The sequence below is a fragment of the Bacillus sp. FJAT-22090 genome (assembly GCF_007676755.1).
Lineage (GTDB): Bacteria > Bacillota > Bacilli > Bacillales_A > Planococcaceae > Psychrobacillus.
Window position 1 is genome coordinate 57672 of sequence record NZ_VEBK01000013.1, and the last position, 57671, is coordinate 115342.

The 57671-nt window shown below is 39.2% G+C and carries 69 protein-coding genes and 2 other annotated features (2 of these 71 cut by a window edge); all 69 genes read left to right on the forward strand.

The annotated features are described in order from the left end of the window. On the forward strand, positions 1 to 1022 hold the 3' portion of the coding sequence (gene rsgA / locus FS486_RS15475) for a ribosome small subunit-dependent GTPase A (RefSeq protein ID WP_186321478.1). 34 nt of this gene lie to the left of the window's left edge; 1022 of the gene's 1056 nt are visible here — the last part of the coding sequence; the start codon falls outside the window, past its left edge; it ends in the stop codon at positions 1020 to 1022. 18 nt (positions 1023 to 1040) lie between these two features. Then, the gene (locus FS486_RS15480; protein ID WP_144512615.1) at positions 1041 to 1496 is read left to right on the forward strand and encodes a GNAT family N-acetyltransferase; all 456 of its coding nucleotides are present in this window, start codon (positions 1041 to 1043) and stop codon (positions 1494 to 1496) included. 169 nt (positions 1497 to 1665) lie between these two features. After that, complete coding sequence (locus tag FS486_RS15485; protein WP_144512617.1) at positions 1666 to 2133, forward strand: CtsR family transcriptional regulator; 468 nt, start codon at positions 1666 to 1668, stop codon at positions 2131 to 2133. 21 nt (positions 2134 to 2154) lie between these two features. Beyond that, positions 2155 to 2700 carry a UvrB/UvrC motif-containing protein gene (locus tag FS486_RS15490; RefSeq protein ID WP_144512619.1) on the forward strand — a complete coding sequence of 182 codons (546 nt, stop codon included), beginning with the start codon at positions 2155 to 2157 and terminating at the stop codon, positions 2698 to 2700. Next, positions 2690 to 3790, forward strand: a complete 1101-nt coding sequence (mcsB, locus tag FS486_RS15495) for a protein-arginine kinase McsB (RefSeq protein ID WP_144512621.1) — start codon at positions 2690 to 2692, stop codon at positions 3788 to 3790. Before FS486_RS15490 ends, mcsB begins: the two co-directional genes overlap by 11 nt. Then, positions 3780 to 6230 (forward strand): ATP-dependent Clp protease ATP-binding subunit, encoded by a 2451-nt coding sequence (locus FS486_RS15500; RefSeq protein WP_144512622.1) that lies wholly within the window; start codon positions 3780 to 3782, stop codon positions 6228 to 6230. Before mcsB ends, FS486_RS15500 begins: the two co-directional genes overlap by 11 nt. 56 nt (positions 6231 to 6286) lie before the next feature. Beyond that, positions 6287 to 7657: a DNA repair protein RadA gene (radA, locus tag FS486_RS15505; protein ID WP_144512624.1), complete on the forward strand. Its 1371-nt coding sequence runs from the start codon at positions 6287 to 6289 to the stop codon at positions 7655 to 7657. Positions 7658 to 7857: 200 nt separating this feature from the next. Next, positions 7858 to 8949, forward strand: coding sequence for a PIN/TRAM domain-containing protein (locus FS486_RS15510; protein WP_144512626.1), 1092 nt, complete (start codon positions 7858 to 7860; stop codon positions 8947 to 8949). A 73-nt stretch (positions 8950 to 9022) separates the two neighbouring features. Continuing rightward, on the forward strand, positions 9023 to 9715 hold the full coding sequence (gene ispD / locus FS486_RS15515) for a 2-C-methyl-D-erythritol 4-phosphate cytidylyltransferase (RefSeq protein ID WP_144512628.1): 693 nt from the start codon (positions 9023 to 9025) through the stop codon (positions 9713 to 9715). 1 nt (position 9716) lies between these two features. Further along, complete coding sequence (ispF, locus tag FS486_RS15520; RefSeq protein ID WP_144512630.1) at positions 9717 to 10202, forward strand: 2-C-methyl-D-erythritol 2,4-cyclodiphosphate synthase; 486 nt, start codon at positions 9717 to 9719, stop codon at positions 10200 to 10202. Between the two features lie 199 nt (positions 10203 to 10401). Next, the gene (gene gltX, locus FS486_RS15525) at positions 10402 to 11865 is read left to right on the forward strand and encodes a glutamate--tRNA ligase (RefSeq protein ID WP_144512632.1); all 1464 of its coding nucleotides are present in this window, start codon (positions 10402 to 10404) and stop codon (positions 11863 to 11865) included. A gap of 58 nt (positions 11866 to 11923) precedes the next feature. Further along, positions 11924 to 12143 (forward strand) — a binding site (T-box leader). 643 nt (positions 12144 to 12786) lie between these two features. Continuing rightward, entirely contained in the window at positions 12787 to 13443 is a 657-nt protein-coding gene (cysE, locus tag FS486_RS15530; protein WP_144512634.1) for a serine O-acetyltransferase, read from the forward strand. Then, a complete protein-coding gene (gene cysS, locus FS486_RS15535; RefSeq protein WP_144512636.1) occupies positions 13440 to 14840 on the forward strand; it encodes a cysteine--tRNA ligase in 1401 nt (466 codons plus the stop codon). The genes cysE and cysS overlap by 4 nt, the downstream gene beginning before the upstream one ends. Before the next feature lie 60 nt (positions 14841 to 14900). Beyond that, entirely contained in the window at positions 14901 to 15263 is a 363-nt protein-coding gene (locus FS486_RS15540) for a Mini-ribonuclease 3 (protein WP_144512735.1), read from the forward strand. Then, entirely contained in the window at positions 15264 to 16025 is a 762-nt protein-coding gene (gene rlmB / locus FS486_RS15545; RefSeq protein ID WP_144512638.1) for a 23S rRNA (guanosine(2251)-2'-O)-methyltransferase RlmB, read from the forward strand. A gap of 4 nt (positions 16026 to 16029) precedes the next feature. Continuing rightward, positions 16030 to 16539, forward strand: coding sequence for an NYN domain-containing protein (locus tag FS486_RS15550; RefSeq protein ID WP_144512640.1), 510 nt, complete (start codon positions 16030 to 16032; stop codon positions 16537 to 16539). A 71-nt stretch (positions 16540 to 16610) separates the two neighbouring features. Continuing rightward, positions 16611 to 17255: an RNA polymerase sporulation sigma factor SigH gene (sigH, locus tag FS486_RS15555; RefSeq protein WP_144512641.1), complete on the forward strand. Its 645-nt coding sequence runs from the start codon at positions 16611 to 16613 to the stop codon at positions 17253 to 17255. A 76-nt stretch (positions 17256 to 17331) separates the two neighbouring features. Beyond that, positions 17332 to 17481 (forward strand): 50S ribosomal protein L33, encoded by a 150-nt coding sequence (rpmG, locus tag FS486_RS15560; protein ID WP_144512643.1) that lies wholly within the window; start codon positions 17332 to 17334, stop codon positions 17479 to 17481. Positions 17482 to 17524: 43 nt separating this feature from the next. Next, on the forward strand, positions 17525 to 17710 hold the full coding sequence (gene secE, locus FS486_RS15565; protein WP_144512645.1) for a preprotein translocase subunit SecE: 186 nt from the start codon (positions 17525 to 17527) through the stop codon (positions 17708 to 17710). Positions 17711 to 17815: 105 nt separating this feature from the next. Next, on the forward strand, positions 17816 to 18349 hold the full coding sequence (nusG, locus tag FS486_RS15570) for a transcription termination/antitermination protein NusG (protein WP_144512647.1): 534 nt from the start codon (positions 17816 to 17818) through the stop codon (positions 18347 to 18349). A 171-nt stretch (positions 18350 to 18520) separates the two neighbouring features. Next, on the forward strand, positions 18521 to 18946 hold the full coding sequence (rplK, locus tag FS486_RS15575) for a 50S ribosomal protein L11 (protein WP_139176005.1): 426 nt from the start codon (positions 18521 to 18523) through the stop codon (positions 18944 to 18946). Between the two features lie 129 nt (positions 18947 to 19075). Continuing rightward, entirely contained in the window at positions 19076 to 19768 is a 693-nt protein-coding gene (gene rplA / locus FS486_RS15580; protein ID WP_144512648.1) for a 50S ribosomal protein L1, read from the forward strand. Positions 19769 to 19810: 42 nt separating this feature from the next. Next, positions 19811 to 19953 (forward strand) — a sequence feature (ribosomal protein L10 leader region). A gap of 32 nt (positions 19954 to 19985) precedes the next feature. Continuing rightward, the gene (gene rplJ / locus FS486_RS15585) at positions 19986 to 20486 is read left to right on the forward strand and encodes a 50S ribosomal protein L10 (protein WP_144512650.1); all 501 of its coding nucleotides are present in this window, start codon (positions 19986 to 19988) and stop codon (positions 20484 to 20486) included. 69 nt (positions 20487 to 20555) lie between these two features. Next, the gene (gene rplL, locus FS486_RS15590; RefSeq protein WP_144512652.1) at positions 20556 to 20918 is read left to right on the forward strand and encodes a 50S ribosomal protein L7/L12; all 363 of its coding nucleotides are present in this window, start codon (positions 20556 to 20558) and stop codon (positions 20916 to 20918) included. A gap of 77 nt (positions 20919 to 20995) precedes the next feature. After that, a complete protein-coding gene (locus tag FS486_RS15595; protein WP_144512654.1) occupies positions 20996 to 21598 on the forward strand; it encodes a class I SAM-dependent methyltransferase in 603 nt (200 codons plus the stop codon). Between the two features lie 228 nt (positions 21599 to 21826). After that, positions 21827 to 25381 (forward strand): DNA-directed RNA polymerase subunit beta, encoded by a 3555-nt coding sequence (rpoB, locus tag FS486_RS15600; protein ID WP_144512656.1) that lies wholly within the window; start codon positions 21827 to 21829, stop codon positions 25379 to 25381. Between the two features lie 230 nt (positions 25382 to 25611). Then, complete coding sequence (gene rpoC / locus FS486_RS15605) at positions 25612 to 29214, forward strand: DNA-directed RNA polymerase subunit beta' (protein ID WP_144512658.1); 3603 nt, start codon at positions 25612 to 25614, stop codon at positions 29212 to 29214. Between the two features lie 214 nt (positions 29215 to 29428). Continuing rightward, a complete protein-coding gene (locus FS486_RS15610) occupies positions 29429 to 29677 on the forward strand; it encodes a ribosomal L7Ae/L30e/S12e/Gadd45 family protein (protein ID WP_144512660.1) in 249 nt (82 codons plus the stop codon). A 97-nt stretch (positions 29678 to 29774) separates the two neighbouring features. After that, positions 29775 to 30194 carry a 30S ribosomal protein S12 gene (gene rpsL / locus FS486_RS15615; protein ID WP_093274835.1) on the forward strand — a complete coding sequence of 140 codons (420 nt, stop codon included), beginning with the start codon at positions 29775 to 29777 and terminating at the stop codon, positions 30192 to 30194. 41 nt (positions 30195 to 30235) lie between these two features. Further along, positions 30236 to 30706 carry a 30S ribosomal protein S7 gene (gene rpsG, locus FS486_RS15620; protein WP_142538182.1) on the forward strand — a complete coding sequence of 157 codons (471 nt, stop codon included), beginning with the start codon at positions 30236 to 30238 and terminating at the stop codon, positions 30704 to 30706. Between the two features lie 50 nt (positions 30707 to 30756). Beyond that, positions 30757 to 32835: an elongation factor G gene (gene fusA, locus FS486_RS15625; protein WP_144512662.1), complete on the forward strand. Its 2079-nt coding sequence runs from the start codon at positions 30757 to 30759 to the stop codon at positions 32833 to 32835. Between the two features lie 117 nt (positions 32836 to 32952). Then, positions 32953 to 34140, forward strand: a complete 1188-nt coding sequence (gene tuf, locus FS486_RS15630) for an elongation factor Tu (protein ID WP_144512664.1) — start codon at positions 32953 to 32955, stop codon at positions 34138 to 34140. Between the two features lie 95 nt (positions 34141 to 34235). Then, the gene (locus FS486_RS15635) at positions 34236 to 34925 is read left to right on the forward strand and encodes a response regulator transcription factor (protein ID WP_144512666.1); all 690 of its coding nucleotides are present in this window, start codon (positions 34236 to 34238) and stop codon (positions 34923 to 34925) included. Positions 34926 to 34931: 6 nt separating this feature from the next. Further along, entirely contained in the window at positions 34932 to 35933 is a 1002-nt protein-coding gene (locus FS486_RS15640; protein ID WP_144512668.1) for a sensor histidine kinase, read from the forward strand. Positions 35934 to 36032: 99 nt separating this feature from the next. Then, positions 36033 to 36794, forward strand: a complete 762-nt coding sequence (locus FS486_RS15645; protein ID WP_144512669.1) for an ABC transporter ATP-binding protein — start codon at positions 36033 to 36035, stop codon at positions 36792 to 36794. Beyond that, positions 36784 to 38772, forward strand: a complete 1989-nt coding sequence (locus FS486_RS15650) for an FtsX-like permease family protein (protein WP_144512671.1) — start codon at positions 36784 to 36786, stop codon at positions 38770 to 38772. Before FS486_RS15645 ends, FS486_RS15650 begins: the two co-directional genes overlap by 11 nt. A gap of 115 nt (positions 38773 to 38887) precedes the next feature. Beyond that, positions 38888 to 40204, forward strand: a complete 1317-nt coding sequence (locus tag FS486_RS15655) for a Na+/H+ antiporter family protein (RefSeq protein WP_144512673.1) — start codon at positions 38888 to 38890, stop codon at positions 40202 to 40204. 354 nt (positions 40205 to 40558) lie between these two features. Continuing rightward, on the forward strand, positions 40559 to 40867 hold the full coding sequence (gene rpsJ, locus FS486_RS15660; RefSeq protein WP_093274779.1) for a 30S ribosomal protein S10: 309 nt from the start codon (positions 40559 to 40561) through the stop codon (positions 40865 to 40867). 44 nt (positions 40868 to 40911) lie between these two features. After that, on the forward strand, positions 40912 to 41541 hold the full coding sequence (gene rplC, locus FS486_RS15665; protein WP_142538190.1) for a 50S ribosomal protein L3: 630 nt from the start codon (positions 40912 to 40914) through the stop codon (positions 41539 to 41541). A 25-nt stretch (positions 41542 to 41566) separates the two neighbouring features. Next, complete coding sequence (rplD, locus tag FS486_RS15670) at positions 41567 to 42190, forward strand: 50S ribosomal protein L4 (protein WP_144512676.1); 624 nt, start codon at positions 41567 to 41569, stop codon at positions 42188 to 42190. Beyond that, on the forward strand, positions 42190 to 42474 hold the full coding sequence (rplW, locus tag FS486_RS15675; RefSeq protein WP_144512677.1) for a 50S ribosomal protein L23: 285 nt from the start codon (positions 42190 to 42192) through the stop codon (positions 42472 to 42474). Before rplD ends, rplW begins: the two co-directional genes overlap by 1 nt. Positions 42475 to 42516: 42 nt before the next feature. After that, positions 42517 to 43347, forward strand: a complete 831-nt coding sequence (rplB, locus tag FS486_RS15680) for a 50S ribosomal protein L2 (protein WP_144512679.1) — start codon at positions 42517 to 42519, stop codon at positions 43345 to 43347. Between the two features lie 60 nt (positions 43348 to 43407). Next, positions 43408 to 43686, forward strand: a complete 279-nt coding sequence (gene rpsS, locus FS486_RS15685) for a 30S ribosomal protein S19 (protein ID WP_090567829.1) — start codon at positions 43408 to 43410, stop codon at positions 43684 to 43686. 20 nt (positions 43687 to 43706) lie between these two features. After that, positions 43707 to 44051: a 50S ribosomal protein L22 gene (gene rplV / locus FS486_RS15690; RefSeq protein WP_144512681.1), complete on the forward strand. Its 345-nt coding sequence runs from the start codon at positions 43707 to 43709 to the stop codon at positions 44049 to 44051. Between the two features lie 3 nt (positions 44052 to 44054). After that, positions 44055 to 44711 carry a 30S ribosomal protein S3 gene (gene rpsC / locus FS486_RS15695; protein ID WP_144512683.1) on the forward strand — a complete coding sequence of 219 codons (657 nt, stop codon included), beginning with the start codon at positions 44055 to 44057 and terminating at the stop codon, positions 44709 to 44711. Position 44712: 1 nt separating this feature from the next. After that, complete coding sequence (gene rplP / locus FS486_RS15700; protein ID WP_053591324.1) at positions 44713 to 45147, forward strand: 50S ribosomal protein L16; 435 nt, start codon at positions 44713 to 44715, stop codon at positions 45145 to 45147. Continuing rightward, positions 45137 to 45337: a 50S ribosomal protein L29 gene (gene rpmC / locus FS486_RS15705; RefSeq protein WP_053591325.1), complete on the forward strand. Its 201-nt coding sequence runs from the start codon at positions 45137 to 45139 to the stop codon at positions 45335 to 45337. The genes rplP and rpmC overlap by 11 nt, the downstream gene beginning before the upstream one ends. Before the next feature lie 18 nt (positions 45338 to 45355). Continuing rightward, positions 45356 to 45619 carry a 30S ribosomal protein S17 gene (rpsQ, locus tag FS486_RS15710; RefSeq protein WP_144512684.1) on the forward strand — a complete coding sequence of 88 codons (264 nt, stop codon included), beginning with the start codon at positions 45356 to 45358 and terminating at the stop codon, positions 45617 to 45619. A 44-nt stretch (positions 45620 to 45663) separates the two neighbouring features. Then, entirely contained in the window at positions 45664 to 46032 is a 369-nt protein-coding gene (gene rplN, locus FS486_RS15715) for a 50S ribosomal protein L14 (protein ID WP_053591327.1), read from the forward strand. Positions 46033 to 46068: 36 nt separating this feature from the next. Further along, positions 46069 to 46377: a 50S ribosomal protein L24 gene (rplX, locus tag FS486_RS15720; RefSeq protein WP_144512686.1), complete on the forward strand. Its 309-nt coding sequence runs from the start codon at positions 46069 to 46071 to the stop codon at positions 46375 to 46377. Between the two features lie 23 nt (positions 46378 to 46400). Beyond that, entirely contained in the window at positions 46401 to 46940 is a 540-nt protein-coding gene (rplE, locus tag FS486_RS15725) for a 50S ribosomal protein L5 (protein ID WP_090567848.1), read from the forward strand. 18 nt (positions 46941 to 46958) lie between these two features. Continuing rightward, positions 46959 to 47144: a 30S ribosomal protein S14 gene (gene rpsN, locus FS486_RS15730; RefSeq protein ID WP_090567851.1), complete on the forward strand. Its 186-nt coding sequence runs from the start codon at positions 46959 to 46961 to the stop codon at positions 47142 to 47144. 30 nt (positions 47145 to 47174) lie between these two features. Next, positions 47175 to 47573, forward strand: a complete 399-nt coding sequence (rpsH, locus tag FS486_RS15735; protein WP_053591331.1) for a 30S ribosomal protein S8 — start codon at positions 47175 to 47177, stop codon at positions 47571 to 47573. Positions 47574 to 47603: 30 nt separating this feature from the next. Next, positions 47604 to 48143 carry a 50S ribosomal protein L6 gene (rplF, locus tag FS486_RS15740; protein WP_144512688.1) on the forward strand — a complete coding sequence of 180 codons (540 nt, stop codon included), beginning with the start codon at positions 47604 to 47606 and terminating at the stop codon, positions 48141 to 48143. 30 nt (positions 48144 to 48173) lie between these two features. After that, positions 48174 to 48533: a 50S ribosomal protein L18 gene (rplR, locus tag FS486_RS15745; RefSeq protein ID WP_142605846.1), complete on the forward strand. Its 360-nt coding sequence runs from the start codon at positions 48174 to 48176 to the stop codon at positions 48531 to 48533. Positions 48534 to 48554: 21 nt separating this feature from the next. Next, a complete protein-coding gene (rpsE, locus tag FS486_RS15750) occupies positions 48555 to 49055 on the forward strand; it encodes a 30S ribosomal protein S5 (protein ID WP_144512690.1) in 501 nt (166 codons plus the stop codon). A gap of 14 nt (positions 49056 to 49069) precedes the next feature. Beyond that, the gene (gene rpmD / locus FS486_RS15755) at positions 49070 to 49252 is read left to right on the forward strand and encodes a 50S ribosomal protein L30 (protein ID WP_144512692.1); all 183 of its coding nucleotides are present in this window, start codon (positions 49070 to 49072) and stop codon (positions 49250 to 49252) included. A 32-nt stretch (positions 49253 to 49284) separates the two neighbouring features. After that, positions 49285 to 49725, forward strand: a complete 441-nt coding sequence (gene rplO, locus FS486_RS15760; protein WP_144512694.1) for a 50S ribosomal protein L15 — start codon at positions 49285 to 49287, stop codon at positions 49723 to 49725. After that, positions 49725 to 51017, forward strand: coding sequence for a preprotein translocase subunit SecY (secY, locus tag FS486_RS15765; protein WP_144512696.1), 1293 nt, complete (start codon positions 49725 to 49727; stop codon positions 51015 to 51017). The genes rplO and secY overlap by 1 nt, the downstream gene beginning before the upstream one ends. Before the next feature lie 65 nt (positions 51018 to 51082). Further along, a complete protein-coding gene (locus tag FS486_RS15770) occupies positions 51083 to 51736 on the forward strand; it encodes an adenylate kinase (RefSeq protein ID WP_144512698.1) in 654 nt (217 codons plus the stop codon). Positions 51737 to 52190: 454 nt separating this feature from the next. Next, on the forward strand, positions 52191 to 52409 hold the full coding sequence (gene infA, locus FS486_RS15775; RefSeq protein WP_016429904.1) for a translation initiation factor IF-1: 219 nt from the start codon (positions 52191 to 52193) through the stop codon (positions 52407 to 52409). Between the two features lie 37 nt (positions 52410 to 52446). After that, complete coding sequence (rpmJ, locus tag FS486_RS15780; protein WP_003247619.1) at positions 52447 to 52560, forward strand: 50S ribosomal protein L36; 114 nt, start codon at positions 52447 to 52449, stop codon at positions 52558 to 52560. 23 nt (positions 52561 to 52583) lie between these two features. Beyond that, the gene (gene rpsM, locus FS486_RS15785) at positions 52584 to 52949 is read left to right on the forward strand and encodes a 30S ribosomal protein S13 (protein ID WP_144512700.1); all 366 of its coding nucleotides are present in this window, start codon (positions 52584 to 52586) and stop codon (positions 52947 to 52949) included. Positions 52950 to 52974: 25 nt separating this feature from the next. Then, positions 52975 to 53364 (forward strand): 30S ribosomal protein S11, encoded by a 390-nt coding sequence (rpsK, locus tag FS486_RS15790; protein ID WP_053591340.1) that lies wholly within the window; start codon positions 52975 to 52977, stop codon positions 53362 to 53364. Between the two features lie 138 nt (positions 53365 to 53502). Beyond that, positions 53503 to 54447, forward strand: a complete 945-nt coding sequence (locus FS486_RS15795) for a DNA-directed RNA polymerase subunit alpha (protein WP_144512702.1) — start codon at positions 53503 to 53505, stop codon at positions 54445 to 54447. A 53-nt stretch (positions 54448 to 54500) separates the two neighbouring features. After that, positions 54501 to 54881, forward strand: a complete 381-nt coding sequence (gene rplQ / locus FS486_RS15800; protein ID WP_144512703.1) for a 50S ribosomal protein L17 — start codon at positions 54501 to 54503, stop codon at positions 54879 to 54881. Between the two features lie 323 nt (positions 54882 to 55204). Continuing rightward, positions 55205 to 56053, forward strand: a complete 849-nt coding sequence (locus FS486_RS15805; protein ID WP_144512705.1) for an energy-coupling factor ABC transporter ATP-binding protein — start codon at positions 55205 to 55207, stop codon at positions 56051 to 56053. Further along, the gene (locus FS486_RS15810) at positions 56029 to 56898 is read left to right on the forward strand and encodes an energy-coupling factor ABC transporter ATP-binding protein (protein ID WP_144512707.1); all 870 of its coding nucleotides are present in this window, start codon (positions 56029 to 56031) and stop codon (positions 56896 to 56898) included. The genes FS486_RS15805 and FS486_RS15810 overlap by 25 nt, the downstream gene beginning before the upstream one ends. Continuing rightward, positions 56898 to 57671, forward strand: partial view of an energy-coupling factor transporter transmembrane component T family protein gene (locus tag FS486_RS15815; RefSeq protein WP_144512709.1) — the 5' portion only. Its footprint extends 24 nt past the window's final position; 774 of the gene's 798 nt are visible here — the first part of the coding sequence; it begins with the start codon at positions 56898 to 56900; the stop codon falls past the right edge of the window. The genes FS486_RS15810 and FS486_RS15815 overlap by 1 nt, the downstream gene beginning before the upstream one ends.

A 57671-nucleotide genomic window follows, 5' to 3' on the forward strand; every position in this document is an offset into this window, starting at 1 on the left:
AATGGGAAGAAAAAATACAAGGAAGTGGAATAGCGGGTCGCGTTTTACTTGAGCACAAACACTTATATCGTGTTATGACAAACGAAGGCGAATGGCTGTGCTCACTGTCTGGGAAATTTAAATTTAACAATGATCGTGAATCGTTCCCAGCAGTTGGAGATTGGGTTGTACTGGAACAAATGCCGGGTGAGGAAAAAGGTATCATTCATGAAGTGCTTCCCCGTAGTTCCCAGTTTTCCAGAAAAGTAGCTGGTTCAACAGTTGAAATTCAGTTAATTGCAGTGAATGTTGACTATGTTTTTTTAGTGATGTCCCTCAATCACGATTTTAATCTACGTCGACTAGAAAGGTATTTATTGGCTGCATGGGACTCAGGGGCAACACCTGTGGTCGTGTTGACGAAGAAAGATGCCTGTGAAGAGTTGGCGTATTATATAAGTGAAGTAGAATCAGTAGCTTTTGGTGTAGATGTATTTGCTGTGAGCAGTGTAACAGGGGAAGGTATTGAAGCCTTAGCGAACCTCTTATCTGCAGGTAAAACAGGTGCACTTCTGGGGTCATCGGGAGTAGGGAAATCTTCTTTGATCAATGCATTATCCGGTGAAGAAGTAATGGCAGTGAGTAATATCCGAGAAGATGACAGTAAAGGAAGGCATACTACGACGCATAGAGAGCTTACTCTATTACCAGGAGGTGGCTTACTAATAGATACCCCTGGGATGAGAGAATTTCAACTGTGGGATAGTAATGAAGGCGTAAGTGCGAGCTTTAAAGATATCGAAGAGCTGGCAGAGGGTTGTCGTTTCCGGGATTGTAAGCATGAAAAGGAACCAGGGTGTGCAATACAAGAAGCTATCTATACAGGAGCACTTAAAGAAGATCGGTATAAAAGCTATGTAAAATTAATGAGAGAGCTTGCACATATTGAGCGGAAAAACGATGTGGCTGCGAGAAAAGTAGAACGTGATAAATGGAAACAAATTACGAAAACCCAAAGAAGTAAACCTACAAAGAAAAAATAATAGGTGGAGATAAACAAAATGATACAAATATTAGATCATAAAGAAAAAGGGACTGCTGAACAAATGCTGGCAGTCCAACTGCCAGCTTATCAAATAGAAGCTGAACTCATCCAGTTTGATGGAATTCCCCAGCTAAATGACACACCGCAAAGCATAATGATTTCTGAGGAAATATTTCTTGGCTATTTTGAACACTCGGCATTGGCAGGATTTCTTTCGTATACGGAAACAGACGAGCTCATTGATATTTGTAGGCTTGTGGTACATCCAAGTCACTTTCGAAAAGGGATTGCTTCCTCATTATTAAAGCATTTATTATCTACCAAGAAGATGCACCAAGGAGTAATTGTTGCTACAGGAGCCAAAAATAAACCTGCTATCAAGCTTTATGAACACTTTGGATTTGCTAAGATGAAGGAAATCGAAGTAGAGCCGAACTTCTTTATTACCCAACTATCTTATCGTGGAGTATAAAACACCTTAAAAAGAAAAAGTTTTTGACTACTAATTCATTCAATTAGTAGTTTTTTTATTTGTAATTTCGGGAACACTAAGTAGGAATCATATCAATTGCACATCCATAATTTTCTCGTTATAATATAGTCAAAGTTAGTCAAAGTCAGTTGCGAGAAGAGGTGAGAAGATGAAAAATATATCTGACATAATTGAAGGTTATTTGAAGTCGATTATAGAAGAAGAGAGTAGAGGACAAATTGAAATAAAAAGAAGTGAAATTGCTGAGAAGTTTCAATGTGTTCCGTCGCAGATAAATTATGTGATTAATACTCGATTTACCCAAGACCGTGGATACTTAGTAGAAAGTAAACGTGGTGGTGGTGGATATATTCGAATTCTCCGTGTTCGAGCACATACGAAAGCTGATTTGATTGAGCATATAATACAAAGCTTGGAAAATGGTGCATCGGAATCTGTGACAGAGGATATTGTTTTTCGATTGATCGATGAAGAAGTTATTTCAAATCGAGAAGCAAAGCTTATTTTAGCTGCGCTTAATCGAACAACACTTGCTATACCATTACCAGCAAGAGACGAGCTGCGAGCACGTATATTATGTGCAATGCTATTAACGATAAAATATGAGAAAAAGTGAAAATGAACGGGGTGTTGAAAAGTGATTTGTGAAAATTGTAAGCAAAGGCCAGCGAAAGTGACGGTTACGCAAGTGCATAACGGTGAACACTTTGAAAGACATTATTGTGAGGTCTGTGCAAACAGTCTCCACCCGTTTTATGTAGAGTATAAACAAGATCCATTATCTCTTCATCAATTATTATCGAACTGGTTCAATCATCCAGACCAACAACCAATGCAACAAAAACCAAAGAAACCCCCGCTAGAATGCGAGGAATGTGGTTGGTCCATTCAACGATTTTTAGATGAAGGAAAGTTTGGGTGTGCGTCTTGTTACGATAGTTTTAGAGGGCAACTACCGACTGTTTTGAAACGATTACACAATGGGAACACAACCCATGTTGGGAAGGCTCCTGGTGCGTTTGGTGAAAAGTTAGCATTAAAAAAACGTGTTGAAGCAATTCGCATACAGATGAAAGAAGCTATTGAAACTGAAGCATTCGAGGAAGCTGCAAAGTTAAGAGATGAGGTTAGAGAGCTGGAAGGTAAGCTTGCTTCAGGAGGTGACGAAACGCATGTCGATTGATCGTTTTTTAGACAATTCTATTTCTAGTTGGATGGCGGGGGATGGCGAACATTCAGATATTGTCATGAGCACTAGAATTCGTTTAGCAAGAAACTTGAATGGATATCGCTTTCCTCTTGCATTTACTGAAGACGAAGCGCATAAAATTGACCAATCCGTTTCGGCTACACTTTTAGATGCCAACGAGGATTTACAGATGAATTTTTCTTCTATACAAATAAAAGACCTATCGGAGTTAAGTCGCCAAGTACTTGTAGAAAAACATTTGATCAGTCCTAAATTAGCAAACTCTCCAATGACTGGTTCTGCCTTAATATCCGATGATGAGTCTGTGAGTGTAATGGTCAATGAAGAAGATCATATACGTATCCAATGCCTATTTCCAGGACTTCAAATTCAAGAAGCCTATAAACAAGCGGATACGATTGATCGAATACTAGAAAATGAATTGCCATATGCTTTTGATGAACAATTTGGCTACTTAACAAGTTGTCCAACGAATACAGGAACTGGGCTGCGAGCATCTGTCATGATGCATCTGCCTGCTTTGACAATGACAAAGCAAATGAATCGAATCATTACTATTATTTCTAGACTTGGAATGGTCGTAAGAGGAATCTATGGTGAAGGTAGTGAAGCGCTCGGAAATGTGTACCAAGTATCTAACCAAACAACACTTGGTAAATCAGAAGAAGACATAATTGCCGATCTTCAAAGCATAGCCGAACAAATTATTCAAAAAGAAAGAGAAGCAAGAGACGCACTATTAAAGCACTCGGCCAATACACTAGAGGATCGGTTATATCGTTCTTTAGGAACATTGTCATTTGCACGTATTATGGCAACAGAAGAAGCAGCGAAATGTTTATCCGACGTGCGCTTAGGAATAGATATGGGACTTATTGAAGATATAGATATGACCATTTTGAATGAATGCATGGTCTTTATGCAACCGGGGTTTTTACAGCAATATGCTGGAACAACTTTAAATACTTCTGAACGGGATACGTTTCGTGCAAAGTTGTTGAGAGAACGGCTGCAAAAGGCAGATAAAACGAAAACAAAAGGAGAGAACTCGTATGATGTTTAATCGATTTACGCAAAGATCGCAAAAGGTTTTACAATTAGCTCAAGAGGAAGCTATCCGCTTAAAGCACGAATCTATCGGCACAGAACATATATTGCTTGGTTTAATCCGAGAAGGTAGTGGTATTGCCGCAAAAGCATTAGAAGCGATTGAGGTGGATACGAAAGTTATTGAAGCGGGGATAGAAGAGTTAGTGGGCTCTGGTGCAGAAGACGTTGGTCCGATTGTCAACTACACACCACGTGCGAAAAAAGTAATCGAACTTTCTGTAGATGAGTCTCGCAAGCTAGGACACTCTTATATTGGTACAGAGCATTTATTACTCGCTCTAATCAGAGAAGGAGAAGGCGTTGCAGCGAGAGTATTAAACAACGCAGGGGTTAGCCTCAATAAAGCTCGTCAACAAGTACTTCAATTACTAGGCAGTAACGATCAGTCGCATGGAAATGCTAATAATAGCGCTGCCCCAGCAAGTACTCCTACATTAGATGGATTAGCGCGTGACTTAACACAAATTGCTAGAGAGGGTACTCTAGATCCAGTAGTTGGTCGTAGTAAAGAAATTACGCGTGTTATTGAGATTCTAGCACGTCGTACAAAAAATAATCCAGTATTAATTGGAGAGCCTGGTGTTGGGAAAACAGCTATTGCTGAAGGTCTAGCACAGCAAATTGTACAAAACGAAGTACCGGAAATCTTGCGAGATAAACGAGTAATGACGCTTGATATGGGAACAGTTGTTGCTGGTACTAAATATCGCGGGGAATTTGAAGATCGCTTGAAAAAAGTGATGGATGAAATTCGCCAAGCAGGAAATGTTATCTTATTTATCGATGAGCTTCATACCTTAATCGGTGCTGGTGGTGCTGAAGGAGCAATTGACGCTTCGAATATTTTAAAACCAGCACTTGCACGCGGGGAGATCCAATGTATTGGTGCAACGACATTAGATGAATATCGAAAATACATTGAAAAAGATGCGGCATTAGAACGACGTTTCCAACCGATTCAAGTAGATGAGCCATCGGTAGACGAGGCAATTCAAATTATATATGGTTTACGTGACCGCTACGAAGCACATCACCGAGTGAAAATTACAGATGAAGCAGTAGAAGCAGCTGTTAAAATGTCAGATCGATATATATCTGACCGCTTTTTGCCAGATAAAGCAATCGACTTGATCGATGAGGCCGGCTCTAAAGTCAGATTACGTTCTTATACAACACCTCCTAATTTAAAAGAATTAGAGGCAAAACTAGAAGCGATCCGCTCGGAGAAAAATGCCGCTGTTCAAAGTCAAGAATTTGAAAAAGCTGCTTCTTTCCGTGACAAAGAACAAAAGCTAAAAGACGAATTAGAAAAAATGAAAAACAACTGGAAAGAAAAACAAGGAAAAGAAGAGTCAGAAGTAACAGTGGAAGATATTGCAGCAGTCGTTTCTATGTGGACGGGGGTTCCGGTATCAAAATTAGCTCAAACAGAATCAGAAAAATTATTAAAACTAGAAGAAAAATTGCATGAACGAGTAATTGGTCAATCAGAAGCAGTAGATGCAATCTCTAGAGCAATTCGCCGTGCTCGTGCAGGTTTAAAAGATCCTAAACGTCCAATTGGATCATTCATTTTCCTTGGACCTACTGGTGTAGGTAAAACCGAGCTTGCCCGTGCACTTGCAGAAGTAATGTTTGGTGATGAAGATGCGATGATTCGTGTAGATATGTCTGAGTATATGGAAAAACACTCAACTTCTCGTCTTGTTGGTTCACCTCCAGGTTATGTGGGATTCGACGATGGTGGTCAACTAACAGAAAAAGTACGCCGTAAACCTTATTCTGTTGTTTTGTTAGATGAAATTGAAAAAGCACATCCAGATGTGTTTAATATCCTTCTACAAGTATTGGAAGACGGCCGACTAACAGATTCCAAAGGACGTACAGTAGACTTCCGTAATACAGTTGTCATTATGACTTCTAACGTTGGAGCAGACGCGTTAAAATATAACAAACATGTTGGGTTTAACCTACAAGAAGGTGGCAAAACGGCTTATAAAGATATGAAAGGTAAAATGCTAGAAGAATTGAAAAAAGCATTCCGTCCTGAATTCTTGAACCGTTTAGATGAAATGATTGTGTTCCACTCGCTTGAGAGAGAACATCTAAAACAAATCGTTTCACTTATGACCGAACAATTAGCAAACCGTTTGAAAGAACAAGGTATCGAGCTTGAACTCACGGAAGCGGCTCAAGAGAAAATCACGACAGAAGGATTCGATCCTGCATATGGTGCCCGTCCGTTACGTCGAGCATTACAAAAACATGTAGAAGACCGACTATCAGAAGAATTACTTAAAGGAGAAGTTCTAGCTGGTCAACACGTAGTATTTGATGTGGAAAACGACGAATTTGTCGTTCGCACAACTGCTGCAGCTGGAACAGAAAAGTAAGATTACGGGCATTCCGAACCCAGTGGACGGAATGCCCTTTTTACATAGGAGGCACCATGGCGAAGAAAAAAACGAAATTTATGTGTAATGCATGTGGTTATGAGGCCGCAAAATGGATGGGAAGATGTCCAGGATGCGGTGAATGGAACACAATGGTAGAAGAGATAGAGATTGTATCAAAAGGTCCTAAAAGATCCTTTCAACACTCTGATGGGGTTGCTCAAAAGGCAACTCCAATAATTTCAGTGGAAACAGTAGAAGAACCGCGAGTAACAACTGACTTTGGAGAGTTGAATAGGGTTCTTGGTGGGGGAATTGTACCAGGTTCTTTAGTGTTAATAGGAGGAGATCCGGGTATTGGAAAGTCGACGCTGCTTTTACAAGTTTCCGCATTACTTGCAAACAAGGGAGAACGTGTTTTATATATTTCTGGTGAGGAATCGATTCGTCAAACCAAGCTTCGTGCGGAACGTTTGGGAGTTACTTCCGCGGAGCTTTACATTTATTCGGAAACAAATTTAGAACTTATTAATGAAACAATTGATAGCGTCGAACCAAAGTTTGTTATTGTGGACTCTATTCAAACGGTGCATCATCCGGAAGTGACGAGTGCTCCAGGAAGTGTCTCACAAGTACGAGAATGTACCGCAGAGCTAATGCGGATTGCAAAGACAAAGAATGTGGCAATTTTCTTAGTTGGTCATGTAACGAAAGAAGGACAAATTGCGGGACCTCGTATATTAGAACATATGGTTGATACCGTTTTATACTTTGAAGGGGAGCGACACCATACGTACCGAATTTTAAGATCTCAAAAGAATCGGTTCGGTTCAACAAATGAGATTGCTATTTTTGAAATGGTCCAACAAGGATTAAAAGAAGTATTAAACCCTTCTGAATTATTTTTGCAGGAACGTTCCCATGGAGCTGCCGGATCAGCAATTGTTGCGTCTATGGAGGGAACACGGCCAATATTAGTTGAGATCCAAGCACTTGTTACACAATCCAGCTTTAATTATCCAAAAAGAATGGCCACGGGAATAGATCAAAATCGTGTTTCACTCCTTATGGCAGTTTTAGAGAAGCGTATGGGATTACTGCTTCAAACACAAGATGCATATATAAAGGTAGCAGGCGGAGTAAAATTAGACGAACCTGCAATCGATTTAGCCGTCCTAGTAAGTATTGTTTCTAGTTTTCGTGATACTGGAGTAGCTCCAACAGATTGTTTTATAGGTGAAGTTGGCTTAACTGGTGAAGTACGAAGAGTATCCAGAATCGAACAGCGTGTACAGGAAGCGTTCAAATTGGGCTTTAAGCGTGCAATAGTCCCTGCATCTAACTTAGGTGGTTGGGATTACCCGAAAGGAATCCAAGTAATTGGTGTAGAATCAGTAAATGAATTGATGAAAGAAGCCTTCTCATAAGTAAAAACTTATAGAAGGCATGTCAATTTCCAATATGGTGATACCTCGTTCATCTCATGGGAAGTGTCCGACTTTCATGAAAATCGCTGAATCATTTTTCTGCGTGCAGTTCGGCGCAGAAAAAGCACCACCCTATGTTGTCATAATAGACTTATGAAGAAAAAGGGAAGTATAATGGAGAATAACAGGAGGTGGAATGTTTGTTGAAATGGATTATACAAATCGCATTTGTTTTAATTGGTGGTACATTGGGTTTGTTATTTTTACCGCATTTATACGAATTCATTAATTTATCTGAAAACCCTTGGATTCATAATCCGTACGTATCCGTTTTAATTGGGGCGATTTTACTTTATGTTGCAGCCTTATTTTTAACAGATTACCTAATTAATTTTATCAAGTGGATGGAAGAACGATTATTAAAAGCACCTATTGGAGACTTGCTTTTCGGTACCCTTGGGTTAGTGATTGGGTTGGTTGTCGCCTTTTTACTTGGATCTGCTATTAATAATATTGCCTTTCTAGGTATCGATTCTATAGTGCCGGTGTTATTATCGATTGTTCTTGGTTATTTAGGTTTCCAAGTGGGGTTTAAAAAACGGGATGAATTGCTGCAAGTTTTTGCTCATTCTAAACAACAAACGGGCAAAAAGAAAGCAACAGATGAAGGGGACACACAGGCTTTAAGTTTAGGTACGTATAAGCTGCTGGATACAAGCGTAATTATCGATGGTCGTATTACAGATATTTCGGAAACAGGTTTTATCGAAGGAGTATTGGTTGTACCTCAATTTGTGCTTACGGAGCTACAGCATATTGCGGATTCTTCTGATACGCTCAAAAGAACTAGAGGTCGTCGTGGCTTGGATGTGTTGAAAAAGCTGCAGACAGAGCGTGCTTCTGCTGTGTTAATAGTAGAAGAAGACTTTGAAGATATACAAGAAGTAGATCTTAAACTTGTTCGTTTGGCGAAGAAGATGAATGGGATTGTTGTAACGAATGATTTCAATTTGAATAAAGTATGTGAGTTGCATCAAGTGCGAGTTCTTAATATTAATGACTTAGCAAATGCAGTGAAACCTGTCGTTATTCCCGGGGAAATAATGCATGTTATTGTGATTAAAGACGGGAAAGAGCATAACCAAGGCGTTGCTTATTTAGATGATGGTACGATGATTGTTGTAGAAGGTGGGAAAACGTATATTGGACAGGCGATAAATGTGGAAGTGACAAGTGTTCTGCAAACTTCTGCTGGTCGTATGATTTTTGCAAAACCACAGGATTCAAAATGAGGAGGAGGGGTTGTTTCCTAGTGCTTAGTAGGAAAACGCCCCTTTTCTATGTAATATTCGGAGGGATGTAAACGTGACATACACTGTGTTATTACCTGCTGCTGGAAGTGGAAAGAGAATGGGAGCAAGTCGAAACAAACTATTTTTAGAACTTAGAAATACACCTATATTAATACATACTTTACATGTCTTCGAACAAGATCCACAATGCAAACGAATTATATTGGCAGTGAAAAAAGAAGAACAGCTATTTATTGAAAAGTTGCTAGTAGAACATCATATCACAAAGGTTGCTGCGATTACTGAAGGGGGATCAGAGCGCCAATTCAGTGTATATGCTTGCTTAAAAGCTGCCCCTCCAGAAGGAGTTATACTTGTACATGATGCAGCAAGACCTTTCATCAAACAGGATGTCATCCACCAGCTCGTACAGTCTGCAGGAGAATTTGGAGCTGCTGTAGCGGCGGTACGAGCGAAGGACACGATGAAAAAAGTTAGTAATGGTATAATTCAAGAAACAGTAGATCGAGAAAGCCTTTGGATTATTCAAACCCCGCAAGCCTTTCAATATAGCTTATTAGAAAAAGCGGAACGATTAGCAGAACAAGAAGGCTTTTTAGGAACAGATGAGGCGATGCTTGTTGAACGATTAGGGGAGTATGTTCGTATTATAGAGAGTACATACGATAATGTGAAAATGACAACACAAGAAGACCTTCTTTTTGGAGAAGCAATTTTAACTAAACGTGAACAGGAGGAACAATGAAATGATGCGAATTGGACAAGGTTTTGATGTACATGAATTTGCGGATAATCGACCGTTAATAATAGGGGGGATTACGATCCCTTATGAAAGAGGGCTTATAGGTCATTCAGATGCTGATGTATTACTACATACAGTTACAGATGCGGCGTTGGGTGCTATTGGAGAGGGAGACATAGGAAAGCATTTCCCGGACACAGATCCTGATTTTAAAGATGCGGATTCGGCAAAATTGCTTGAGCATATTTGGAAGTTAGTGGACTCAAAAGGATATAAATTAGGTAATATTGATTGCACCATTATTGCACAAAAGCCAAAAATGGCACCGCATATTGAAAGCATTCGTGGGCGTATTTCGGAGCTTCTTCAAGCAGATATTAGTCAAGTGAATGTAAAGGCAACAACAACGGAAAAGTTAGGTTTTACGGGCCGTGAAGAAGGAATCGCTTCGATGGCGACAATATTACTTGTAAAGAAGGACGAACTTTAAAAAACACCGTAGCAGTGGTAAAATGATAAAAGTTTACACTTGATTTAGTAAAAGAGTTTCAAAACATTGCTACATTGAGTGAATCCTCTGGCAGATGGCACAGATTTTGTAGGGAGTTTATTAAGCCCGTTCAATTAAAGTCTGGACACAAATACGCCAAGGTGGATTTGAATTGAACGAAAACTAGGAGGATATAATAATGACACAAGAAGTTCGCGTACGCTACGCGCCAAGCCCTACAGGGAATTTACATATTGGGGGAGCGCGTACCGCATTATTTAACTACTTATACGCACGTCATCATAATGGAAAATTTATCGTGCGTATTGAGGATACAGATATTGAGCGTAATATCGAAGGTGGCGAGTTATCGCAACTTGAAAACTTAAAATGGTTAGGTATTGACTATGATGAGTCTGTTGATATTGGAGGCCCTTACGCACCATATCGCCAAATGGAGCGTCTAGATATTTATACTAAACATGCCGAAGAAATGTTAGAAAAAGGGCATGCCTATAAATGTTTCTGTACATCAGAGGAATTAGAAGCTGATCGTGAAGTCCAAAAAGCAAATGGGGTAGCTGCTCCTATGTATAACGGTAAATGCCGCCATTTATCTGCAGAGGAAGTACAGGCAAAAGAGGCGGAGGGGCTTCCTTACACAATTCGTATGCGCGTTCCGGAAAATGTAACATATACATTCGAGGACTTAGTTCGTGGACCGGTTTCTTTCGAATCAAAAGATGTGGGTGATTGGGTTCTTGTAAAAGCAAATGGGATCCCGACGTATAATTACGCAGTAGTACTAGACGATTATTTCATGAAAATCTCTCATGTATTCCGTGGAGAAGAGCATCTATCTAATACGCCAAAACAACTGATGATCTTTGACGTATTCGGATGGGAATACCCGAAATATGGACATATGACGTTGATTATTAATGAAAATCGTAAAAAGCTTTCTAAACGTGATGAGTCAATCATACAGTTCGTTGCCCAGTACAAAGATCTTGGTTACTTACCAGAAGCGATGTTCAACTTCTTTGCACTTTTGGGATGGTCTCCAGAAGGGGAAGAAGAAATCTTCTCAAAAGAAGAGTTTATTAACATTTTCGATGTAAACCGTTTATCTAAATCTCCGTCAATGTTCGATAAACAAAAACTGACGTGGATGAACAATCAATACATTAAACAATTACCTTTAGAAAAAGTAATAGAACTTGCTTTGCCGCATTTACAAAAAGCAGCACTTCTACCAATGGAATTATCAGCGGACCAACAAACTTGGGCAACTAATTTAATCGCACTATATCATGACCAAATGAGTTTTGGTGCAGAAATAGTAGAATTGTCATCATTGTTCTTTAACGAAGAAATTGCATATAATGAAGAAGCATCAGAGGTCCTATCAGGTGAACAGGTCCCTGAAGTAATGGCAGCTTTTAAAGTGCAATTAGAGAGTATTGAAACTTTTGAAGCTGCGGAGATCAAAGCAGCGATCAAAGCAGTTCAAAAAGAAACAGGTCATAAAGGCAAAAACTTATTCATGCCAATTCGTGTAGTGACAACTGGTCAAACACACGGTCCTGAGTTAGCAGATGCTATTAGTTTAATCGGAAAAGAAAAGGTAATCACACGAGTTGCCAAATACGCAAAACAATAAGATTGACTTTCCGCTTATAAGGTGTAAAAATGAGGGTACAATTTCCGTACGGAAGAAATAGAAAGCTGAGACGAGGAGAAGTAAATAACGCATGTTCTTTAGAGAGGACCATCACCGGCTGAAAGTGGTCTGAACGGGTGGGTTATTGAAATGCACCTCAGAGTGCCAAGCCGAACGAAGTAGTAGGCTGGACGTATCATCTGCGTTAAAGATGTCGAGTGGGAAAGGTTTAATACTTTTCCAATCAGAGTGGAACCACGCCTATTTGCGTCTCTGTCTATATGAATAGACAGAGGCGTTTTTTTATTGCTAAGAATTGGTGTAGTGATTGTTATGTGGATACTGTCTCTATAGTTACTTTTTAGGGATAATGCGTCTTAATGAAGTATCCGCTAGGATTTCCGTTGCTGTCGCCGCTCTTTCGCTCCAATCCATCAAAATTGCTAACTAAAATAGCCAATTACTCAACGCTTATTGGAGAGTAATTCCATTTTGTAAATTTGGTTGCTCTCGATGATGAATTGGTTGCTTTCCGTGCTAATCTAGTTGCTCTCGCGTCGAATTGGTTGCTCTCCATGACGATTCTGTTGCACTAAGCCATTTTTTGGATACGATTATGGGAAAACCGCTCCTTAACAGTTGGATTTAGTGCGGCGGCGTGAAACTTCTACGGAAAAAACATTAGCCGAAGACCTGCTAGCTGTGTGGGGAGGCCAAGGAAATTGGATTTTCACATACGAAAAAAAGGGATAATTTTTAGCAAGTAGATACTGGGAGATAAGCAATTTTCTTTGATTTTCTCCTCATGCGACGACTCCCGCCAGATGAGTGGGCAAATGAGCCACTCCAGCGCTCAACCTATGTTACGCATATCACCTATAAAAGACGTTTTTACTTTTAATAAAAAAGGGAGGAAATGAAATGTTTGCACGCATGAAAGAAGATATAGCAGTTGTATTTGAACAAGATCCCGCCGCAACTAGTAAACTGGAAGTTATATTAACATACGCAGGCTTACATGCAATTTGGAGTCATCGAATTGCACACGCTTTTTATAAAAAGCATTTCTTTTTTCTTGCCCGTATGATTTCTCAAATAAGCCGTTTTTTCACCGGAATCGAGATCCATCCTGGAGCGACAATTGGTAGAAGGTTCTTTATCGACCATGGTTCAGGAGTGGTGATTGGAGAAACATGTGAAATTGGAAATGACTGTACAATTTATCAAGGGGTTACTCTTGGTGGTACAGGGAAAGAAAAAGGAAAGAGACATCCGACGCTTGCAGATAATGTACTTGTTGCAACGGGAGCAAAAGTATTAGGATCCATCACAATTGGAGAAAATAGCAAAGTAGGTGCAGGTTCTGTCGTGTTAAAAGATGTACCTATGAATTCTACGGTAGTTGGTATACCGGGAGTAGTCGTCATCCAAGATGGCGTGAAGGTAAAAAGAAATTTAGATCATCAAGATTTACCAGATCCATTTGCAGACCGATGTAAACGAATGGAAGCGGAAATTTTAGCACTTCAACAAGAAGTTCATCGATTAACAAATGAAAAGGGGAGACATATGTCATGACAATTCAAATTTTTAATACGTTAAAACGTGAAAAAGAGCCATTTATCCCAATGGAAGAAGGAAAAGTAAAAATGTACGTTTGCGGACCGACTGTCTACAACTACATTCATATTGGGAATGCCCGTCCTGTTATTGTGTACGATACAGTTAGGAAGTACTTGCAATATAGAGGATATGAAGTCACTTATGTATCCAATTTTACAGATGTGGATGACAAAATTATTAAAGCGGCAAATGAGCTAGGGGAAGATGTCTCTGAATTAACTGCTCGTTTTATCAAAGCATACTTCGCAGATGTGGAGGCACTAGGCTGCAGTAAAGCGGACTCCCATCCCCGTGTAACAGATCATATGGATGAAATTATTGAGTTTATCAAAGTTTTAGAGGAAAAAGGTTACGCGTATGAATCTCAAGGAGATGTTTATTATCGTACGAGAAAGTTTGATGGCTATGGTAAACTATCCCACCAATCGGTAGATGATTTAAAAGTAGGTGCACGTATAGAAACAGGTGAAAAGAAAGAAGATGCACTGGATTTCGCACTATGGAAAGCGGCAAAAACAGGGGAAATCTTCTGGGAAAGCCCATGGGGTCAAGGACGTCCTGGATGGCATATCGAATGTTCTGTAATGGCTAGAGAAATATTGGGAGATACAATCGATATTCACGCTGGAGGACAGGATTTAACTTTCCCCCATCATGAAAATGAAATTGCGCAATCTGAGGCCAGAACGGGTAAAACATTCGCGAGATATTGGATGCACAATGGGTATATTAATATTGACAATGAAAAAATGTCTAAATCACTTGGCAATTTTGTTCTAGTAAATGATATTCGCCAACAACTTGATCCACAAGTGTTAAGACTATTCATGCTGAGCGTTCACTACCGTCACCCAATCAACTATTCAGTAGAATTAGTAGAGCAAGCGGAAGCCGGTTTAGAGCGTATTCGCACGGCATATGCAAATGTTTTACATCGATTGAATGCAACGGCTAATTTAGGAGATCATCATGATATTTGGCTGCATAAAATTGCAATGGTGCAAACGCAATTTGAAACAGCAATGGACGATGATTTCAATACAGCAAATGGTATTGCAGCAGTCTTTGAGCTATCAAAGCTTGCAAACACATATTTATTAGAAAAACAAACGGCCGAACAAGTTTTAAAACAGTTCATCGTAGTCTTTGACAAATTAACAGAAGTATTAGGTTTGACACTCCATCAGGAACATGAAGTATTGGACGAGGAAATCGATGCATTGATCGAGGAGCGGAACCAAGCAAGAAAAGATCGCAACTTCGCTCGTGCTGATGAAATAAGAGATCAATTAAAAGAAATGAATATTATGTTGGAAGATACTGCACAAGGTATCCGATGGAAAAGAGGATAACTTGTGGAAAACTTTAAATTATCAAATGTAAAACAACTAAACTCGTTAGCCTTAGCGTATATGGGAGATGCTGTGTTCGAACAAGTTGTTCGAAAGCATCTCATCCACTCGGGGCGCGTTAAACCAAATACATTGCACAGAGAAGCTACGAAATATGTATCTGCCAAAGCACAAGCAACCATCGTGCGGGAGATGTTAAATACACAATTTTTAACAGAAGAAGAGGAAGCAGTCCTTAGAAGAGGAAGAAATGCAAAATCCGGTACAGTACCAAAAAATACAGATGTTCAAACGTATCATTATAGCACAGCTTTTGAGGCGGTTATCGGAAGTTTATACTTAAGTGAGCAGAAAGAGCGTTTACAAGCAGTGCTTCAATTTGCAATTGGATTTATAGATGGTCAGAAAGGGGAGAAAAAGTAAATGGCAGAACAAACGGAGCAAACGGGTGAAATTATTGCGGGGAAAAATCCGGTAGTAGAGGCACTCCGTTCAGGAAGAGATATGAATAAAGTATGGCTTGCAGAAGGTATTCAAAAAAGTGGAGTTTCTGAAATTATTCAATTAGCAAAAGAGGCAGGAATCATCGTTCAATTTGTACCCAAAAAGAAATTAGATGGTTTAACTGATGCTAATCACCAAGGGATCGTTGCTTCTGTCGCGGCATATCGCTACGCAGATTTAGATGATTTGTTTGGACTGGCGGCAAGTAAGCAGGAAGATCCGCTTTTTATTATTTTAGATGAAATTGAGGATCCGCATAATCTTGGTTCTATTATGAGAACAGCGGATGCGGTAGGTGCTCATGGCATTATTATTCCAAAAAGAAGAGCAGTTGGACTAACAGCTGTTGTGGCAAAGGCATCTACAGGAGCTATTGAACATATTCCTGTATATCGTGCTGGTAATCTAGCGCAGACAGTGGATGAGTTGAAAGACCGAGGTGTGTGGATTGCTGGAACAGATGCACAAAAGTCAACGGATTATCGTAATATGGATGCCACTCTTCCACTTGCACTAATCATTGGAAGTGAAGGAAAAGGGATGAGTCGTTTATTGAAAGAGAAATGTGATTTTCTATATCATTTGCCAATGGTCGGTCATGTAACGAGTTTGAATGCGTCAGTAGCTGCATCGATACTTTTATACGAAGTATTACGTGTCAGAAAACCGCTAAAAGGATAAACTGATGCAAATTCTACTTGTCGATGGATATAATATCATCGGCGCATGGAACGAGTTAAGAAAGTTGAAAAATGACAAATTACTAGACGCTAGAGACCGATTGATCGAGCTAATGGCAGAGTATAAAGCATTTACAGGTATTCGAGTAATTGTTGTTTTTGACGCCCATTTAGTACCAGGTATAGAGAGTAAAGAAAAACAATATGACGTTGAAATTATTTATACACGAAAAAATGAGACAGCGGATGAACGAATTGAAAAACTTACTTTAGAACTAAGTGCTAGAAGGGTCCAAATTTACGTTGCCACTTCAGATATGACCGAGCAAAGAGTTATTTTTGGACAAGGGGCACTAAGAAAATCAGCGAGAGAATTTGAAATAGAGATGATTGCTATTTCATCGAAAATTACAAAAAAAGTGAAGAATATACAAGAAAATAAACCCTCTTCTACCATTCCTTTAACGGATGAAGTTGCAGAAATTTTCGAAAAATGGCGAAGAGGAATGAAATGATGGATTGACGCTGTAAAAATTCTTCCTGTATACTTGTGGTAAGTATTAGTAATTTAGCTGAGGTGACTTCATTGGAAAAGACAGAACAGAATCTACAACAATTGGATAGTTTACTAGATGAGGAACTTGTAGAGCTAGTTCATCAAGGGAACACTGAAGCGCTAGATTTTTTAATAACTAAATACCGTTCATTCGTTCGAATGAAAGGAAGATCCTATTTTTTAATAGGGGCAGATAAAGAAGATATTCTTCAAGAGGGCATGATCGGTTTATACAAAGCGATCCGAGATTTCAAAGAAGAGAAGTTGGCCTCTTTTCGTGCTTTTGCAGAACTATGTATCACTCGGCAAATCATTACAGCTATTAAAACTGCAACTCGTCAAAAGCATATTCCGCTAAATTCTTACGTGTCATTAGATAAACCTATCTATGATGAAGAGTCGGATCGCACACTCATGGATATGATAGCGGGTTCGGTTGTAGATGATCCGGAAGAGCTCATTATTAATCGGGAAGATTATAATTACATGGAAGGGAAGATGACCGAAATTTTAAGTGAGCTGGAGCAACAAGTACTCGCTCTCTATTTGGACGGGCAGTCTTACCAAGAAATCTCGGAAGAATTGAACCGACATGTAAAATCGATTGACAATGCGCTACAACGGGTTAAGAAAAAATTAGAGCGTTACATGGAGATTGGTAGTAATTATGTATAAACACTAACGCTTGGTTGACATGGTTTCTGTAAAATGATAATCTTGAAAAAGAATTATACGCCGAAAAGGTGAGAAGATGACAAAGAAAATTGTCTTGAGTTGTGTGCAATGTGGTCACCGGAATTATTCGGTTCCTACATCAAAAGAGAGTACATCCATACGTACAGAAAGAAAAAAGTACTGTACACATTGCAATGCACATACACTTCATAAACAAACGCTATGAGTATGAAAGTAAGATAGATTTTCCATGTGGAGGTTTAGCTAGAATGGCTAATGTAGGTGGATTTTTTAAGAATGTAATGTCTGAAATGAGAAAAGTAAGTTGGCCTAAACGTAAAGAGCTAACACGTTATACGGTAATAGTTCTTGCGACTGTTATAGTGATGGCTGTATTTTTTGGTTTAGTAGATTTAGGGATTTCAGAATTATTCCGTTGGTATCTGGATTTATAAAACGTAGCATGTTAATATTTTTTGAAAATAGCCCGTCTTTGTAAACGAACGGGTTTTTTCATTTGTCTAAAGAAAAGGAGGGAAAGGACATTTAGTCCTGAAACTATGGAGAAAAATTGGTATGTCGTTCATACTTACTCTGGGTATGAAAATAAGGTAAAAGCAAATTTAGAAAAGCGTGTTGAAACTATGGGGATGTCTGATAAAATCTTCCGAGTATTTATCCCTGAACAAGAAGAAACTGATTTTAAGGATGGGAAAAAACGCGTTGTTTTAAGAAAAACGTTCCCAGGTTACGTATTCGTGGAGTTGATTATGACTGATGATGCTTGGTATGTCGTCCGTAATACACCAGGGGTAACAGGGTTTTTAGGTTCTTCAGGCGGAGGTACAAAACCAACTCCTTTAGCTCCGGAAGAAGTGCAATCCATGTTAAAACAAATGGGTACAGACGATCGCAAAGTAGAAGTCGACTTCTCATTAGGAGAATTGGTAGAAGTACTAGAAGGTCCGTTTGCTCACTTCCAAGGAAAAGTAGAAACTATTGATACTGCTAAAGGAAAAGTGACTGTTTCTGTAGATATGTTCGGTAGAGAAACGAATATGGAATTAGACTTTGATCAAGTGACTAAAATATAATTTTGTGTATATGCTTGCAGAAGTAACAAAAAAATGGTATCATTTCAAAGGTCAGACTGAAAATACGTCTGTATTAATTTTCTAATGTTATCAGCGCAGAGCTGAGAGACAGATATTTGAGTGGGAGGGGAAACCCAATTACCACATCACGGACTTAAGGAGGTGTGTCTCGTGGCTAAAAAAGTGATTAAAGTTGTTAAATTACAAATTCCTGCTGGTAAAGCAAACCCAGCACCACCGGTTGGTCCTGCATTAGGACAAGCAGGTGTTAATATCATGGGATTCTGTAAGGAGTTCAACGCACGTACTGCAGATCAAGCAGGTCTAATCATTCCGGTTGAAATTTCTGTATTTGAAGACCGTTCTTTTACTTTCATTACAAAAACTCCGCCGGCAGCAGTGCTACTTAAAGTAGCAGCAGGTATTCAATCTGGATCAGGTGAACCGAACCGCGTAAAAGTGGCGACAGTTAAACGTGAAAAAGTTCGCGAAATCGCAGAACAAAAAATGCCAGATTTAAATGCAGCATCTGTTGAAGCAGCTATGTTGATGGTTGAAGGTACTGCACGTAGCATGGGTATTACGATCGAAGACTAATACTTAATGTGCATTTTGATATGACGCATTTGTTTTTTTGAAAGGTTGTAGTTGTTCATTAGGATAACTGCAACCTTTACACGTGGGAGGTTTATTCCGCTAAAACCACTATCAAGGAGGACATTTTAAATGGCTAACAAAGGTAAAAAATTACAAGAAGCAGCTAAATTAGTTGATAACAATACATTATACTCAGCTAAAGAGGCAATCGAGCTTGCGAAAAAAACAAGCACAGTTAATTTCGACGCAACAGTAGAAGTTGCTTTCCGTCTAGGAATCGATACACGTAAAAACGACCAACAAATCCGTGGAGCAGTTGTGCTTCCAAACGGTACTGGTAAAACTCAACGCGTATTAGTATTTGCTAAAGGTGAAAAGTTAAAAGAAGCTGAAGCTGCTGGTGCAGACTATGTAGGCGATTCAGAATACATCAACAAAATCCAACAAGGTTGGTTTGACTTCGATGTAATCGTAGCTACTCCAGACATGATGGGTGAAGTTGGTAAAATCGGTCGTGTTCTTGGACCAAAAGGTTTAATGCCAAACCCGAAAACTGGTACAGTTACATTTGACGTAACTAAAGCAATCGAAGAAATTAAAGCTGGTAAAGTTGAATACCGTGCTGACAAAGCTGGAATTATTCATGCTCCTATCGGAAAAGTTTCTTTCGAAGATGACAAATTAGTAGAAAACTTCTTGGCTGTATTTGAAGTAGTGCAAAAAGCTAAACCTGCCGCTTCAAAAGGTGTTTACATGAAGTCTGTAAATATTACAACTACTATGGGTCCAGCTGTAAAAGTTGACGCTCAATCAATTAAATAATAATTGACAACCGAAAGTTTATCTGGTAAGATGGCTTTTGTTGTGAAATATACATTTGTACCGAAGACAGTAGGAGTGACTTGTCACTTAATATCCTACCGAGGACAAGCAAATTCAGATTCTTTTAGATGATGACTTTCTGCCTCTGTGTCTACCCGTAGATCAGAGGCTTTTCTTTTGTCGGTATAAATGGCCAATTCTTATAGGAGGTGCCAAAATGAGCAAAGCAATTGAAACAAAAAAAGTGCAAGTTCAAGATATTGCAGAAAAGTTTAAAGCTGCTGCTTCAGTAGTAGTAGTTGATTACCGTGGTTTAAATGTTGCGCAAGTAACAGAATTACGTAAACAACTTCGTGAAGCTGGTGTGGAATTCAAAGTTTACAAAAACTCTCTTACACGCCGTGCTACTGAAATTGTTGGAGTTGACGGGATTAACGAACACCTTGTTGGTCCAAATGCGGTTGCATTTTCTAACGAAGACGTAATTGCACCTGCAAAAATCATTAATGATTTTGCTAAAAAGAACGAACAGCTTGAAATCAAAGCTGGTATCATCGAAGGAACTGTAGCATCTGTTGAAGATGTAAAAGCATTAGCAGAACTTCCATCACGCGACGGACTTCTTTCTATGCTTCTTTCAGTACTTCAAGCTCCAGTGCGCAACTTCGCACTTGCAACAAAAGCTGTTGCAGAGCAAAAAGAAGAACAAGGCGCATAATTCATTACGCGGCTTAACAAAAAAATGGCGAACAGCCTAAAAATTATCCAATTATAGGAGGAAATTATAATGAACAACGAACAAATCTTAGAAGCTATCAAATCAATGACAGTTCTTGAATTAAACGACCTAGTAAAAGCAATTGAAGAAGAATTCGGTGTAACAGCTGCTGCTCCAGTAGCGGTAGTTGCAGGTGGCGGTGCTGCTGCAGCTGAAGAAAAAACTGATTTTGACGTAATCCTTGCATCTGCAGGCGACCAAAAAATCAAAGTAATCAAAGTAGTTCGTGAAATCACTGGTCTTGGCTTGAAAGAAGCTAAAGAATTAGTTGACAATGCTCCAAAACCACTTAAAGAAGGCGTTTCTAAAGATGAAGCAGAAGCTTTCAAAGCACAACTTGAAGAAGTTGGCGCAGGCGTAGAAGTTAAGTAATTTTTGTACAGCATGAAGAAAAAAGCTCGTCAGTAAACGACGGGCTTTTCTTCGTATGTATTGTGGAGGGTTATTCGGTGTCTGATCATTATTATTCTAGAAAACCTCAAACGGAAAGCAAACCTCGTCATTGGAATTTCACATTGCTCGGTCATAATTTTCGATTTGAAACAGATGCTGGTGTATTTAGTAAGAGCGAAGTAGATTTTGGCTCCCGTGTATTAATCGATGCTTTTGAAGCACCTAATCTAGAAGGTGACTTTTTAGATGTAGGTTGTGGCTATGGACCGATAGGTCTTTCTATAGCGAAGGCAAATGAAGAAAGAATAGTTCATTTAGTAGATGTAAACACACGTGCAATCCAGCTTGCAGAGAAAAATGCTGCTGCTAACGGGATACAAAATGTACGAATCTATGAAAGTGATGGGTTGTCAGCAGTTACTACTGTAAACTTTGCGGCTATTATAACTAATCCACCGATTCGCGCTGGCAAAGAAACTATTTTTCGTTTTTACAAAGAGTCCTATGAGAAGTTGGTTTCAAAGGGAGAATTGTGGGTTGTGATTCAAAAGAAACAAGGGGCACCATCTACTTTCAGTTATTTAGAAGAGATTTTTGGTCAAGTAGAAGTTGTAGATAAAGCAAAAGGCTATTGGATTATAAAAGCTACAAAAGATTGACTTGACAAAATCGCTATGATATTATAATAAAATGCAAAAATATTATTTTGAGGACGTATGCCCTTTTGAATAAAATTATTGAAAATGGGTAAACTGGCCGAGAAAAAGTTTGGTTAATCGAAAAATGAGCTCTTATTAAGAACTCGTTTTCTTTTTGTCTTTCGATATCATACACTAAAATGTTCATATCGAAAAGACCTATTATCGCTTTATTGAGGGGTGAATGAGTTGACAGGTCAACTAGTTCAGTACGGACAACACCGCCAGCGCAGAAGTTTTGCGCGTATTAGTGAGGTGCTTGAACTTCCGAATCTAATCGAAATTCAAACAGCATCTTACGAATGGTTCCTTGAAGAAGGTTTACGTGAAATGTTTAAAGACATCTCACCAATCGAGGACTTTACAGGCAATCTATCACTTGAATTTGTCGACTATAGTTTGAATGAACCGAAATATTCCGTCGACGAATCGAAAGAACGTGACGCAACATATGCGGCACCACTGCGCGTAAAAGTGCGTCTCCACAACAAAGAAACGGATGAAGTGAAAGAACAGGATGTCTTCATGGGTGACTTCCCATTAATGACTGAAACCGGTACTTTCGTAATCAATGGTGCTGAGCGCGTTATCGTATCTCAGTTAGTCCGTTCACCAAGTGTTTACTTCCATGACAAAACAGACAAAAATGGTAAAAAAGGATTTGGAGCTACTGTAATTCCAAACCGCGGGGCATGGCTAGAATATGAAATTGATGCAAAAGACGTAGTATACGTTCGTATCGATCGCACTCGTAAATTACCAGTAACTGTTTTACTTCGCGCATTAGGCTTTGGATCCGATCAAGAAATCATCGATTTAATTGGTGACAATGAATATTTACGTAACACGCTTGAAAAAGATAACACGGAAACGTCTGAAAAGGCGCTACTTGAAATCTATGAACGTCTACGTCCTGGTGAACCACCAACCGTGGAAAGCGCAAAGAGCTTGTTATATTCTCGCTTCTTTGACCCAAAACGCTATGATCTAGCGAATGTTGGTCGTTATAAAATGAATAAAAAATTGCATATAAAAAATCGTCTGTTTAACCAAACAGTAGCGGAAACGTTGGTGGATCCAGAAACAGGTGAAATATTGGTAGAAGCTGGTACACTTATTGATCGTCGTGTACTCGATAAACTGATTCCTCACTTAGAAAATGGTATTGGTTTCAAAACATTATCACAAGTTGGTGGCGTTTTAGAAGACGATATTACGATTCAATCGATTAAAATATATGCACCAAATGATGAAGAACAAAAAGAGATTAATGTTATTAGTAATGCGTACGTTGAGAACGAAGTTAAAAACATTACGCCTGCAGATATAGTATCTTCTATTGGCTATTTCTTTAACTTATTATTTAACGTTGGAAACACAGATGATATTGATCATCTAGGTAACCGTCGCTTACGTTCAGTTGGAGAATTGCTTCAAAACCAGTTCCGCATCGGTCTTTCCCGTATGGAACGTGTAGTTCGTGAACGTATGTCTATTAACGACACACAATCAATTGTTCCTCAACAATTAATTAATATCCGTCCAGTTATTGCATCTATTAAAGAATTCTTTGGTAGTTCGCAGTTGTCTCAGTTCATGGACCAAACAAATCCGCTTGCTGAACTTACGCATAAACGTCGTCTATCAGCACTTGGACCGGGTGGTTTAACACGTGAGCGTGCAGGTTTCGAAGTACGTGACGTTCATTACTCCCACTATGGTCGTATGTGTCCTATTGAAACACCTGAGGGACCAAATATTGGACTTATAAACTCACTTTCAAGCTTTGCTAAAGTGAATAAATTCGGATTCATCGAAACACCATATCGACGTGTTGATCCAGAAACTGGTTTAGTAACTTCACGCATCGACTACTTAACTGCGGATGAAGAGGATAACTATGTGGTAGCACAAGCGAACTCTCCATTATCAGATGAAGGTGCCTTTTTAAATGAAGAAGTAGTTGGTCGTTTCCGTGGTGATAACACGGTGTTTAGAAAAGAACAAGTTGATTACATGGATGTATCGCCGAAGCAAGTCGTTTCTGCGGCAACAGCATGTATACCATTCTTAGAAAATGATGACTCTAACCGTGCCCTAATGGGAGCGAACATGCAACGTCAAGCGGTTCCTTTGTTAAACCCAGAAGCACCGTTTGTTGGAACTGGTATGGAACATGTAAACGCACGTGATTCTGGAGCTGCTGTTATTGCTAAGTATCACGGAATTGTAGAACATGTAGAAGCAAAAGAAATTCGTGTTCGTCGTATCGAAGAAATAGATGGAAAAGAAGTAAAAGGAGACTTAACTTCTTATAAAGTCCATAAATTCGAACGTTCTAACCATGGTACATCTATTAACCAGCGTCCAATTGTGAAGGTTGGAGATCGAGTAAAACCACTTGATATTCTTGCAGATGGACCATCTATGGAACAAGGGGAGCTTGCACTAGGACGTAACGTGCTAGTAGCTTTCATGACATGGGATGGGTACAACTATGAGGATGCTGTAATTATGAGTGAACGTCTTGTAAAAGATGATGTATACACGTCTGTGCATATTGAAGAATATGAATCAGAGTCACGTGATACGAAGCTTGGACCTGAAGAAATTACAAGAGATATTCCAAATGTCGGGGAAGATGCATTACGCAACCTAGACGATCGTGGAATTATCCGCGTAGGTGCTGAAGTTCGAGACGGTGATATTTTAGTTGGGAAAGTAACACCTAAAGGAGTTACAGAACTTACTGCCGAAGAACGTCTACTACATGCAATTTTCGGTGAAAAAGCTCGTGAAGTCCGCGATACGTCTCTACGTGTACCTCATGGTGCAGGCGGGATTGTATTAGATGTTAAAGTCTTTAACCGTGAAGATGGAGATGAATTATCACCAGGTGTTAACCAATTAGTTCGTGCTTATATCGTTCAAAAACGTAAAATCTCCGTTGGGGATAAAATGGCCGGACGTCATGGTAACAAAGGGGTTATCTCACGAATTCTTCCGGAAGAAGATATGCCATTCCTTCCTGACGGAACACCAGTAGATATCATGTTAAACCCACTTGGTGTACCTTCTCGTATGAATATTGGGCAAGTTTTAGAGCTTCACTTAGGTATGGCTTCTAGACTGCTTGGAGTTCACATGGCTTCACCAGTATTTGATGGTGCCAACGAAGAAGACGTGTGGAACACAATGGAAGAAGCAGGTCTTAACCGAGATGGTAAAACCACTTTATACGACGGGCGTTCAGGTGAACCATTTGATAACCGCGTTTCCGTCGGAATTATGTATATGATTAAACTTGCCCACATGGTAGATGACAAGTTACATGCTCGTTCTACTGGACCTTACTCACTAGTTACGCAACAACCTCTTGGAGGGAAAGCGCAATTTGGTGGACAGCGTTTCGGAGAGATGGAAGTATGGGCACTTGAAGCATACGGTGCAGCTTATACATTGCAAGAAATTTTAACAGTTAAATCCGATGATGTTGTTGGACGTGTAAAAACGTACGAAGCAATTGTTAAAGGAGAAAGTGTACCAGAACCAGGTGTTCCTGAGTCTTTCAAAGTATTGATCAAGGAATTACAAAGTTTAGGTATGGATGTTAAGATGCTAACAATAGACGAAGAAGAAATTGAGCTTCGTGATTTAGATGAAGATGACGATATTCCTGCAGCTGACGCACTTGGGATTTTGCCACAAGCAAATGAAGAAGAGGCAGTTGGAACTATAGAATAAAAAGGCCAAGTGACTATGTCGATCTGGACAGAATACATGTTACCTACAAAAAGTTGAACTTTGACTTCCATGAGGGTTGGTTATCTGAACACTACGGCTAGGCACTGGAGCTAGACAGAAATAAAAAATCGGACAGGTGATACCTGTCCGTATTTCCGTATAAAATTGCATAATGCAGAGCTACTTGGAAAGTCTTTTAAAAGACACAAGACTAAAGGGAGGTAGGCTCCTTGATAGACGTTAATAATTTTGAGTATATGAAAATTGGTTTGGCTTCACCTGATAAAATCCGTTCATGGTCTTATGGGGAAGTAAAAAAGCCTGAAACGATTAACTATCGTACATTAAAACCTGAAAAAGATGGTTTATTCTGTGAACGTATTTTTGGTCCTACAAAAGACTGGGAATGTCACTGTGGTAAATACAAACGTGTTCGTTACAAAGGCGTAGTATGTGATCGATGTGGAGTAGAAGTAACACGTGCAAAAGTACGTCGTGAACGCATGGGGCATATCGAGTTAGCTGCACCGGTTTCGCATATTTGGTATTTCAAAGGTATTCCAAGTCGTATGGGTCTAATCTTGGATATGTCTCCAAGATCACTGGAAGAAGTAATCTATTTTGCTTCTTATGTAGTAATCGAACCTGCAGATACACCGCTTGAAAAGAAACAGTTGCTTTCTGAAAAAGAATATCGTGCATACCGTGACAAGTTTGGAGCAAAATTCCAGGCTGCTATGGGTGCAGAAGCAATTAAACGTCTACTTTCTGAAATAGATTTGGAAAGCGAAACGGAACATTTGAAAGAAGAGTTGAAAACAGCTCAAGGTCAACGCCGTACACGTGCGATTAAACGTTTGGAAGTAGTAGAATCTTTCCGTAACTCTGGAAACAGACCAGATTGGATGATTTTAGATGTGCTTCCGGTTATCCCACCGGAATTACGTCCAATGGTTCAATTAGATGGTGGACGATTCGCTACATCTGACTTAAACGATTTATATCGTCGTGTTATTAACCGTAACAATCGTTTAAAACGTTTATTGGATCTTGGTGCTCCTAGCATCATTGTACAAAATGAAAAACGTATGTTACAAGAAGCAGTAGATGCTCTGATTGACAATGGTCGTCGTGGCCGTCCTGTAACAGGACCAGGTAACCGTCCATTGAAGTCACTTTCGCATATGCTAAAAGGGAAACAAGGTCGTTTCCGTCAAAACTTACTTGGTAAACGTGTAGACTATTCCGGTCGTTCGGTTATCGTAGTAGGACCAAACTTGAAAATGTATCAATGTGGACTTCCAAAAGAAATGGCGATTGAACTATTCAAACCATTTGTGATGAAAGAACTAGTTGAACGCGGTTTAGCGCATAACATTAAGAGTGCCAAGCGTAAAATTGAACGCATGCATACAGAAGTTTGGGATGTATTAGAAGATGTTATTAAGGAGCATCCGGTTTTACTAAACCGCGCACCTACTCTTCACCGTCTAGGTATTCAAGCATTCGAACCAACATTAGTAGAAGGTCGTGCAATACGTCTTCACCCATTAGTATGTACAGCTTATAATGCTGACTTTGATGGTGACCAAATGGCTGTTCACGTTCCCCTATCTGCAGAAGCGCAAGCGGAAGCACGTTTACTAATGCTTGCAGCACAAAACATTCTAAACCCGAAAGACGGAAAACCAGTTGTTACACCTTCTCAAGATATGGTTTTAGGAAACTATTACTTAACACTTGAGCGTAAGGGAGCAACAGGTGAAGGTTCAACGTTCTACGGTCCGGAAGAAGTGCTAATTGCTTATAATACTGGTCACGTACATCTGCATACTCGTATCGCGATTGATGCATCGTCACTAAATAACCAAACATTTACGGAAGAGCAAAACAACATGTTATTGCTAACGACTGTTGGTAAAGTGATTTTCAATGAAATATTACCGGCAACATTCCCGTATATAAATGAACCTACGGATTTCAACCTACAAATTGAAACTCCTGAAAAGTATTTTGTTTCTACAACGACAGACGTGAAGAAACATATTGAATCTATGGATCTTGTACAGCCGTTCAAGAAAAAAATCCTTGGTAATATCATTGCGGAAGTATTTAAGAATTTCCACATCACGGAAACATCTAAAATGCTTGACCGTATGAAAGCACTTGGATTTAAGTATTCTACTAAAGCGGGTATTACAATCGGTATTTCTGATATCGTCGTACTTCCTGATAAAGGTGAAATTCTTGAAGATGCACAAGGCAAAGTAGATAAAGTAATGAAGCAATTCCGTCGTGGTTTAATTACAGAAGAAGAGCGTTATGCTAGCGTAATTGGACATTGGAGTAAAGCAAAAGAAATTATTCAAGATAGACTGATGAAAACTCTTGATAATATGAACCCTATCTTCATGATGAGTGACTCCGGTGCCCGTGGTAACGCGTCCAACTTTACTCAGCTTGCTGGTATGCGTGGACTTATGGCCAACCCGGCTGGTCGAATCATCGAACTTCCGATCAAGTCATCATTCCGTGAAGGGTTAACAGTTCTTGAGTACTTCATCTCTACACATGGTGCTCGTAAAGGTCTTGCCGATACTGCACTTAAAACAGCCGATTCAGGTTACTTAACTCGTCGTCTAGTTGACGTTGCACAAGATGTAATCGTTCGTGAGGATGATTGTGGAACAGACCGTGGTTTACTAATTGGTTCACTTATGGAAGGTACGGAAGTTATTGAAGAGTTTGGTGAACGTATTGTCGGACGCCATACGAAGAAAACAATTTTCCATCCTACTACAAATGAAGTGATTTTAGAAAGAGACGGACTAATTACACAAGACGTTGCCCGTTTAATCGAAGAAGCAGGAATTGAAGAGTTAACGATTCGATCTGCATTCACTTGTAATACAAAACATGGTGTGTGTAAAAAATGTTACGGTCTAAACTTAGCTACTGGTGATACAGTCGAGGTAGGAGAAGCGGTTGGTATCATTGCTGCACAATCTATCGGGGAACCAGGTACACAGTTAACGATGCGTACATTCCATACTGGTGGGGTTGCTGGAGATGACATTACACAAGGTCTTCCACGTATCCAAGAGATTTTTGAGGCCCGTAATCCAAAAGGTCAGGCAGTAATCTCTGAAATTTCAGGAACAGTTACTGAAATTGATGAGATTAGAGAAGGCCAAAAAGAAATTACAATTCAAGGTAATGTAGAAACACGTAAATATCTGGCTCCATATAATGCACGTTTAAAAGTTCAAGTAAATGATGCAATTCAACGTGGACAGGTATTAACGGAAGGTTCTGTAGATCCAAAAGAATTGTTAAAAGTAAAAGACGTTTCTACAGTGCAAGAGTACTTATTAAAAGAAGTACAAAAAGTTTATCGTATGCAAGGGGTAGAAATTGGGGATAAACACATCGAGGTAATGGTACGCCAAATGCTTCGTAAAATCCGTGTTATTGAAGCTGGTGAGACGGAATTACTTCCAGGCTCACTACTTGATATCCATCAATTTGCTGAAGCGAATAAAGATGCAGTGCTACAAGGTAAAATACCTGCAACTTGTCGCCCGGTTATCCTTGGTATTACAAAAGCTTCACTTGAAACAGAATCGTTCTTATCTGCTGCATCATTCCAAGAAACGACTCGTGTCTTAACAGACGCAGCGATAAAAGGAAAACGCGATGAATTACTAGGATTGAAAGAAAATGTAATTATCGGTAAGTTAGTTCCTGCTGGTACAGGAATGCAACGTTATCGTCAAATTCAAATTTCACCTAATGAAGCGGATGCAGAAAAAGAAGCAGTAAGTGCAGAATAAAAAATAATTTGTTGGGGAGATCTAATGCTTAATCCAGCGGTGTATTTAACTCCACTGGATTAAGCTGAAATTCCGAAGGAAAGTAAATACACCAAAGTGGATTTAATAGATTTCTCCCCAATTTTTTTAGGTTTAGTGTTGACACTTTTTTCAAGGAATGATAATATACTTAAGGTTGATAGTTATCGGACTTGTAGCTTTGGAGGATATGAAAATGTCTTATGAAAAAGTGAAACAAGCGAAAAAAACAATCATTGGTACAAAGCAAGCAGTAAAAGCAATGAATAAACAGCTTGTCAAAGAAGTTTATATTGCACTTGATGTGGATGAAAAAATCATTGAACTAGCACGTTTAACAGCACAAGAAAACAATGTTTTAATTCACTATGTTGAGTCTAAAGTAGAACTTGGTAAAGCTTGTGGATTGCGCATAAGCGCATCGGTAGTAGCTATTACTGTGTAACAGTTTTTGTGTAAAGCACAAAGACTTTGTTTTTACCCAAAAAATGAACCACCTGGATGTGTGGTATTAACAAGATTAAATGAAGGGAGGAATATCGATGCCTACAGTTAACCAATTGGTCCGTAAGCCTCGTCAATCCAAAAGCACGAAATCAAAATCACCAGCGTTAGGAAAAGGCTATAACAGCTTTAAAAAATCAGCTACGAATCTAAACTCACCTCAAAAGCGTGGGGTTTGTACTCGTGTTGGTACTATGACGCCGAAAAAACCAAACTCAGCACTTCGTAAATATGCGCGTGTACGTCTAACAAATACGTTAGAGGTTAATGCTTATATTCCAGGTGAAGGTCACAACCTTCAAGAACACAGTGTTGTTCTTCTTCGCGGTGGACGTGTAAAAGACTTACCAGGGGTACGTTATCATATCGTACGTGGTGCTCTTGATACTGCTGCAGTTAATGGTCGTATGCAAAGCCGTTCACTTTACGGTGCTAAACGCCCGAAAGAAAAAAAATAATTTAATTTATAATTTGACATTCGTCGAAAGGAGGAAAACACATGCCTCGTAAAGGTCCTGTTTCCAAACGTGACGTGTTACCAGATCCAATTTATAATTCGAAACTAGTAACTCGTTTAATCAATAAAATGATGGTTGATGGTAAAAGAGGTACTTCTCAAAAAATCCTATACGGAGCGTTTGATCTTGTAAAAGAACGTTCTGGTAAAGATGCATTAGAAGTATTTGAAGCTGCATTAAACAATGTAATGCCAGTTCTTGAAGTTCGCGCTCGTCGTGTTGGTGGTGCAAACTACCAAGTACCGGTTGAAGTACGTCCTGATCGCCGTTCAACTTTAGGTCTTCGCTACTTAGTAAACTATTCACGCCTTCGTGGAGAAAAAACGATGGAAGAACGTTTAGCTAACGAAATTCTTGACGCATCTAACAACACTGGTGCTTCAGTTAAGAAACGTGAAGATATGCACAAAATGGCGGAAGCTAACAAAGCATTCGCACACTATCGTTGGTAAGATTTACTTAAAATCATACTCTAATCCGAAATTGGAAGGAGAAATACAATATGGCTAGAGAGTTCTCCTTAGAAAAAACACGTAATATCGGGATCATGGCACACATTGATGCTGGTAAAACGACTACTACGGAGCGTATTCTATACTACACTGGTAAGATTCACAAGATTGGGGAAACTCATGAAGGTGCATCTCAAATGGACTGGATGGAGCAAGAGCAAGAACGTGGTATTACAATCACTTCTGCTGCGACAACAGCTTCTTGGGACAATCACCGTGTAAATATCATCGATACACCTGGACACGTAGACTTCACTGTTGAAGTTGAACGTTCACTTCGTGTACTTGATGGTGCGGTTACAGTACTAGATGCACAATCTGGTGTTGAACCACAAACTGAAACAGTATGGCGCCAAGCTACAACTTATGGCGTACCACGTATTGTATTCGTTAACAAAATGGATAAAACGGGAGCTGACTTCCTATATTCTGTAGGAACACTTCACGACCGTTTACAAGCAAATGCTCATCCAATTCAGTTACCAATTGGTTCTGAAGATCAGTTTAGCGGAATTATTGACTTAGTAACGATGAAAGCTACTATGTACGGTAATGACTTAGGAACTGATATCCAAGAAGTAGAAATTCCTGAAGAATACAAAGCTCAAGCAGAAGAATACCGTGAAAAGTTAGTAGAAGCGGTAGCTGAACTTGACGAAGATTTGATGGAAAAATATCTTGGTGGAGAAGAAATTACGAACGAGGAATTAGTTTCAGGTATCCGTAAAGGTACCCTAAACGTAGAATTCTATCCAGTAGTATGTGGTACTGCATTTAAAAACAAAGGTGTTCAAAAAGTTCTTGACGCAGTTGTTGCATACCTTCCATCACCACTTGATATTGCTGCTATGAAAGGGATCGATCCAGATTCTGAAGAAGAAGTTGAACGTCACTCAGATGACTCAGAGCCATTCTCTGCTCTAGCATTTAAAGTAATGACGGACCCTTATGTTGGTAAGTTAACATTCTTCCGTGTATATTCTGGTACCCTACAAGCGGGTTCATATGTACAAAACTCTACAAAAGGTAAGCGTGAACGTGTAGGACGTATTCTACAAATGCATGCTAACTCGCGTGAAGAGATCTCTCAAGTTTACTCTGGAGACATCGCTGCTGCTGTAGGTTTAAAAGATACAACTACTGGTGATACACTATGTGATGAAAAAGCTCTAGTAATTCTAGAATCTATGGAATTCCCAGAACCAGTTATCTCACTTTCTGTTGAACCAAAAACAAAAGCTGACCAAGATAAAATGGGTCAAGCTTTACAAAAACTTTCTGAAGAAGATCCAACATTCCGCGTGCACACTGACCAAGAAACTGGCCAAGTAATCATCGCAGGTATGGGTGAACTTCACCTTGATATCCTTGTTGACCGTATGCGTCGCGAGTTTAAAGTAGAAGCTAACGTAGGTGCTCCACAAGTATCTTATCGTGAAACTTTCCGTAACTCTGCACAAGTTGAAGGTAAATTTGTTCGCCAATCTGGTGGACGTGGTCAATTTGGACATGTTTGGATTGAATTCTCTCCAAACGAAGAAGGAAAAGGTTTTGAATTTGAAAATGCTATCGTTGGTGGGGTAGTACCACGTGAATACATTCCAGCTGTTGAAGCAGGTCTTCGTGACTCACTTGACAATGGGGTACTTGCTGGATTCCCATTAATTGATATTAAAGCTAAATTATTCGACGGATCTTACCATGATGTTGACTCGAATGAGATGGCATTTAAAATTGCTGCATCTATGGCATTGAAAAATGCTGTATCTAAAGTAAACCCAGTGCTTCTTGAGCCAATCATGAAAGTAGAAGTTGTTATTCCTGAAGAATATTTAGGAGACATCATGGGTGATATCACGTCTCGTCGTGGTCGCGTTGAAGGTATGGACGCTCGTGGTAATGCACAAGTTGTACGTGCAATGGTTCCACTTGCTGAAATGTTCGGATATGCAACGTCTTTACGTTCTAATACGCAAGGACGCGGAGTATTCTCTATGGTGTTCGATCACTATGAAGATGTTCCAAAATCGATTTCAGAAGAAATCATTAAAAAACATAAAGGTGAATAATTGATATTTCACCATTATTCAGTTATAACTATTCTATAGTGTATAAAAGATAGGGGGACGTACGCCCCTTAGCTTTTATCATAAAAAATCAAACAATTACTGAGGAGGCAATCTCTAATGGCTAAAGAAAAATTTGACCGTTCAAAAACACATGCTAATATTGGTACAATCGGACACGTTGACCATGGTAAAACAACTTTAACTGCTGCTATCGCTACAGTTCTTTCTAAAAAAATGGGTGGTACAGCTAAATCATATGCTGATATCGACAACGCACCAGAAGAAAAAGAACGCGGTATCACAATCAATACTTCACACGTTGAGTATGAAACTGAAACTCGTCACTACGCACACGTAGACTGCCCAGGACATGCTGACTATGTTAAAAACATGATCACAGGTGCAGCTCAAATGGACGGCGGTATCTTAGTAGTATCTGCTGCTGATGGCCCAATGCCACAAACTCGTGAGCATATCCTTCTTTCACGTCAAGTAGGTGTTCCTTACCTAGTTGTATTCATGAACAAATGTGATATGGTTGATGACGAAGAACTTCTTGAATTAGTTGAAATGGAAATTCGTGACCTTCTTTCTGAATACGAATTCCCAGGTGACGACATTCCTGTAATTAAAGGTTCTGCTCTTAAAGCTCTTGAAGGCCAACCAGAGTGGGAAGAAAAAATCGTTGAATTAATGGACGCTGTAGATAGCTATATCCCAACTCCAGAACGTCAAACTGACAAACCATTCATGATGCCAGTTGAGGATGTATTCTCAATCACTGGTCGTGGTACAGTTGCAACTGGACGCGTTGAACGTGGACAAGTTAAAATTGGTGACGTTGTAGACATCATCGGTATCGTTGAAGAACCAAAATCAACAACTGTAACAGGTGTTGAAATGTTCCGTAAACTTCTTGACTATGCTGAAGCTGGTGACAACATCGGTGCTCTTCTTCGTGGGGTTGCTCGTGAAGAAATTCAACGTGGACAAGTATTAGCTAAACCAGGCTCAATCACTCCACACACAGACTTCAAAGCTGAAGTTTATGTTCTTTCAAAAGAAGAAGGTGGACGTCATACTCCATTCTTCACTAACTACCGCCCACAGTTCTACTTCCGTACAACTGACGTAACAGGCGTTTGTAACTTACCAGAAGGCGTAGAAATGGTTATGCCTGGAGACAACATCGAAATGACTGTTTCTCTAATCTCACCTATCGCTCTAGAAGAAGGTACTAAATTCTCTATCCGTGAGGGTGGACGTACTGTAGGCGCTGGTGTAGTTGCTACTATCACTAAGTAATTTATAATTTAAAAGCTAGAATCCATCTCGTGACGACGAGATGGATTTTTTTGTGTTTAAAAATAGTGTAGACTGATAGTAAGAGGTGATAGCTGTTGAATACACAAATCTTATTGATTGAAGATGATCAACTAATATTTGAAATGATTAAAGAGCGATTTATCCAGTGGTCTTTTGATGTAATTCGGCCAGACGACTTTCAAAAATTAATGGCTGTTTTTATTGAGCAAAAACCGCATCTCGTAATTATCGATATACAGTTGCCGTTCTATGATGGTTTCCATTGGTGTAGAGAAATTCGCCATATTTCTAAAGTGCCGATTATTTTCCTGTCTTCCAGAGATCACCCGGTGGACATGATTATGGCTATGCAAATGGGGGCAGACGATTTTATACAAAAGCCATTTAATATGGATGTCCTACTTGCTAAGGTGCAAGCGTTATTAAGGCGGACGTATGATTATCAGGAAGAGAATCTGGATGTTAGTAATTGGAATGGAGCAATCATAGACTTTGCAAAAAGTGAAGTAAGAAAACAGGATAGAACAATTGAACTAACGAAAAATGAACTTTTTATATTACGCATCTTATTAAAGTCTTTGGATGTTATCGTCTCTCGTGATGAGTTAATGCGGGAGCTTTGGGATGACGAACGATTTGTAAATGATAATACGTTATCTGTCAATGTGAATAGATTGCGGTTGAAGCTTGAGGAGATTGGTTTAAAAGAAGTCATCCTAACCAAAAAAGGATTAGGTTACATGGCAATTACGAAAGAGGTGTAAAGTTATTTGTTCATTTTGTATATAAAGGAAAGAAAAGTATGGATTCTCTTTTTTCTAGGTTTGCAAATTTGGTTGAACATCATATTAACTTTAGATATCGCTTTCCTTGACGTTGCTATTCTCTATATTAATCTTGTGTATATTGTAGCTTTACTAATATTTATTTGGTGGAGATATAAGAAAGAGACAAGGTATTATAAGGAGTTAGAAGAAAGTTCAACCTTTGACTCTCTTCCAAAAGGTGAATCTGGCTTTGAAAAGAAAATTACTAGTATAATGGAAGATTTAATATTAGTAAATAACGAGGAATTGAATCAATTGAAAGTAGAGCATTTAGAAGAAAATGACCGGATTTTATCATGGATTCATGAAGTGAAGACTCCATTGACGGGTATGAAACTCATTATTGATGCTGTAAAGGAATATCCATTGCAGAAGAAACTAGAGGTTGAGTGGCTCAGAATTCATTTGTTGTTGGATCAGCAGCTTCATCATACAAGATTACCTTCTTTGGAGAAGGATTATATAGTGGAGTCTGTTAAACTTCAAAAATTAATACATAAAGAAATCAAAGAATTACAAGCATGGTGCATGCAAAAAGGAATTGGTTTTGAAATTGACCTCCTACAAGAGGAAGTGCTGATCGATCAAAAATGGCTTGCATTTATCCTTCGTCAGCTGTTAACGAATGCAGTTAAGTACAGCGATGTAAATAAAGAAATTCACATTTTTTCTGGAAAGGATGAAGAGGGCCATACAATTTTAACTGTAAAAGACTTTGGGAGTGGAATAACGAAGGCAGACATACCGCGTATATTTGAAAAGTCCTTTACTGGAACAAGTGGAAGAAATACCGTTGCTTCTACTGGAATGGGGCTATATCTAACGAAAAAAGCAGCTGATAAATTGGGGATACGAATATTAGTAGAATCTGAAATCGAAGAAGGTTCTACGTTCACATTACAATTTCCTTTAAAAAATGAAATGAGTAAAATAGCTAGTAGATGACAAAATTGTCATCTACTTTATTTGTTTGTCATGTAAATCGAACGATTAAAAGGATAAAAAGTTTTACACTAGAGGTAATACGATGTAGGAGGTAAATACATGACTATTTTGAGTGGACGTAAAATAAAAAAAGTTTATGGAAAAAAATCAACGGCGCAAGAAGTATTAAAAGGTATAGATATGGAAGTACAAGAGGGAGAATTTGTTGGCATAATGGGTCCTTCTGGATCTGGAAAGACAACGTTACTAAATGTACTTGCTTCAATTGATAAAGCAACTGAGGGTGTCATTGAAATTAATGGACACAATTTACGGACAATGAAAGAGCGGGAGTTATCCAATTTCCGTCGAGAACAATTAGGCTTTATATTTCAAGACTACAATCTTTTAGATACACTAACGGTGAAGGAGAACATACTGTTGCCACTTTCTATAAGCAATATTTCCAAAAAAGAGGCGGAATCACGTTTCAAAGATCTTACTAAAACGTTAGGTATTGATGATCTCGCAAATAAATATCCAAATGAGATATCTGGGGGACAAAAACAAAGGACATCGGCCGCCCGTGCATTGATTAGTAATCCCACTGTAGTGTTTGCCGATGAGCCAACAGGAGCTTTAGATTCTAAAGCAGCTACTGCTCTGCTCAGTAATCTAGAGAAGATTAATCTTAATAAAAAAGTAACGATTATGATGGTTACGCATGATGCTGTTGCAGCAAGCTTCTGTTCACGCGTTTTATTTTTAAAGGATGGTCAATTATATACGGAACTGTATAAAGGTGAGAAAGATCGGATGCGATTTTATCAAGAAATTATGAGTACGCAGAGTGTACTTGGTGGTGATGGCTATGACGCTTAGTCAATTGGTTTTCCGAAGCATGAAGAAAAATATTAAGCATTATTATTTATATTTCTTTGCACTTATATTTAGTGTAACTCTTTACTTCTCTTTTGTTACTTTGCAATACAATCCAAGCGTAGTAGATGTATCACAGGGGGTAAAGGTTGCAGCTGGTTTAAAGGCTGCCTCGTATATATTATTATTTGTTGTAGTGTTTTTTGTCCTTTATGCCAATTTGTTGTTTATGAAAAGAAGAAGTAAAGAGATTGGGCTCTATCAGCTAATAGGCATGTCGAAAGGTCTTGTGACAAGATTATTAGTCCTAGAGAATTCGATTCTATGGATCAGTGCACTTGCGATAGGTGTTGGGCTTGGCTTTTTAACCTCTAGAGTTTTTGCAATGGTTTTACTACGAATTTTAGAAAAGGATGTGCTCGTTCAGTTAATATTTTCGGTTAAGGCGCTACAAATGACGGTTTTCGTATTTCTAGTGTTATTGATAGTAGTATTGATCCAAACAGCGATTGGTATTAGACGGGTTTCATTGCTTGCATTGTTTACTGCCAATGCAACAGCCGACGTAAAAGTGAAACGATTTAATGGAGTTCAAATGTTTCTTGGCTTTATAGGTCTTTTATTAATCGGTTATGGGTACTATTTGTCTACTACCTTGTTCGAACTTTATAATGATAATCCAAATATGCTTTTTTATAAAATGCTTGCTATTTTAGGCGCAACAATCGGAGGAACGTTTTTTGTTTTTCGTTTTTCAGTAGCATTCATATTGAACTTGATTCGAAAACAGAAAAGAGGACATTTATCTATACAGGATGTATTATCCTTATCACCAATTATGCATCGAATGAAATCAAATGCTATGTCGTTAACAACAATTACGGTTATCTCTGCAACTGCTTTGGGAATTCTTTGTTTGTCGTATATCTCCTATTATTCAGCAGGTGCATCGGCAAAACAGAGCATACCGTTTGATTATATTCTCATGAATGGCCAAGGCGAGGCGTTTATAGATCAGTTAAACAAGAAAAAAATTGAATACACACAAACAGATATCGAATTATTGAATGTAGAGGTCGATACGTCGGAGATATATACTAATGACATACCGACGGGATTAAGTATGGTAACTAAAGGACCAATGATCGTTACAAAGCTAAGTGATATGCAAAAGCTAATGCCAGAGCTCTCTTTAAAGGCTGGAGAAGGGTATATTACAGGATATAGCAGTATGATGTCCGAAATAGTGAAAGTGGAAAAAAGTAAGCCAGTACAGCTAACAACTTCCAACGGTGAAGAATCTATAACAATTAAAGAAATCAAATCAGATTCATTGCTCGCCTATTATGTTACGGGGGCCGGTATGTCGATTGTCGTAACAGATGATCAATTTGAAAAACTTGTGGAAGATTCTATGATCAGCCAGCAAACTATATGGAAAAAACAAGTTGGTATTGATTTGGAAAATAGTACGCAGCTAAAAGAGACGCAAGCGATATATGAAGAAACAACGAATAATGGTCATTTTGAAGTGTCTAAAGATAACGGTTCAATTGACAGTGTGAACATGGACTCGCAAGAAGCGTATAGATTGTCGTTGCTAGATATGTTTGGACTAGTGATCTTTGTGACTGGTTTCTTAGGCTTAGCATTTTTAATGACTACAGGTAGCATCCTATACTTTAAACAAATGACGGAAGCAGAGGAAGAGAGAGCTTCCTATACGGTGCTTAGGAAAATTGGTTTTACTACTAATGAGTTGATGAAAGGAATTTATAAAAAACAGTTATATAACTTTGGAGTTCCATTAGTTATTGGATTAGCACATAGTTACTTTGCTGTTAAATCAGGGTGGATGCTATTTGGTACGGAATTAGTAGCACCATTACTAATTACGATGAGTATTTATGTGATTTTATATTCTACTTTTGCATTTTTATCAATTGGGTACTATCGAAAAGTTGTAAATGAATCATTATAAGAAAGTTGGGTCTCCTTGTTTTGAAAACAAGGAGGCTTTTTCCATTGACATTTCGCTCAAGAAGAATTAAACTTTCACATATTAGTAATCTAGTGTGTGAAAGTGAGGTTTTTTTATGAATGCAGTATTAGTTGCAGTTTGTGTGATGTTAATTTTGAGTTTACTACGTATTAATGTTGTATTCTCGTTAATAATAGGTGCTCTCGTAGGAGGGCTTACGGCAGGTTTATCCGTTGCCGAAACGATTGATGCATTTACAGATGGGTTAGGTGCGGGAGCAACCATAGCGCTAAGTTATGGATTACTAGGAGGATTTGCTGTTGCAATTTCTAAAACAGGAATACCGGACTTATTAGTAATAGCAATTTTAAAGCTGGTAAAAAGAAAAGGGGATTCAACTAATACAGGGTTTGTAAAAGCGCTAGTCTTCTTGTTGTTGTTATTGATGGCTGTGTTTTCACAGAACTTAATCCCCATTCATATTGCATTTATACCTTTGTTAGTACCGCCAATCTTAAAAGTGTTGAATATGTTGCGAGTAGACCGAAGATTGATTGCCTGTATTTTAGCGTTTGGTTTAATAACTCCATATATGTTCCTTCCCTATGGGTTTGGTGCGATTTATCAAGATATCGTTGCTACTCAGATGGGGCTATCTGGTCTAGAGGTATCATTAAGTGATATTCCTAAAGCAATGGCTTTTCCTGCATTGGGAATGGTATTTGGATTGATGTCAGCCTTTGTTTTATACCGTAAGCCACGAAATTATAAACAAGAGGAAGTAGAAATAAGTGAATTAGAAGTAGAAGTAAAAAGAAGAAGTATCCTCTTTACTATTATTTCTTTATTAGCGGCACTACTTGTTCAAGTGAGTACAGACTCGATGATTGCGGGTGCGCTTGCTGGTATCGTAGTTCTTTATGTTAGTGGGGCACTAAAAAGGAAAGAAGCAGATGTGTTATTAACGGAAGGAATGCGCATGATGGCTTTTGTTGGATTCGTTATGATTACAGCAAATGGCTTTGCGTCAGTTATCAATGCAACAGGACATGTCGAGAGCTTGGTCGAAGCTTCTTCTAAGCTGTTGGCAGGTAATGTGAGTATAGCAGTATTAATCATGCTTGTTATTGGTTTAGTTGTAACGATGGGAATAGGATCTTCTTTTGCAACTATTCCTATTATTGCTGCTATCTTTGTACCACTTGCAATGGAACTTGGGCTAAGTCCTTTAGCAACGATTGCTTTAATAGGGACTGCAGGAGCTTTAGGTGATGCTGGTTCACCAGCTTCCGACTCGACACTTGGACCTACTGCAGGATTGAATGTAGATGGCCAGCATAATCATATTTGGGATACTTGTGTCCCAACTTTTCTTTGTTACAACATTCCGCTCGTCTTCTTTGGGTGGATAGCGATTGTATTTATACTATAACTCGTAGAAGGATATCTCTATAGAAGAGATGTCCTTCTTTCATTAAATAGAAGGAAGGCCATCTTCCACAAATTTCATTAACCTTATCAGTTGCCATTCTCCCAAGAATTTTATATACTAAACAACGGCTTAGAAAAACATATATATAATAGAAAAGTAGTGCTGTTAAAACATTTTAAAAGAATTTCGCTAAAACACTTGCGGAATCTTTTTTTATTGTATATAATGTTGTAGTTGGTCTTTGACTGCGATGAAGCGAGAGGTTACCGACACACCCGGCCGCTTTGCCATGGCGAGTGATCGGAAAATTTTCGTGGAGAATGTCTAGAAAATAGGCGAGAAGGAGGGAAAATAATGGCAAAACAAAAAATTCGTATCCGTTTGAAAGCGTATGATCACAGAATTCTTGATCAATCTGCTGAGAAAATTGTGGAAACTGCTAAACGTTCAGGTGCAAGTGTATCAGGTCCGATTCCACTTCCAACTGAGAAGTCGACGTACACAATTCTTCGTGCTGTTCACAAGTACAAAGATTCTCGTGAACAATTCGAAATGCGTACGCATAAACGTCTGATCGATATCGTTAACCCAACACCACAAACTGTTGACGCGTTAATGAAGCTTGACTTACCATCTGGCGTTGATATTGAAATCAAACTTTAATGGTAAAAAAATAAAACAACAAATTATTATAGGAGGTGTGACGGATGACCAAAGGAATCTTAGGTAGAAAAATCGGTATGACGCAAGTATTTGCTGAGAACGGTGACTTAATCCCTGTAACTGTAATTGAAGCTACTCCAAACGTAGTACTTCAAAAGAAAACAGTTGAAACAGACGGTTACGAAGCTATTCAGTTAGGTTTTGAAGATAAGCGCGAAAAGCTTTCTAACAAACCAGCTAAAGGGCACGTAGCAAAAGCAAGCACTGCTCCTAAGCGCTTCATCCGCGAATTCCGCGGTTTGGATACAGCTAATTACGAGGTTGGTCAAGAAGTCAACGTAGAAAGTTTTGCAGAAGGCGATGTAATCGACGTAACAGGTGTTACTAAAGGTAAAGGTTTCCAAGGTGTTATTAAACGTCATGGACAATCTCGTGGACCAATGGCCCATGGATCTCGTTACCACCGTCGTCCAGGTTCAATGGGGCCGGTTGCTCCGAACCGCGTATTTAAACAAAAGAAATTACCTGGTCAAATGGGTGGGCATGTAGTTACTATCCAAAACTTACATATCGTAAGAGTGGATGCTGAACGCAACCTACTACTTGTAAAAGGTAATGTTCCTGGTTCTCGTAAATCATTAGTAGTTGTTAAAGCTGCTATTAAATCGAAATAATCTCTGAAGAAAGGAGGAAACAGGAATGGCAAAAGTATCTTTATTCAATCAAGCAGGATCTTCTGTTGGGGAAATCGAGTTAAACGACAAAGTTTTCGGTATTGAACCAAACGAATCTGTTTTATTTGAAGCTATCATTGCTCAACGCGCATCACTTCGTCAAGGTAATCACAAAGTGAAAAACCGTTCTGAAGTAGCTGGTGGTGGACGTAAACCATGGCGTCAAAAAGGAACAGGTCGTGCTCGTCAAGGTTCGATCCGCTCTCCACAATGGCGTGGTGGTGGTGTTGTATTCGGTCCGACTCCACGTAGCTACAGCTATAAATTACCTAAAAAAGTACGTCGTCTAGCTCTTCTTTCAGCTCTTTCAACTAAAGTGCGTGAAGAAAGTGTCGTAGTATTAGAAGGCTTAGCTTTTGATGCACCAAAAACAAAAGATTTCGTGAAAGTGTTATCTAACCTTTCTATCGATAAAAAAGCGTTATTCGTAACTGCTGATTTAGATGAAACAGTAGCATTAGCTGCACGTAACATCCCTGGAATCACAGTTGTGTCTGCAACAGGCATTAACGTATTAGATTTAGTAGGACACGAGAAATTAGTCTTAACTAAATCTGCAGTAGAAAAAGTTGAGGAGGTGCTTGGATAATGGAAGCACGTGATATTATTAAACGTCCGGTCATTACCGAGCGTTCTTCTGAAGTAATGGCAGATAAAAAGTACACTTTCGAAGTGGACACTCGCGCTAACAAAACACAAGTTAAATATGCTGTTGAAGAAATCTTTGGAGTAGATGTTGAAAAAGTGAACATCATGAACTATAAAGGGAAATTCAAACGCGTAGGTAAATTTGGTGGTTATACAAACAAACGTCGCAAAGCGATTGTTACATTAACTCAAGATAGCAAAGAAATCGAATTATTCGAGATCTAAAACTTGTAAAATAAAATGAATACTCAAGAAGGAGGGAATACAATGGCGATTAGAAAGTATAAACCAACGACAAACGGACGTCGTAACATGACATCGTTAGATTACGCTGAAATCACAACAGACAAGCCTGAGAAATCACTTCTTGCTCCTGTGAAGCGTAAAGGCGGCCGTAACAATCAAGGTAAAATTACTGTTCGTCATCATGGTGGTGGACACAAACGTCAATACCGTATCATCGATTTCAAACGAAATAAAGATGGTATTGAAGGACGTGTTGCTACTATTGAATATGATCCAAACCGCTCTGCGAACATCGCATTGATTAACTATGTGGATGGAGAAAAACGTTATATCCTAGCTCCTAAAGGCTTAGAAGTTGGAATGACAGTATTGTCAGGTCCAGAAGCTGATATTAAAGTAGGTAACGCTCTTCCATTACAAAACATTCCAATGGGGACTACAATCCATAACATTGAAATGAAACCTGGTAAAGGTGGTCAACTAGTACGTTCTGCTGGTACATCTGCTCAATTACTTGGTAAAGAAGGTAAATACGTAATCGTACGTTTACAATCTGGTGAAGTTCGCTTAATCCTATCAGTTTGCCGCGCTACAATCGGTGAAGTAGGAAATGAACAACATGAACTTGTAAACATTGGTAAAGCAGGTCGTTCTCGTTGGTTAGGTAAACGCCCAACTGTACGTGGATCTGTAATGAACCCGAACGATCACCCACACGGTGGTGGTGAAGGACGTACGCCAATCGGTCGTAAGTCACCTATGTCTCCATGGGGTAAACCAACTCTTGGATACAAAACTCGTAGCAAGAAAAACAAATCCGACAAGCTTATCATTCGTCGTCGTAAAAAATAATGTGGTTTTACTACGGTTCAAAGAACGGACCGTGGTGCAATCACGGAGGGAGGATTCAGCATGGGTCGTAGCTTGAAAAAAGGACCTTTCGCAGACGATCATTTACTTAAAAAGGTCGATGCACAAAAGGACTCTGAGAAAAAACAAGTGATTAAGACTTGGTCTCGCCGTTCAACAATTTTCCCTACTTTTATCGGATTAACAATCGCGGTATATGACGGACGTAAACATGTTCCTGTATACGTGACTGAAGATATGGTAGGTCATAAACTAGGCGAGTTCGCACCAACACGCGCTTATAAAAGTCATGGTGCAGATGATAAGAAAACAAGACGCTAATTTGAGAGGAGGTCATTCAAATGTCACAAGCAAAAGCTATTGCTAAAACGGTGCGCATTGCTCCTCGTAAAGTAAGATTAGTCGTTGATTTAATCAGAGGTAAGCAAATCGGCGAAGCAGTTGCAATTTTACAACTTACTCCAAAAGCAGCATCTCCTGTTGTTGAGAAAGTATTGAAATCTGCAGTTGCAAACGCAGAGCACAATTATAACTTAGATATTAACAACCTAGTTGTTTCTGAAATTTTTGTTGACGAAGGTCCAACACTGAAACGTTTCCGTCCACGTGCACAAGGTCGTGCAAGTGCTATTAACAAACGTACTAGCCACATCACTGTAGTGGTATCAGAGAAGAAGGAGGGATAATTCGTGGGTCAAAAAGTACATCCGATAGGATTACGAGTAGGTATTATTCGTGACTGGGAGTCAAAATGGTACGCTGGTAAAGACTATGCAACTCTACTTCACGAAGACTTAAAAATTCGTAAACACATTGAAACTCGTTTAAAAGATGCATCTGTTTCTACAGTAGAAATCGAACGCGCTGCTAAACGTGTTAACATTACAATTCACACTGCGAAACCAGGTATGGTAATCGGTAAAGGTGGTACTGAAGTCGAAGCACTTCGTAAAAACCTAAACGATATCACTGGCAAGCGTGTACACATCAACATCGTAGAAATTAAAAGAGCTGACTTAGATGCTAAATTAGTAGCAGAAAGTATTGCACGCCAATTAGAAGGCCGCGTATCTTTCCGTCGTGCTCAAAAACAAGCAATTCAACGCACAATGCGTGCTGGCGCTAAAGGTATTAAAACTCAAGTATCTGGACGTCTAGGCGGCGCTGACATCGCGCGTGCTGAACACTATAGTGAAGGAACTGTACCACTTCATACATTACGTGCTGACATTGATTATGCACATGCTGAAGCTGACACTACTTATGGTAAGCTAGGCGTTAAAGTATGGATCTATCGTGGTGAAGTCCTTCCAGTGAAGAAGAACTCTGAGGAAGGAGGCAAATAATATGTTAATGCCTAAACGCGTTAAATATCGTCGTGAACACCGCGGAAAGATGCGTGGTGAAGCAAAAGGCGGTAAAGAAGTATCATTCGGTGAATTCGGTTTACAAGCAACTGAAGCAAGCTGGATTACAAGCCGTCAAATTGAATCAGCTCGTATTGCAATGACACGTTACATGAAACGTGGCGGTAAAGTTTGGATTAAAATTTTCCCACATAAACCATATACGAAAAAGCCTCTAGAGGTACGTATGGGATCCGGTAAAGGTGCTCCTGAAGGTTGGGTAGCTGTAGTAAAACCAGGAAAAGTTATGTTTGAAATTGCTGGTGTATCTGAAGAGATCGCTCGTGAAGCGTTACGCTTAGCATCACATAAGCTTCCTGTTAAATGTAAAGTAGTTAAACGTCAAGAAATTGGTGGTGAATCTAATGAAAGCTAATGACATCCGTGAACTTACTACTGCAGAAATAGAACAAAAGGTAAAATCACTGAAAGAAGAGCTTTTCAACCTTCGCTTCCAATTGGCGACTGGTCAATTAGAAAACACAGCTCGCATTCGTGAAGTACGTAAAGCGATTGCGCGTATGAAAACTGTGATTCGCGAAAGAGAAATCAGTGCAAACAACTGATAAAGGAGGTTTTCAGGCATGACTGAGCGTAATCAACGCAAAGTATACACAGGCCGTGTAGTTTCAGACAAAATGGATAAAACAATTACTGTTTTAGTTGAAACTCATAAAAAGCATAAGTTATACGGTAAACGTGTTAAGTATTCTAAGAAATTTAAGACTCATGATGAGCAAAACCAAGCTCAAATCGGCGATATCGTCCGTATCATGGAAACTCGTCCGTTATCAGCTACAAAACGTTTCCGTCTAGTGGAAATTGTAGAAAAAGCGGTTATTATCTAATAATAAATTTCGGAACTCATTAATTCCGAAGGGAGGTTACCTAAGTGATCCAACAAGAAACTCGTATGAAAGTTGCTGACAACTCAGGTGCACGTGAAGTTTTAACAATCAAAGTACTTGGTGGTACTGGACGTAAAACTGCTAATATCGGCGATATCGTTGTATGTACAGTTAAGAAAGCAACACCAGGTGGCGTTGTCAAGAAAGGTGACGTCGTTAAAGCTGTAATCGTTCGCACTAAAAGCGGCGTACGCCGTAAAGACGGTACTTATATCAAATTTGATGAAAACGCATGTGTTATTATCAAAGACGATAAAGGACCGCGTGGAACTCGTATTTTCGGACCTGTTGCGCGTGAACTACGTGACAGCAACTTCATGAAAATCGTATCTTTAGCTCCAGAAGTTCTTTAATTTACATGAAAGTGCCAATCAAGGAGGTGCGACAGAATGCATGTTAAAAAAGGCGACAAAGTAATGGTAATCTCAGGTAAAGACAAAGGGAAAACAGGTGTTATCCTAGCTTCTTTTCCTAAGAAAGACCGAGTGTTAGTTGAAGGTGTAAACATCATCAAAAAACATGTGAAGCCAAATCAAGTTAATCCGCAAGGCGGGATTGTAAGCCAAGAGGCTGCAATTCACGTTTCGAATGTTATGTTAATCGACCCAAAAACTGGCGAGCCGACTCGCGTAGGTTATAAAGTAGAAGATGGCAAAAAGGTTCGTGTTGCGAAAAAATCTGGTGAAATCATTAAATAAGTAAATAGAAGGGAGGTACACACATGAACCGCCTAAAAGAAAAATATCTTAAGGAAGTTTCTCCTGCTCTAATGAGCAAGTTTGAATATAACTCAGTAATGCAAGTACCTAAAGTTGATAAAATTGTTATCAATATGGGTGTGGGTGATGCTGTATCTAATACAAAAGCACTTGATGCCGCTGTTGAAGAATTACAAATTATCTCAGGTCAAAAACCTGTAGTTACGAAAGCTAAAAAATCGATCGCTGGTTTCCGTCTTCGTGAAGGAATGCCAATCGGTGCGAAAGTTACACTACGCGGAGAGCGTATGTATGACTTTTTGGATAAATTAATCGCAATCTCTCTTCCACGTGTACGTGACTTCCGTGGTGTTTCTAAAAAAGCATTTGATGGTCGCGGTAACTACACTCTTGGAGTGAAAGAGCAATTAATCTTCCCTGAAATCGATTATGATAAAGTTTCGAAAGTACGCGGTATGGACATCGTAATTGTAACAACTGCGAACTCTGACGAAGAAGCTCGTGAGTTATTAACACAGTTCGGTATGCCATTCCAAAAGTAAATTAAGGGAGGCGAAAACGTGGCTAAAAAATCAATGGTCGTTAAACAACAACGTACGCCAAAGTTCAAAGTGCAAGAATACACACGCTGTGAGCGTTGTGGACGTCCGCACTCTGTATATCGTAAATTTAAGCTTTGCCGTATTTGTTTCCGTGAACTTGCATACAAGGGACAAATTCCTGGCGTTAAAAAAGCAAGCTGGTAATCCCCTATAACTGGGAAGGAGGTAAATGTAATGACAATGTCAGATCCAATTGCAGATATGCTTACACGCATTCGTAATGCTAACATGGTTCGTCACGAGAAATTGGAAGTTCCTGCTTCAAACATGAAAAAGGAAATCGCTGAAATTTTAAAACGCGAAGGTTTCGTACGTGACGTAGAATATGTAGAAGATAGCAAACAAGGAATCATCCGTATCTTCTTAAAATATGGTCAAAATGACGAACGCGTTATTACTGGTTTGAAACGTATTTCAAAACCTGGTCTACGCGTTTACGCTAAAACAAACGAAGTGCCTAAAGTACTAAATGGTTTAGGAATTGCTTTAGTTTCTACTTCAAATGGTTTATTAACAGATAAAGAAGCTCGCGCTAAACAAGTTGGCGGAGAAATCGTAGCTTACGTTTGGTAATAATCAACAAACGAATGGAGGTGCAACAAAATGTCTCGAGTAGGTAAAAAACCAATTGAGGTTCCTGCAGATGTTACTGTTACAGTTAACGCTGACAATACAGTAGTAGTAAAAGGACCAAAAGGTGAATTAACAAAGTCTTTTAACCAAGATATTAAAATTGAGCAAGAAGGTAATGTGATTACTTTAGTACGTCCTTCAGAGTCTAAAGAACACCGTACAGTTCATGGTACAACTCGTGCTTTATTAGCAAATATGGTCACTGGTGTATCACAAGGATTCGAACGTGGACTTGAATTAGTTGGGGTTGGTTACCGTGCACAACTACAAGGAACTAAACTTGTACTTAACGTAGGGTACTCTCATCCAGTTGAATTCACTCCTGAAGACGGAGTAGTAGTTGAAGTTCCTTCTAATACAAAAATTATCGTTCGCGGTATTAACAAAGAACGCGTTGGTGCTTTAGCATCTAACATTCGTCAAGTTCGTCCACCAGAGCCGTACAAAGGTAAAGGTATTCGTTATGAAGGCGAAGTTGTACGCCGCAAAGAAGGTAAAACAGGTAAATAATGCATCTCGCATTAGAAAGGAGTGACCACTGTGATTACGAAACAAGACAAAAATCAAGTTCGTAAAAAACGTCATGCACGTGTTCGTACAAAAATCACGGGTACTACTGAACGTCCACGTTTAAATGTATTCCGTTCGAATAAACATATATACGCACAACTTATCGATGATTCACAAGGTGTAACTATCGTAAGTGCGTCTTCTATGGATAAAGATTTTACTGGTACAGCTGGTAACGTTGAAGCTGCTACATTAATCGGTGAAACAATTGCAAAACGCGCTGTTGAAAAAAACATCAAATCTGTTGTATTCGACCGTGGCGGTTACTTATATCATGGACGTGTTAAAGCGTTAGCTGAAGCTGCACGTGAAAACGGCTTAGAATTTTAAGAAGAAGGAGGGACATATTTCATGCGTGGTATTGACCCAAACAAACTTGAACTTGAAGAACGCGTAGTAACGATTAACCGTGTTGCTAAAGTTGTAAAAGGTGGACGTCGTTTCCGTTTTACTGCTTTAGTAGTTGTCGGGGATAAAGATGGACATGTAGGATTTGGTACTGGTAAAGCCCAAGAGGTTCCAGATGCGATCCGTAAAGCAGTTGAAGACGCTAAGAAGAACTTAGTAGAAGTACCAAGAGTTGGAGGAACTACTCCTCACCAAATTATTGGTCGCTTCGGAGCTGGATCTGTTCTAGTTAAACCAGCAGCACCTGGTACAGGAGTTATTGCTGGTGGACCGGTTCGTGCGGTATTAGAATTAGCGGGTATCACTGATATTCTATCTAAATCACTTGGATCTAACACACCAATCAACATGGTTCGTGCTACAGTAAACGGATTAACTCAATTAAAACGTGCTGAGGACGTTGCTAAATTGCGTGGTAAATCAGTAGAAGAACTATTAGGATAAGGGGGGAAATTACAATGGCAACTAAATTAGAAATTACCCTTACTAGAAGCCTGATTGGTACTAAACCAAATCAACGCAAAGTCGCTGAAGCTCTTGGACTACGTAAAATGCACCAAACAGTTGAGCACCAAGACAATGCCGCTATTCGCGGAATGATTGACAAAGTAGCTCACTTAGTAACTTTGAAAGAAATTTAAGGTTTAATTTAAGAATAAGGAGGTGCCACCGTATGAAACTTCATGAGTTAAAACCAGCAGAAGGATCTCGTTCTACGCGTAATCGTGTAGGTCGCGGTATCGGTTCTGGTAATGGTAAAACTGCAGGTAAAGGTCATAAAGGTCAAAACGCTCGTTCAGGCGGAGGAGTTCGTCCAGGATTTGAAGGCGGTCAAAACCCGTTATTCCGTCGTTTACCAAAACGTGGATTTACGAACATTAATCGTAAAGAGTTTGCAATTGTGAACCTTGATACATTAAATCGTTTCGAAGAAGGCACAGAAGTAACACCTGCTCTATTAATCGAAACAGGTGTTGTGAGCAGTGAAAAATCTGGTATTAAGATTCTAGGTAATGGAACTCTTAACAAGAAGTTATCTGTAAAAGCTCACAAATTCTCTGCATCAGCTAAAGAAGCTATTGAGAATGCTGGCGGACAAACAGAGGTGGTTTAATGTTTCAGACAATCTCCAACTTTATGCGTGTGAGAGATATTCGAAATAAAATCATTTTTACGTTATTGATGTTAATCGTGTTTCGTATTGGGACATTCGTTCCAGTACCTTACGTCGATGCAAATGTATTAAAGCAAACAGATCAATTAGGTTTGATCGGTTTCTTAAATACATTTGGTGGCGGTGCTTTAAAGAACTTCTCCATTCTTGCAATGGGGATTATGCCTTATATCACTGCATCTATCATAGTTCAGTTATTGCAAATGGACGTAGTGCCTAAGTTTACTGAGTGGGCAAAGCAAGGTGAGGTCGGAAGACGTAAACTGGCTCAATTCACTCGTTACTTCACAATTGTACTAGCGTTTATTCAAGCAATTGCTATGTCATATGGTTTTAACCGTATGTATGGCGGTTCTTTAATAACTGAAGAAGGTATTTTGAATTATGTTGTTATTGCTATTGTGTTAACTGCAGGTACTGCATTTTTAATGTGGTTGGGTGAACAGATCACTGCTAAGGGAGTAGGTAATGGTATTTCCATTATTATCTTCGCTGGTATCGTAGCTGCAATGCCTAATGCTGTTAACCAAGTGTATGCACAACAAATTCAAGATGCTGGCGAAAAATTATTTATCAATATTGTGATCATACTATTGCTATTGTTGGCAATTGTCGCTGTTACAGTTGGAGTAATTTATGTTCAACAAGCGTTGCGTAAAATTCCAATTCAATATGCGAAGCGTGTCGCTGGTACTGCCCAAACAGGTGGCCAACAAACACACTTGCCTTTAAAAGTAAATGCTGCGGGAGTAATCCCGGTAATCTTTGCATCAGCTTTTCTGATGGCGCCTCAGTCGATTGTTTTGTTTTTTGGAGAAAATAATGTTACTGACTTTATCAGAAGGACTTTAGATTACACACACCCTATTGGTATGATAATTTATATTGCTTTGATTATTGCCTTTACTTACTTCTATGCATTCATCCAGGTGAATCCAGAGAATATGGCAGACAATTTGAAAAAGCAAGGTGCGTATATTCCAGGGATTCGTCCAGGGATAAACACACAAAATTATTTGACTAGCGTATTATATCGATTAACATTTGTTGGTTCTATTTTCTTAGCAGTTATCGCAGTGATGCCACTATTATTTGTTAAGTTTGCGGGTCTACCTCAATCGGCACAAATTGGTGGAACTAGCTTACTAATTGTAGTTGGAGTTGCACTGGAAACTATGAAGCAATTGGAATCACAATTAGTTAAACGTCATTATAAAGGCTTTATGAAGTAATATTGATTTTTAGGAACTGCTTTGTTCCTAAAAATCTACAAATAGTCCTGAGGGGGCATTTTCGTATGAATATCGTTTTAATGGGTCTGCCAGGTGCTGGTAAAGGTACGCAAGCAGATAAAATTGTTGAGAAGTACGCAATCCCTCATATTTCTACAGGCGATATGTTTCGTGCAGCAATTAAAGATGGCACGGAACTTGGTTTAAAAGCAAAATCGTTTATGGACCAAGGTGCATTAGTGCCGGATGAAGTAACGATTGGTATCGTTCGCGAAAGATTAAGCAAACCGGACTGTGAAAAAGGATTCTTACTTGATGGTTTCCCACGTACCGTTCCTCAAGCAGAAGCACTTGATGCTCTACTTACGGAACTTGGAAAATCAGTTGAGCATGTGCTGAATATTCAAGTAGAACAAGATGAATTGATTAGACGTCTTACTGGCCGCCGCATCTGTAAAGTTTGTGGTAGCGCATACCATTTAGTCTTTAATCCTCCTGCGAAAGCTGGAGTATGTGACAAAGATGGTGGAGAGCTTTATCAACGTGCAGATGATAATCCGGAAACGGTGACTAACCGTCTGGAAGTAAATATGAAGCAAACGCAACCTTTGCTTGACTATTATGACAACAAAGGTGTTTTAACAAATATAGATGGACAGCAAGAAATTACGAAAGTATTTGCTGATCTTGATGCTCTGTTACAGGGCAACCGCATCTAATTGCCCGGTGCCTGTCGCAGACGACTGAATACCCGGGCAGTATGCAAGAACGAAAACGTTTTTTTCGAGAGCTGCAAAAGCATATTGCGCCCGGTATACGAACTGGATGAAAGGAAATGCATTTATAGCGAGGACCCCCTAGTCCACGTGCATTTTCACTTCTGAAGGGGTATAATGGGTTTCGTGGAAGCATCTATGTAACGAACGGGTACTATGGAACTCATCCAACACATTCGTACGAACATGTTGACATGAGGGAGACGGGTTTCTACCAGTCAGTCTACTCCGTGGATTGCAAAAAGCGAAACCTTACGAGTGTCTTTCGAACATCTCTCATGATTTCCAAACATATGCTTGAAACGAATAGTTTCGTTACGATTGAGGCTATACTACAGCAAATTACGTTTGAATATTGATGAGAACCTGATTTGTATATAGAAGGGAGACAGGGTTGATGGCGAAAGATGATGTAATTGAAGTCGAAGGAACAGTTGTTGAGACTTTGCCAAACGCGATGTTTAAGGTAGAATTAGAAAACGGTCATACGATACTTGCGCATGTATCGGGTAAAATTCGTATGCACTTTATCCGCATTTTACCTGGAGATAAAGTCACAATTGAACTTTCTCCTTACGATTTAACTCGCGGTCGTATCACGTACCGTTTTAAATAATCTTTTGCACTCCGGACTACTAAGGAGGTTGGGTTAGATGAAAGTGAGACCATCTGTGAAACCGATCTGCGAAAAATGTAAAGTAATTCGCCGACGCGGTAAAGTAATGGTAATCTGTGAAAATCCTAAACACAAACAAAGACAAGGATAATTAGAAGGAGGTGCACGACACATATGGCACGTATTGCTGGTGTTGACATTCCACGCGATAAACGCGTTGTTATTGCATTAACATACATTTACGGAATTGGTAAAACTACTGCACAAAAAGTACTAGTAGAAGCTGGTATTTCTGAATCGACACGAGTTCGTGATCTTACAGAAGACGAGTTAAACAAAATCCGTGAACAAATCGGTGTATACAAAGTAGAAGGTGACCTTCGTCGTGAAGTATCACTAAACATTAAACGTTTGATGGAAATCGGATCTTTCCGTGGTATCCGTCACCGTCGCGGCTTACCTGTACGCGGACAAAATACGAAGAACAATGCACGTACTCGTAAAGGTCCACGTAAAACAGTCGCTAACAAGAAAAAATAATCGGTAAAGGAGGTTTCTTCTTAACATGGCACGTAAACAACAAACACGTAAGCGTCGTGTGAAAAAGAATATCGAATCCGGTATTGCTCACATTCGCTCAACATTTAATAATACAATTGTGACTATCACAGACATGCAAGGTAATGCACTTTCTTGGTCAAGTGCTGGAGCTCTTGGATTCAGAGGTTCTCGTAAATCTACTCCATTCGCTGCACAAATGGCTGCAGAAACAGCTGCAAAAACTTCAATGGAACATGGTCTTAAAACTTTAGAAGTAACTGTTAAAGGTCCTGGTGCTGGACGTGAAGCGGCTATCCGCGCACTTCAAGCTGCAGGTCTAGAAGTTACAGCTATTAAAGACGTTACACCAGTACCACATAATGGTTGCCGTCCACCAAAACGTCGTCGCGTGTAATAGGTGATACTCAACTTATTGTTTGAGAACATCATTTATTGTACAGACTGAGGTTGTATATACAGCAATCAGTTCAACGATCGAATTCATGATGGAAAGAACCTATACATTCGATGTTTTGAGGGAGGGTAAATTGGAATGATCGAAATTGAAAAACCAAAGATTGAAAGTGTAGAAATCAGCGAAAGTACCAAATTTGGTAAGTTTGTTGTAGAACCGCTAGAACGTGGCTATGGAAATACTTTGGGTAATTCTTTACGTCGTATCCTTCTGTCTTCTTTACCAGGAGCTGCAGTTACTTCTATTCAAATTGATGGCGTTTTACATGAGTTCTCAACTATTGAGGGCGTAGTGGAAGATGTTGCATCTGTTATTATGAATGTGAAAAAACTTGCTCTAAAAATCTACTCTGACGAGGAAAAAGTCATTGAGATTGATGTAAAAGGAGAGGGAACTATTACAGCTGCTGACATTACACATGACAGTGACGTGGAGATTTTAAATCCAGAGCTCTATATTGCAACAATCGGCAAAAATGGTCATTTCCGTATGCGTATGTACGCAGGTCGAGGCCGTGGCTACACTCCTGCTGATCAAAACAAACGTGAGGATCTTCCTATCGGCGTAATCCCGATCGACTCTATTTATACTCCAGTTTCACGCGTTAATTTTCAAGTGGAAAATACTCGTGTTGGACAATCGGCTAACTACGACAAATTAACTCTTGATGTGTGGACAGATGGCAGCACCGGTCCTAAAGAGGCGATTTCGCTTGGAGCAAAAATCTTAACAGAGCACTTGAACATTTTCGTAGGGATGACAGACGAGGCACAAACTGCTGAAATCATGGTCGAAAAAGAAGAAGATCAAAAAGAGAAAGTATTAGAGATGACTATCGAAGAACTTGATCTTTCTGTTCGTTCTTATAATTGCTTAAAACGCGCTGGTATTAATACAGTACTTGAGCTTGCGAGCAAATCAGAAGACGATATGATGAAAGTTAGAAACCTTGGACGTAAATCTTTAGAAGAAGTAAGAGCGAAGTTAGATGAGCTTGGCTTAGGATTACGTAAAGAAGACTAAGCGAATTTTGATATAGCTAGATTTGAACTATTCACCAAAGGAGGGAAACATCCATGGGTTACAGAAAACTTGGACGTACAAGTTCTCAACGTAAAGCGATGTTACGTGACTTAACAACTGACTTAATCATTAACGAGCGTATTCAAACTACTGAAGCACGCGCGAAAGAATTACGTTCTGTTGTTGAAAAAATGATCACTTTAGGTAAGCGCGGAGATTTACACGCACGCCGTCAAGCTGCTGCTTATATTCGTCGTGAAGTTGCAACTTCAACTGATGAAGAAGGCAATGAATCAACAGTATTTGCATTGCAAAAATTGTTTGATGATGTAGCACCACGCTATGCTGATCGTCAAGGCGGTTACACTCGTATTATGAAAGTTGGACCTCGTCGCGGAGACGGAGCACCAGTTGTAGTAATTGAGTTAGTCTAATTTAATTCTGTGGAAGTCTTTGTGGCCGACACGAATTTGATTTATATGAAAAGTTGAAGAGGGAAGTTGGTGTTTCTAACCACCCTCTTCTTTTTTCAAACAGATTTATACGACATTATAAAAGCAGAGTGTTACGATGAGCGGACTTATCTTGTGATAAGTAGCGTCTCGTCTAGCTCTACGCACCTCATTTTCAGATTGGTCTTGAGCAGCCAGTCTAGAAATAAGTTATAGAAGAGCGCATTTCTCTAAATGAGGTGCGCGCTTTTTTAATTTATCGTAAAATAGTTAGTACAGCTGAGATGAGCTAGAGGAGGTAAGTGATGAAACGCGAGATTATATCTTTACAAGAAGTAACTTTTACATATACAGAGGAAGATAAAGACTTACGACCTGCAGTAAATAACGTATCCTATACGATTTATAAAGGAGAATGGGTTGCAATTGTTGGTCATAATGGTTCAGGAAAATCAACGCTTGCACGCTTAATGAATGGTCTTCTATTTCCTCAGACGGGAATAGTACGAGTTTTTGGGGAAGCGCTAAACGAACAAAATATTTGGGAAACACGATCACAAATGGGAATGGTGTTTCAAAATCCGGATAACCAGTTTGTAGGTGCAACCGTTCAAGATGATGTAGCATTTGCATTAGAAAATAACGGGATCCCTTTTGAGGAAATGGTAGAACGAGTAACCAAGTCTTTAGTAAAAGTAAAAATGAGTGAATTTATGAATAGTGAACCCCACCATTTATCGGGAGGACAAAAACAGCGTGTAGCCATTGCTGGGGCCATTGCTTTACAGCCAAAAATATTATTATTAGATGAAGCGACCTCCATGTTGGACCCACAAGGAAGAGAAGAAGTTCTTTCTACCGTGCGACAACTAAGAGAGGAAACCGATTTAACTGTTATTTCGATCACACATGATCTAGAAGAGGCATTGCTTGCAGATCGAGTCATTATGATGAATCAAGGAGAAAAGTACGTAGAAGGGTCTCCTGAGGAGATATTTGAACGAGGACAGGAGTTAATCGATCTAGGCCTGGATCTTCCTTTTGCTATGAATATTTCTCGATTATTGAGGGCACAGGGAATTGAGTTGGTAGCAGAACATATGTCAGAAGAAGAATTGGTGAATGATTTATGGACATCACACTTCAACAAGTAAGTTACGCCTATGCGAAAAATACACCATTTGAAAAAAGAGCGCTTTTTGATGTAGATTTACATATCCCCTCTGGATCCTACCAAGCGATTATAGGGCATACCGGTTCGGGTAAATCAACAGTTTTGCAGCATCTGAATGCTTTATTAAAGCCAACAGAAGGTGTAATTAGGATTGGTGAAGTAGAAGTTAAAGCAGACAAGAAAAATAAACAGCTGCGAGCTGTTAGACAAAAAGTAGGCATTGTCTTTCAATTCCCGGAGCATCAGCTATTTGATGAAACAGTGTTGAAAGATATTATGTTTGGTCCAATGAACTTTGGTGTACCAGAGGAAGAAGCAAAACAACGTGCTATGGAGCTAGTCAAACTCCTAGGTCTACCGGATGAAGTAATGGACAAGTCTCCGTTCGACTTATCTGGAGGACAAATGCGGCGTGTGGCCATTGCTGGAGTGCTTGCAATGAATCCAGAAGTGCTAGTGCTTGATGAGCCGACTGCAGGACTAGACCCACGAGGAAGAAAAGAAATAATGGAGTTGTTTTACCGACTTCACAAAGAAAAAGGATTAACTACTGTACTTGTTACACATAGTATGGAAGATGCTGCTAGATATGCGGATCGTATTGCCATTATGCATAATGGGAAATGTGTATTAGAGGGGAAACCTCAGGAGATTTTCTCAGATGAAGATCGTCTGATGGACTATCGTTTAGAGCTCCCACAAAGTATTAAGTTCCAGAAAAAACTGGAACAAATGATGGGGAAGAAGTTACCTATCCTTTGTTTAACAGAGGAGTCTTTAGCGGAAGAGCTTGCGCATTTTATTACAAAGGAGCGTGAGTTGTAATGCTTGAAAAAATGATATTCGGTCGATTTATACCTGGTGATTCATTTGTTCATCGATTAGATGCCCGCGCCAAACTGGTTTTTGTATTTTTATTTATTGCGATTGTGTTTATCGCGAATAATTGGATTACATACGGGATTTTGCTAGTGTTTACATTTTTGATCATACGAATGTCTAAAATTAGACTTTATTTTTTAATTAATGGATTGAAACCGGTAGTATTTTTAATCGTGTTTACGTTTCTATTGCATTTATTCTTTACAAGAGAAGGTGCAATTATATTTGAATGGAAGTTTTTCAAGATATATGAGGAAGGATTGCGACAAGGAATATTCATTTCTATCCGTTTTTTTGTCCTTGTAATTTTAACATCTATTTTAACACTAACTACGACCCCTATTTCAATCACAGATGCATTGGAGACATTACTGAACCCCTTAAAAAAATGGAAGCTCCCAGTGCATGAATTAGCGCTAATGATGTCCATTTCCTTAAGATTCATTCCTACTCTTATGGATGAAACAGATAAAATAATGAAAGCACAAATGGCAAGAGGATCAGACATGACTACAGGTACTATGAAAGAAAGAATGAATGCGATTGTCCCCCTTCTTATTCCTTTGTTTGTTAGTGCATTTAAGCGCGCGGAGGATTTAGCAACTGCAATGGAAGTGCGAGGGTATAAAGGTGGAGAAGGAAGAACAAGATACCGCAAGCTTGAGTGGGAAAAAAGAGATACGATGATCTTCCTTTCTCTCGTAGTGTTGGCTGCT

Excerpts from the sequence above, each read along its gene's own strand:
- FS486_RS15480 (WP_144512615.1), top strand. The coding sequence starts at position 1,041 with ATGATACAAATATTAGATCATAAAGAAAAAGGGACTGCTGAACAAATG.
- FS486_RS15485 (WP_144512617.1), top strand. The coding sequence starts at position 1,666 with ATGAAAAATATATCTGACATAATTGAAGGTTATTTGAAGTCGATTATA.
- mcsB (WP_144512621.1), top strand. The coding sequence starts at position 2,690 with ATGTCGATTGATCGTTTTTTAGACAATTCTATTTCTAGTTGGATGGCG.
- FS486_RS15500 (WP_144512622.1), top strand. The coding sequence starts at position 3,780 with ATGATGTTTAATCGATTTACGCAAAGATCGCAAAAGGTTTTACAATTA.
- radA (WP_144512624.1), top strand. The coding sequence starts at position 6,287 with ATGGCGAAGAAAAAAACGAAATTTATGTGTAATGCATGTGGTTATGAG.
- ispF (WP_144512630.1), top strand. The coding sequence starts at position 9,717 with ATGATGCGAATTGGACAAGGTTTTGATGTACATGAATTTGCGGATAAT.
- gltX (WP_144512632.1), top strand. The coding sequence starts at position 10,402 with ATGACACAAGAAGTTCGCGTACGCTACGCGCCAAGCCCTACAGGGAAT.
- cysE (WP_144512634.1), top strand. The coding sequence starts at position 12,787 with ATGTTTGCACGCATGAAAGAAGATATAGCAGTTGTATTTGAACAAGAT.
- cysS (WP_144512636.1), top strand. The coding sequence starts at position 13,440 with ATGACAATTCAAATTTTTAATACGTTAAAACGTGAAAAAGAGCCATTT.
- FS486_RS15540 (WP_144512735.1), top strand. The coding sequence starts at position 14,901 with ATGGGAGATGCTGTGTTCGAACAAGTTGTTCGAAAGCATCTCATCCAC.
- rlmB (WP_144512638.1), top strand. The coding sequence starts at position 15,264 with ATGGCAGAACAAACGGAGCAAACGGGTGAAATTATTGCGGGGAAAAAT.
- FS486_RS15550 (WP_144512640.1), top strand. The coding sequence starts at position 16,030 with ATGCAAATTCTACTTGTCGATGGATATAATATCATCGGCGCATGGAAC.
- rpmG (WP_144512643.1), top strand. The coding sequence starts at position 17,332 with ATGACAAAGAAAATTGTCTTGAGTTGTGTGCAATGTGGTCACCGGAAT.
- secE (WP_144512645.1), top strand. The coding sequence starts at position 17,525 with ATGGCTAATGTAGGTGGATTTTTTAAGAATGTAATGTCTGAAATGAGA.
- nusG (WP_144512647.1), top strand. The coding sequence starts at position 17,816 with ATGGAGAAAAATTGGTATGTCGTTCATACTTACTCTGGGTATGAAAAT.
- rplA (WP_144512648.1), top strand. The coding sequence starts at position 19,076 with ATGGCTAACAAAGGTAAAAAATTACAAGAAGCAGCTAAATTAGTTGAT.
- rplJ (WP_144512650.1), top strand. The coding sequence starts at position 19,986 with ATGAGCAAAGCAATTGAAACAAAAAAAGTGCAAGTTCAAGATATTGCA.
- rplL (WP_144512652.1), top strand. The coding sequence starts at position 20,556 with ATGAACAACGAACAAATCTTAGAAGCTATCAAATCAATGACAGTTCTT.
- FS486_RS15610 (WP_144512660.1), top strand. The coding sequence starts at position 29,429 with ATGTCTTATGAAAAAGTGAAACAAGCGAAAAAAACAATCATTGGTACA.
- rpsL (WP_093274835.1), top strand. The coding sequence starts at position 29,775 with ATGCCTACAGTTAACCAATTGGTCCGTAAGCCTCGTCAATCCAAAAGC.
- rpsG (WP_142538182.1), top strand. The coding sequence starts at position 30,236 with ATGCCTCGTAAAGGTCCTGTTTCCAAACGTGACGTGTTACCAGATCCA.
- fusA (WP_144512662.1), top strand. The coding sequence starts at position 30,757 with ATGGCTAGAGAGTTCTCCTTAGAAAAAACACGTAATATCGGGATCATG.
- tuf (WP_144512664.1), top strand. The coding sequence starts at position 32,953 with ATGGCTAAAGAAAAATTTGACCGTTCAAAAACACATGCTAATATTGGT.
- FS486_RS15645 (WP_144512669.1), top strand. The coding sequence starts at position 36,033 with ATGACTATTTTGAGTGGACGTAAAATAAAAAAAGTTTATGGAAAAAAA.
- FS486_RS15650 (WP_144512671.1), top strand. The coding sequence starts at position 36,784 with ATGACGCTTAGTCAATTGGTTTTCCGAAGCATGAAGAAAAATATTAAG.
- FS486_RS15655 (WP_144512673.1), top strand. The coding sequence starts at position 38,888 with ATGAATGCAGTATTAGTTGCAGTTTGTGTGATGTTAATTTTGAGTTTA.
- rpsJ (WP_093274779.1), top strand. The coding sequence starts at position 40,559 with ATGGCAAAACAAAAAATTCGTATCCGTTTGAAAGCGTATGATCACAGA.
- rplC (WP_142538190.1), top strand. The coding sequence starts at position 40,912 with ATGACCAAAGGAATCTTAGGTAGAAAAATCGGTATGACGCAAGTATTT.
- rplD (WP_144512676.1), top strand. The coding sequence starts at position 41,567 with ATGGCAAAAGTATCTTTATTCAATCAAGCAGGATCTTCTGTTGGGGAA.
- rplW (WP_144512677.1), top strand. The coding sequence starts at position 42,190 with ATGGAAGCACGTGATATTATTAAACGTCCGGTCATTACCGAGCGTTCT.
- rplB (WP_144512679.1), top strand. The coding sequence starts at position 42,517 with ATGGCGATTAGAAAGTATAAACCAACGACAAACGGACGTCGTAACATG.
- rpsS (WP_090567829.1), top strand. The coding sequence starts at position 43,408 with ATGGGTCGTAGCTTGAAAAAAGGACCTTTCGCAGACGATCATTTACTT.
- rplV (WP_144512681.1), top strand. The coding sequence starts at position 43,707 with ATGTCACAAGCAAAAGCTATTGCTAAAACGGTGCGCATTGCTCCTCGT.
- rplP (WP_053591324.1), top strand. The coding sequence starts at position 44,713 with ATGTTAATGCCTAAACGCGTTAAATATCGTCGTGAACACCGCGGAAAG.
- rpmC (WP_053591325.1), top strand. The coding sequence starts at position 45,137 with ATGAAAGCTAATGACATCCGTGAACTTACTACTGCAGAAATAGAACAA.
- rpsQ (WP_144512684.1), top strand. The coding sequence starts at position 45,356 with ATGACTGAGCGTAATCAACGCAAAGTATACACAGGCCGTGTAGTTTCA.
- rplX (WP_144512686.1), top strand. The coding sequence starts at position 46,069 with ATGCATGTTAAAAAAGGCGACAAAGTAATGGTAATCTCAGGTAAAGAC.
- rplE (WP_090567848.1), top strand. The coding sequence starts at position 46,401 with ATGAACCGCCTAAAAGAAAAATATCTTAAGGAAGTTTCTCCTGCTCTA.
- rpsH (WP_053591331.1), top strand. The coding sequence starts at position 47,175 with ATGACAATGTCAGATCCAATTGCAGATATGCTTACACGCATTCGTAAT.
- rplF (WP_144512688.1), top strand. The coding sequence starts at position 47,604 with ATGTCTCGAGTAGGTAAAAAACCAATTGAGGTTCCTGCAGATGTTACT.
- rpsE (WP_144512690.1), top strand. The coding sequence starts at position 48,555 with ATGCGTGGTATTGACCCAAACAAACTTGAACTTGAAGAACGCGTAGTA.
- rpmD (WP_144512692.1), top strand. The coding sequence starts at position 49,070 with ATGGCAACTAAATTAGAAATTACCCTTACTAGAAGCCTGATTGGTACT.
- rplO (WP_144512694.1), top strand. The coding sequence starts at position 49,285 with ATGAAACTTCATGAGTTAAAACCAGCAGAAGGATCTCGTTCTACGCGT.
- secY (WP_144512696.1), top strand. The coding sequence starts at position 49,725 with ATGTTTCAGACAATCTCCAACTTTATGCGTGTGAGAGATATTCGAAAT.
- FS486_RS15770 (WP_144512698.1), top strand. The coding sequence starts at position 51,083 with ATGAATATCGTTTTAATGGGTCTGCCAGGTGCTGGTAAAGGTACGCAA.
- infA (WP_016429904.1), top strand. The coding sequence starts at position 52,191 with ATGGCGAAAGATGATGTAATTGAAGTCGAAGGAACAGTTGTTGAGACT.
- rpmJ (WP_003247619.1), top strand. The coding sequence starts at position 52,447 with ATGAAAGTGAGACCATCTGTGAAACCGATCTGCGAAAAATGTAAAGTA.
- rpsM (WP_144512700.1), top strand. The coding sequence starts at position 52,584 with ATGGCACGTATTGCTGGTGTTGACATTCCACGCGATAAACGCGTTGTT.
- rpsK (WP_053591340.1), top strand. The coding sequence starts at position 52,975 with ATGGCACGTAAACAACAAACACGTAAGCGTCGTGTGAAAAAGAATATC.
- FS486_RS15795 (WP_144512702.1), top strand. The coding sequence starts at position 53,503 with ATGATCGAAATTGAAAAACCAAAGATTGAAAGTGTAGAAATCAGCGAA.
- rplQ (WP_144512703.1), top strand. The coding sequence starts at position 54,501 with ATGGGTTACAGAAAACTTGGACGTACAAGTTCTCAACGTAAAGCGATG.
- FS486_RS15805 (WP_144512705.1), top strand. The coding sequence starts at position 55,205 with ATGAAACGCGAGATTATATCTTTACAAGAAGTAACTTTTACATATACA.
- FS486_RS15810 (WP_144512707.1), top strand. The coding sequence starts at position 56,029 with ATGGACATCACACTTCAACAAGTAAGTTACGCCTATGCGAAAAATACA.